Genomic DNA, 50,605 nt, shown 5'->3' with positions numbered 1-50,605 from the left:
CTCAGTCTCCCTTCAACCGCTGGCGCGTATCGGCGATGCGGCGGAGCGCGCCTGGGCGGCCGAATGGGTGACCGCGATCCTCGCCAAGGAAGGCGTCACCATCGACCCGACCGTGAAGGAGCATGTCTGGTCGGCGTTGACGTCACTGGCATCCTCGCCCGTCGAGGAACGCACGATCACCGGCCTGACGGTTCTCTTGCAATCGACCGCGCTCAAGCAGGCCCTGCAACCTTATTGTGTCGGCGGCTCCTCCGGCCGTCTGCTCGACGCGGAGGCCGAGCAGCTCGGCTTCGCCCCGGTGCAGGCTTTCGAAACCGAGGGCTTGATTGGCGCTGGAGCGGCACCTGCCGTTCTTACCTACCTCTTCCATCGCATCGAGGGACGGCTCGACGGCCGGCCGACGCTCCTCATCATCGACGAGGGTTGGCTCGTCCTCGACGATCCGGCCTTCGCGCAACAGCTCAGGGAGTGGTTGAAGACGCTACGGAAAAAGAACGCCTCCGTCGTCTTTGCCACCCAATCGCTCTCCGACATCGACGGCAGCAACATCGCACCCGCAATCGTCGAGAGCTGCCCGACGCGCATCTTCCTGCCGAACGAGCGCGCAATCGAACCGCAAATCGCCGCGATCTATCAGCGGTTCGGTTTGAACGATCGCCAGATCGAGATCATCGCGCGGGCGACACCGAAGCGGGACTATTACTGCCAGTCCCGCCGCGGCAATCGGCTCTTTGAGCTCGGCCTCGGGCCGGTCGCGCTCGCCTTCTGCGCCGCGTCTTCCAAGGCCGACCATGCCGCAATCGAGCGGTTGCTCGCTGAGCACGGCCGCGACGACTTCACGCCCGCCTGGCTCGCCGATCACGAGCTGCTCTGGGCTGCCGATCTCATCCCTGACCTGACAAACCTGGAGGTACAATCATGATCACTCGTAAGACGCAGCGCGCAAACTTCGTCGCCACGACCGCTCTCTCGCTCGCTCTATCGATCTCGCCGCTTTTGACGGCACCGGCCTCCGCGCAGTGGATCGTCTACGACCCCACCAACTTTAGCCAGAATGTGCTGACTGCGGCGCGCGAGCTGCAGCAGATCAACAATCAGATCCAGATGCTGACCAATCAGGCGCAGAGCCTGGTGAACCAGGGAAAGAACCTCGCCAACCTGCCGTTGTCGACGCTGACCCAGCTTCAGGCACAGGTCGCACGGACTCAGTCGCTGCTGAGTCAGGCCCAGAACATCGCCTTTAGCGTCGAGCGCATCCAGACGGCGTACTCCACGACATACGGCACGGCGGCGGCCACGGGCTCCAATGCGACGATGTTTGCCGCGGCTCAAACCCGTTGGCAGAACTCGGTGGGCGCTTTCGAGGACTCGCTAAAGGTGCAAGCCGGCGTCGTCGGCAATATCTCGACCAACTCCAGCGCAATGAGCTCGCTGGTTACCGCCAGCCAGTCGGCAAGTGGCGCCCTGCAGGCCGCTCAGGCCGGCAATCAGCTCCTGGCCCTGCATTCCCAGCAGCTTTCCGATCTTGTCGCGGTTCTCGCCGCGAAGGGGCGGGCGGACGCGCTGGAGCAGGCGCGCGTGACGGCGACCGAATCGCAAGGCCAGCAGCAGTACAAGATCTTCGCGACGCGCAGCGGCTACCAGCCCGGCAACGTCACTATGTTCAGCGGCAACTGAGGCACCGACCATGGAGCGCTCGGATATCCTTCGCGCTGGCGCGATGATCATCGTGTTCGCCATTTTCCTTGCCGCGCTGCACGTCATCCATCGGCGCCCGGCGGAACGGTCCGTATCCGATGCCCCCTCTGTCTCCGCTCCCGATGATCTCTCGGCCGAGCTGCGCCGCTGCAGCGCGCTCGGACCCCAGGATGCCGAAGATCCGCACTGCCAGGCGGTTTGGAAGGAGAACCGCGCGCGCTTCTTCGGCGGGCCGGCGCGGCCACTTCTGCCGCAGGCCGCGCCGGCCACTCAGCCGATGACGAACGCCACGCAGGGAGAGAAGCCTTGAACAACGTAGGGGTTATTGACACCTTCCTCAATACTTTCACGACCTACATTGATTCAGGTTTCGGTCTGGTCAAAGGCGAGGTCACGTATCTCTCGTCGACGTTGATCGTCATCGACGTCACCTTGGCCGGCCTGTTTTGGGCCTGGGGCGCAGACGAGGACATACTCCAGCGGCTGGTGAAGAAGACCCTCTATATCGGCTTCTTTGCCTTCATCATCACCAACTTCAACAAGCTCTCAGGCATCATCTTCAACAGCTTTGCTGGCCTCGGTCTGAAGGCCGGTGGCTCATCGATCTCGCAAGCGGACTTTTTGCGACCCGGCAAGCTGGCGCAGGTCGGTCTCGATGCCGGGCAGCCGCTGCTCGACGCAGCAAGCCAGATGATGGGCTTCACCAGCTTTTTTGCGAACTTTGTCCAGATTGCCGTGCTGATGCTGTCCTGGCTGCTGGTGCTGATCGCCTTCTTCATCTTGGCGGTGCAGCTCTTCGTCACGCTGCTCGAGTTCAAGCTGACGACCCTCGCCGGCTTCATCCTTATTCCCTTCGCGCTCTTCAACAAGACCGCCTTCCTCGCGGAGAAGGTGCTGGGCAACGTCGTGGCGTCCGGCGTGAAGGTCATGGTGCTCGCCGTCATCGTCGGCATCGGCACCGGGCTGTTCTCCCAGTTCACGTCAGCCTATGGCGGCGGCCAGCCGACGATCGAGCAGGCGCTCTCCGTCGTGCTGGCGGCACTCGCCATGCTCGGCCTCGGCATCTTCGGTCCCGGCATCGCCACCGGTCTTGTTTCCGGCGCGCCGCAGCTTGGCGCGGGCGCTGCCGTCGGCACCGGCCTTGCCGTCGCCGGTACCGCAATGGTCGGCGGCGCGGCGCTCGGTTTGGCCGGAAGGGGAGCGATGGCAGCTGGCTCCGGTGCTGCGGCCGCCGCGCGTGGTGGTGCGGCGATGGCGGGCGGTGCGTCCTCCGCCTACAGCCTTGCATCGGCCGGTGGGTCCGGCGCTGGCGGCGTCGCGTCCGGTCTCGGCGGCGTGGGCCGTGCGGCGGCAAGTCACGCGGCAGCTCCCGTCAGACGCGCCGCTGCGCGAGCAACGGGGGCAATGACGGAAAGTTTTAGCTCTGGCGCCCGTGCCGGCGTCGCCAACACCGGTGGCTCCTCGACGATGGGGACCATCGGGAGCGGCGCCGCCGCAAACGATGGAACCGCATCTCAAGCAGCGAACGAGAGCGGTCCGCCCGCCTGGGCCCAGCGCGTCAAGCGTAATCAGGTCGTCATTCACGGCGCGCAGACGGCCGCGCAAGCCCTCAAATCCGGCGACAGCCATGGCGGCGGTCACGCCGTCGACCTCTCGGGAGGAGAATAAAAAGTGTCAGTCTTCCGGCGATCGTCGGTCCGCTTCGGCCGTACACCCGAACCCGAAACCCCGTATCAGCGCGCAGCCCAGGTTTGGGACGAACGCATCGGCTCAGCCCGCGTGCAGGCCAAGAACTGGCGGCTGATGGCCTTCGGTTCGCTGATCCTGTCCTGCGGCCTCGCCGGCGGGCTCATCTGGCAATCCACCCACGGCACCGTCGTTCCCTGGGTGGTGCAGGTCGACAAACTCGGCGAAGCGCAAGCCGTGGCACCCGCCACCGCCGACTACCGGCCGAACGACCCGCAGATTGCCTGGTATCTCGCCCACTTCATCCAGATCGTCCGCTCGCTTCCGGCCGACCCGATCATCGTGAGGCACAACTGGCTGCAGGCTTATGATTTCACGACCACGGCGGGCTCGGTGGCGCTGAACGACTACGCCCGCGCCAATGACCCCTTCGCCAATCTCGGCAAGCAGCAGGTCGCTATCGACGTCTCCAGCGTCATCCGCGCCTCGCCCGACAGTTTTCGCGTCGCCTGGGTCGAACACCGCTTTCAGGATGGGGCGCTCGCCGGCACCACACGTTGGACCGCGATCCTCACGATCGCAATTCAGCCGCCCACCGACGCCGATCGGCTGCGCAAGAATCCACTCGGCATCTACGTCAACGCCATCAACTGGTCAAAGGAGCTGGGACAATGACCCCGCCGATTTTCTCAAGAGCCGGCGGTCCGGCTTCGCAGCTTATCGTTCACCAAAACCGGAAAGTCGGCGATACGTCTCCCCGTAAACCCGCCTTTGCGGCTTTGCTGATGGTCGCATCGGCGCTTGGCGGCTGCGCACACAATTTCATCCCGCCCGACATCAATTACGACACCGCGGAGCCGGCGACGCTTACCGCTGATCCGCCGGCGCCGGTCCAGATCGTGGAATTGCCAAAACCCCTGCCGCTACCGGGGCAGTTGAAACCGCTCGTCTCCGGCAAGCGCGTCCCCGAAGCCGCTGACCCCAAGGTTCGCGTCAAACAGGCCAACGCCGCGGCACGGGTGCAGCCGGTCCGCAACGGCTTCATCAACGCAGTGCAGGTCTATCCGTTCTCCGGCGGAGCCCTGTACCAGGTCTATACGGCGCCCGGTCAGATCACCGATGTCGCTCTGCAGGAAGGCGAGCAGCTCGTTGGCTCCGGACCGGTCGCCGCCGGCGACACGGTGCGCTGGATCATCGGAGATACCGAGAGCGGGGCGGGCGCGACCCGGAAGATCCACATTCTGGTCAAGCCGACGCGGCCCGAATTGGTCACCAATCTCGTGATCAACACCGACCGGCGAACCTATCTCCTTGAGCTGCGCTCTACGGAGAAGACCTACATGGCCTCGGTCTCCTGGCAGTATCCCGAGGACCAACTCATTGCGCTTCGGCGGCAGAATGCGGCGGCTGAAACCGCAGCGCCCATTGCGGCCGGCGTCGATCTCGCCTCGATCAACTTCCGCTACTCAATTGAGGGCGACGATCCGGCTTGGCGTCCACTGCGCGCCTTCGACGACGGGAACAAGGTTTACATCGAGTTTCCGAGTGGGATCGTTCAAGGCGAAATGCCGCCGCTGTTCGTCATCGGTCCGGCCGGCGGCTCTGAACTCGTGAACTATCGCGCCAACCGCAACTACTACATCGTCGACCGCCTGTTCGCCGCCGCCGAATTGCGTCTTGGCGACAAGGACAGCGAGCGGCGCGTGCGCATCGTCCGCACCGACGGAAGGCCGCGCGCATGGCGATAGATGGCGAAGACGAACATCAGCGCGAGATTCCGCCCGTCGCGCCACCGGACCTTCGGCTTCGAGGCGAGCGGCCCCGTGTCACGCGGCTCTCGCGCAAGGTTCTGATCGGCCTCGGCGCAGTGTCGGCCCTCGCCGTCGCGGGCGCGCTCGGCTACGCACTGCAGACTGGGAACAAGCAACAGGCCGGCCAAGAGTTGCTCAGCACCCAGAACAGGCCTTCGGCCGACGGCCTCGCCGCCTTGCCGAAAGACTATACCGGTCTGCCGCGCCAGGCGCCGCCGCTCGGGCCACCGCTGCCCGGCGATCTCGGCAAGCCGATCCTCAACGCCGGAGCTGCACCGAACACCGTGGCAGCGACGTCAGACCCGGAGACGCAGCACAAATCCCAGGAAATCGAGGCAGCGCGGGTAAGCCGCCTCTTCGCCCAAACCGCTCAGCAACCGCAGAGTGTCGGCCAAGTCATCCCGAATGCCGCGGCCGGCATAGTGGCGGCTCCAGCCGCGACACCGCCCGTCGACGCCGGGTCCGCCCAGAACATGCAGGACCGCAAGACGGCCTTCCTTACCGCTGCGACGGACAAGCGCACAGTCAGTCCGGACCGGCTCGAGGCCAAGGCCTCACCTTACGTCGTGCAGGCTGGCACCGTGATCCCGGCCGCGCTCATCACGGGCATTAGGTCCGATCTGCCTGGCCAAGTCACTGCTCAGATCACGGAGGCGGTCTGGGACAGCCCGTCCGGAAAATATCTTCTGATTCCGCAGGGTGCGAAACTGATAGGCCAGTACGACAGTTCCGTTGCGTTCGGCCAGTCCCGCATCCTCTTGGTCTGGACTCGCATCATTATGCCGGACGGCAACTCGATCGTGCTGGAGCGCCAGCCTGGCGCTGACACTGGTGGTTATGCTGGACTCGAGGACGAGGTCGACAACCACTGGGGTATGCTGTTCAAGGCCGCCGCTCTCTCGACCATGCTCAGCGTCGGAGCGGAGGCGGGGACGAGCCAAAATGAGAACAACCTCGTTCAAGCGATCCGTAGCGGTGCGTCCAACAGCATCAGCCAGACCGGCCAACAGATCGTGCAGCGCCAGCTCAACATCCAGCCGACGCTGACCATCCGGCCAGGTTTCCCGGTGCGGGTTATCGTCACGCGGGATTTGGTATTGGCTCCGTACGGAAAGGGGCGAACGCCATGACGAAGCTCAAGCTCGGGCCGCTTGAAGACGACAAGCCGGTCAAGCTCACGATCGAGCTGCCGGCGGCGGTTTTCAGGGACCTCAAGAGCTACGCCGAGATTTTAACGCGTAGCGGAGGCGCGACGACGCCGGCCGAGCCTGCCAAATTAATCGCGCCGATGATCGAGCGTTTCATGGCAACCGACCGCGCCTTTGCAAAAGCTCGCCGAAATGCGGCTCAGGTCGTCTCTGGATCAGCCGAGAGGTCTGGATAGCGTTCCCGAAGTAGGGCGAGGAACGGACGCAGTGACGGATTGCAGTTGTCTTGCCGCCAATAAGCGCGGAAGCTCAGCCGCGTCGGACCCTCCGCATCATGGACCTCGCGGAAGGTCACTCCCTGATAGGCCGCGCCGGTCGCGCCTTCCAAAGTCAGCAGGACACCCCAGCCCGCGCCCACCAAAGTGAGAAGCCGGTCGAGCGCCACATCATGGTGAAGCAGCCAACACGGATCGGACCCACCCAATTTGCTGACGAGAAGCTTGAGCAATTCCGGTGCCGGGCCATGCTGTGACAACAGAAGCGCTTCCTCCCTCAGTTCGCCCCAGTGAACCACATCACGCCTTGCCAGCGGATGGCCCTTGGGGAGGGCGACGACGACACGTTCGCTCCAGAGCGACAAGCACCCGTCGCTCCAGCTTGAATTGGGTTCGGCCACAAAGGCGACGTCAATGGCGGAACTGGCTAGATCGGAGATCAGATGGTCTCTCGATCCGTCTACCAGATGCGTATCAGCATCGGGGAAGCGGTGCCGGTGGTCGAGGAGGGTGGCCCGGAGATTGCCGGCTGAGAGTGAGGCGTGGACGCCGATGGTCAATCGGCCGCTCTCGCCTCGCCAATGAGTCTTGAGGCGAGCGGCGATCGCTTCCGTTTCATCCACGATGCGCTGGGCGGCATCGAGGAATTCTTGCCCTTCAAGGGTCGGTCGCGTGCCGGCGTAAGTGCGCTCGAAGAGAGCGCCGCCCAACTTGTATTCGAGATTGCGCAGGCGACGACTAAGCGTCGACTGCTTGATTCTGAGCGTTTCTGCCGCTTGGCGGAGGCTTCTGTGGTGAGATGCGGCGATTGCCCAGCGTAGATCTCTTAATTCCACTGGCGTGGTCGGAGCCCTATGGCGAATTGCCGGTGACCAAACTTTTTTTTGAATGGTTCACTCCATTTGTTTGCGCTGCTTCAGCGCCTTCTTCGCGCTAGCCCTGACGCAGCCATTGAGCGCCTTCGTGAAGGCATTGGAGGTTCTGGCGACCGACCGCAATGGCGTGTAAAAGAGCCAACGTAGGCTTCCGCCCCGACCAAAAAAATCGCTGTCGACTTCAGATTGAACCGCATGTAGCTGCCCGCCAGCTAAGAGGCTAAAGCGCGTCCATTCGACGAACTCAACCGCGAAAAGGTCAGGAGCTTCGGTAAGTAATTGCGAGAAGGTTTAGCTATCTGCCCTCGGTTGCCTCCTTTTCAAAGGATTCGGCGATCTCGTTTCTCCGACCAATGATCGAACCGACCTTGGCGCATTCGACAACTCGTTCACTGAGTGGCGCGCCGACGCTGGCTCTTGCCATCGGAGTGCAATCGCCTCGGCGAGCGTTACGGGCGGGTTCAGACGAAGTTCTGCTTGAGCAAGACGGCTGGGCCGTTTGCTGGAATTATGCCACCAAAATACAATCTATTTGATTAGATGACGACTCGGCCTCACGACAATCCATCGCCAAATCAGATCGGTCCATCACATTAGTTGGTGGTTGCGCTTGGATGCGCCGCCGAGGTTGCGAACAAGGTTGCAGCGGAACCGCCGGTCACGGGAGGCCACGGTTATCGCCTCAGCCTCATCGAGCGCTCCTTCTGAGATGCGGGGGAGCCATCGCATGGGACCTTCGAACGTGATTGCTCCTGACTGGATCGGCAAAGTAGCCCTACCGCCTCAGCATTTATTAATGAGTCTGCACCCTGCTAATAGTAGCGTTATAGTCAGTGGTTTGACGGTCAGAGCGAATGGCATGCTTGGCACATGAAAACTCGTGCGCTAGTGGCTTGGAATGTGCGTCGGATTCGGGCGAAACGCGGTATTTCCCAAGAGAGATTGGCTTACCAAGCCGGGATGGACCGCTCTTACATGGCCAGTCTTGAGCGGCAATCGAAAAATCCGACAATTGATCTCCTCGATCGCATCGCCGAAACGCTGGGCGTTCATTTTGTCCGAATTCTTTGCTCGGCCGTCCAAACATGCGGTGTCTTGCAAGACCTCGCCTAAACGCCGTAAGTCAGCGCGTCTCGGCAAGCCGCGTGTCCAAAAGAACAAACGCAACGGTCCGACGCCACAGAATTTCGAATGAGGCCTCGGCGAGAAGCTTGGAGCCCGAACAGATCGGGCGCCGGCTTTCGCACCAGCCGATGCACGCCCGCGTAGGCTATCAACTCGCGGCCTTGAACCGGCACCCCTCGATATCACTGGTGAGCCAGCTACGCTGGCGAGGCTACAGGCACGCAGCAGCGGCTCCTCGTCGACCTTGAACCCGATCATGGTGAATTCGCCGCTGCGGAAGCGGAACGACGAATCCCGCGTGGTGGTGAAGCTGAAGAGATTGTCGGCCCAGTGGGGGCTACTAAGCTATGAAGATGGAGATGCGGGCGGCAATACGGAATCCCTGATACCGGCGAATGGATCCAGCATGTCTCGCCTACTGGGACACGATCTTCGGCGGTTACTTCTCGTCCTATGGCGCCATCTTTGACGCCACGACAAAGGCGTGCCGATGGTGTCTGTGTCGACTACTATACCGCATTCCAGAGCGACCAGTTTGGCCAGTGTCGAGCAAGCGGGGATGTTGCCTATCCCGCAACAGTGGGCAGTTAGGTGCTTACACCGAAGCGGCACCGCATTTTCTACATGATGAAAACTATCTGACAGGTTCCAAATATTGGCCGCCTACAAGATCTGGCAGGGGCCTAGCTTAGCCAGCTTATGTATATAGCGGAACCTCTGTCCCGCATTTTGCGCGGGGACACGCGGCAGGTAACGGAGGTCACAGATGGCATACAAGAAACTCATCAATCAAAGCGGCCTGACACTTACGGTGTTGCTCATCACGCGCGTTGGCTCAGAGCCGAACCAGTCCGGACAGATCGTCGCAACGGCGCTACCGGTGGGTGGCAAGCAGACGATTGAGTACGGCAGTGCGCAGAATCCCTTCCTCAACGGGCTCGTGATTTCCTCATCTTCCGATGGCGCGTTTTCGAACGGGTCGCAGATCGTGACGACTCGGGGCAGCAGCTGGGATACTGTCCTGAACACGCACGATACCCTTACCTTTAGCGGAGCGGGTGGGCTGAACGTGGTGGGCTCGAACATATAACCCGCCACGGCACCGACGGTCCCGCGGTGGCGGACTTGGCCGCTCCTCGATGGCAAGCCGATCCTGGCGGCGTCGCCGCCCTGCTCGGATGAGTGCAGCCGATGGACGGAAAGGCAACTCTTGTGACTTCGGCGCCCGTGCAGCGGTGATCACCCGTGCCGGGGTGTTGGATGACTTCGCCGGAGACGAACCATGATGCCTTCACTTTGGTTGTCCAACAGGACCCCAGGTGCTCTGAAGAAAGGCCCGCGAGTTCATGAAAGGACCGCGCGGGATCATCATGGAATGACGGTATAGCATATGAGTACCAATCTTATGTTGCACGAGCCGCCCAACGCGCTGCGGCTGATCACACAGGCGTATACGAGCCTTCTCATTATCGGCTTCGCCCTGCTGCCCACTCAGTTCATCGCTTACCTTTATTTCCAGCAGGATCCCGCGCTGAAGTTTGAAGACCACCTGTTCCACGAATTCGCCATCGCCGTCGCCACCCTCGAGGGGCTGTTCGTCACATATGTGACGTGGCGTTGCTATCGGTCTTCAGGCGAGCCGTTGTTGCGGTGGTTGACCCTTGGTTTTCTGGCCTTCGTGCTGATCTATTCGCTGCACGGCGCCTTCACCGGGATGGCACATCGCAATATTTGGCTGTTTCTGCTCTATGGGCCGGCGTCGCGTCTGGCGATGTCGATTTTGCTCTTCGTCGGGCTACTCAGCTACAACCAGCCGTCAGACGAGCTTGAGAAGCGCTCGGACACGCGCGCGTGGCTCATGTGGATTGGCCTGTTCCTTACGGTGGACCTAGCTGTCGCACTTGTCGCCTATTCACGCTATGCTGGGCATCCGGTGGTCCGCCTGTCCATGGAGGGCGGCGCATTGCTATTCAGCGCGCTGAACGTCGCGGCCTTGCTCATGCGACGGATTCACTCACCGCTGATGCTTGTTTTCGGCGTTTCTGTCACATGGTTTGCGTTATCGTCGCTCGCATTCATTTTGGCCGCGCCGTGGAATCATATGTGGTGGCTGGCTCACGCGATCTTTGCTGGCGGCTTTTTTCTGCTCAGTTATGGCGTCGTCCGAGCTTTCCGAACAACGCAATCGTTCGCGACCATCTATAGCCAGGAAGAAATGACCGCCCGCCTGGCCAAATCGATGGCTGACACTCAAAAAGCACTCCAGCAAGTGCAAATGAGCAATCAAAGGTTGGAGCGGCTCGCCGCCACCGACCCACTAACCGGTGCCGGGAATCGGCGCCACTTCATCGAGCATATCGGCGCAGAGATCGCGCGTGCCAAACGGACCGGTGCTCCATTGGCTCTGCTATCCCTCGATCTCGACCATTTCAAGGATATCAACGACTCGCGTGGTCACAGCGTCGGCGATGAGGTCCTGCGCGTATTCGTGCGAAAGTGCCTGGAGGCAATCCGGCCTTACGACTCTGTCGCGCGCGTGGGCGGTGAAGAATTCATGGTACTGCTGCCGGGGGCGACGCTCGACGCGGCTTGCGCGGTCGCCGAGCGCCTTCGGTCGGCCATCGAACGCACCGCATTCGACGTCGGAGCCGAACCGTCGGTCGGCGTCACCATCAGTGTTGGAGTGTCGGAGTTCGGGCGCGATGCAGACACGCTCGACGGGTTCTTGAACGTCGCCGACCAGCGACTCTATCGTGCAAAATTTGAAGGTCGCAACCGCGTGGTTGTCGCCTAGGTTATCCTTCATCGCTCACTTCGTCTCTGGTGCTCTGGGCCCCGACGCCCGTTCTCGCTATCATTCTCCGAGTCAAAGCCGCAACTCCACTAACAATTATTCGGTCATGGTCCATCCATTGCAACATTTGCAGGTAGATTCGCACCACAATAGGTTGCTGCCGGGAGCTGTCATGTCGTTGCTTGCTACAACAGCGCTTGACAGCCATTGTTCCGTCGAGCGCTCAACTGGCAGCAGCCGCCGCACCTCGCCAAGGCGGCCGGCCCTTGGCGCGCGCCGCGATTACCGATCCGCTGGCCAGGCACTCGGCAGAATGTCGGGATCAGGGAGCACAACTGACAGGAACCTAGTCGCGCCGATTGCTATCCCACGTGAACTAGCGGCTCGCGCTCCAGGGTGTTCAAGTGGCAGATGTAACTCGTTGCTTCGGCCGCGCTAACGATGTGCGAACTTGCAGGTCGCTCGAACACAACTTCTGCCCGGCAACTATCGCTACCCGATGGCTCATTGCAGCTTCCGAAGCCGCAACTGAAGTTCGGCAATCGGCGCAACATCTGGTTCTCAGTTAACAACCGCGCTGCGGGCACCAACCTCACTGGATCACTCTACGTTGCGAAATTTCGACTGAGATGAGAATTTCAACTCCACGATTGCGAGTATTGCACTTCGATTGGAGCCGTTCTGCCACGAGAGACTTCATTGCTCTTTTCGGCGGCGTCGTTCTCGCTTCACTCTTAGCGCATCTCTATGGGCTTGGCCCCCGTTTGGCGCAGCTGGGACGGCGCTATGTGGATTCGGTACTCGACGACATTATATTCATTGTGTTCGTCGCGTTCTTGCTGAGCATTGCACTATCAATCTTTAGTGTTCGGCGCTACCGAGAACTCGCCCGCGGAATTGACGCACGAACCATTGCAGAAGGGGACGTCCGCGATTTGGCGCGACACGATCCATTGACTGGCTTGCCGAACCGCCGCCTGTTTGATGAGAAACTTGATCTGTGCGCTGGCCTCGCCACCGACACGCATCAAGTCGCTGTTCTGATGCTCGGCCTCGACGGCTTAAAGCGGATCAAGGATACGCACGGCCATGAAGCGGTGGACAAGGCACTCTGCGAACTTGCCACAAGGCTTATCGACATCTTGCGCAAGGATGGCCTCCTGGCGAGGATCGGAGGCGACGAATTCGGGATCGTCCTGCCCTGCATTAGCTCCCTCGAAGATCCCGCCAACCTGGCGCGCCGTATGGTGGCGTCCGCCGCCGATACTTTCGCGATTGAGACTGGCGCAGCCGAGCTTAGTCTTGGCATTGGCATCGCCATCGCTCCGCTTGATGGCGTCAACCCCCACGAATTGGTCAGGCGCGCAGAACGCGCGCTTTATCGCGCGCAGAGCGACGGCAGGTCGCGTGTTCGCTTTTTCGAACCGGACATGGACATACATGTCGAGCGGCGCATCAATATTGAGCGTGAGCTTCGGAGCGCTATCGCGGCGGATATTATCGAGCCCCACTACCAGCCGGTGGTTTCACTCGAAAGTAATCGCATCGTCGGGTTCGAGGCGTTGGCGCGTTGGGAAAACAGGACATTAGGGCATATCCCGCCCGACGTGTTTATTCCAATTGCAGAAGAAACTGGCCTCATCGACGCTCTTGGAGATCAGGTTTTTCGCCGCGCGTGTCTTGATGCCACTGCGTGGCCGAAGACGTTCTCGCTTGCCTTCAACATTTCGCCTGTTCAATTGCGGGATTCCGCGCTTGGAGGGCGCATTATATCAATCCTTGAGCAAACCGGCTTTAGTCCATGCCGCCTGGAGATTGAAATTACCGAGAGCGCGTTCGTGGAACGAAACGGGGCTGCGAAGACCGTGATTGACGAACTTCGTCGAGCCGGCGTCCGCATCGCGCTCGATGATTTTGGAACGGGTTATGCTACGCTTAGCCAGCTGCTTTCGTTTCGTCTTGACAAGATCAAGATCGATCGCAGCTTCGTGTCGCATCTCGACGAGAGCACCGACAGCCGGGTGATCGTTCGTGCTATACTCGGCCTTGCTAAAGGGTTTGGTTTGACGACCACGGCCGAGGGAGTCGAAGACGAAGGCCAACTCGTCTATCTGGTGGCCAATGGTTGCACAGAAGGACAAGGCTACTTGTTCAGTGGTCCCGTTCAAGCCGCCGGTATCCCCGCGCTGCTTGATCGCCAAGCCCGCCGCGGACCGGTTACTGAAGATGGAGCAAGAAACCTACATGCGTGAGTCGACGCGCTGAGTTCAAGCGTGCTCGGGAGGCGTTAGAATGAGCCGTGTAGATCTGCCGCACTGCATTTGACGCGTTGCCGGCAATTGCATTGTTGCTCACGGAAGGCGCATTCACTTAGACAGGGCGTGGGCTCTTAAGAAATCACATTGGCTCGATCACTGGTAGCGGCCTGTCGTGCACACCGTTTTGCACCTGCTCCAACGTCAACGCATAGGGGCATCCGCGAACGGCGATCAGATATCAGAAGTCCGGATATCGTCTCAAAGATCCGTCACCAACGCCCCTAATGCCTCTCCGACTGAAACGCCGGAGCTGACCGTTCGTAACCGGCATGAGGCCCACACCTAGCCCCCCTCGGCGTGCGCGCGATAGAGCCTGGCATGAGCTAATCGGCGGAGGTGGAACGATGGCAAATGCCATGCTTGATGCCAGGCAGGAAGGTGACTCCTATCGTCGCGTCGAGGTGATCACGGGGGAGCGCCGACGGCGTCGGTGGACGGGCGAGGAGAAGGCCCGGATCGTGGCGGAGAGCTTTGAGGAGGGTGCGAACATCTCCGAGGTGGCGCGGCGCAATGGCGTTTCGCGCGGGCTGCTTACGGTGTGGCGACGCCAGGTTGCGGCGGCGGTGGTAGGCAAGGCGCCGAACTTCGTGCCGATCCAAATTTGTGCCGAGAGCGGTAGCGGGACAGCTGTCGAGCCCGAGCGTATTTCGCCGCTACAGACGAAGCCTTTGGAGATCACCGCGCCGCCGGCCAAGGTTTGCGGGGTGGTTGAGATCGAGGTGAACGGGGCGCGCATTCGGGTCGAACCGGGCGTGGAGCTGGCGACGCTGTCGACCGTGCTGGCGGCGCTTCGGGGCATCCGGTGATTGTGCTACGATCTGACCTCAAGGTGGTGCTGGCGAGACAGCCGGTCGATTTCTGCAAGTCGGTGCACACGTTGTCGGCGCTGGTGAGCGAAGCACTGCGCGCGAACCCGTATTGCGGCGACGTCTTCGTGTTCCGCAGCAAGCGCATGGACAGAGTGAAGCTGCTGGCGTGGGATGGCAGCGGCATGGTTCTGATAACGAAGTGGCTGCACCAGGGGTGCTTCACCTGGCCGCCGATCCGCGACGGCGTGGTGCATCTAAGTGCGACGCAGCTTGCGATGCTGCTCGAGGGCACATCGAAATATCCCCTCTGGGGAGTCTGACGAATCACCTGCCATCGAAGTTACAGTGTGCGAACCGACGCATCCGCTGTTCGGCCGCACGTTCCGCGTCATTCGCCGCTCGGTTCATCGTGGCGGGGGCTTCCCGCTTTCGTACGAGGTCGAATATCGAGACGGTGCCAGCCTTTTGATTCCGGTCGCGGCGACCGAACCACGGAAGTCGATGGAGAATCGAACGAAGCTGAGCGTCGAGGCACTACACGATCTGACCTCTCTGGTTGAGCAGCTCGAACACGATGCCGATCGATCCGAAAGACCTTTGGGCCACGCTGTCAACGGCACTGCAGCGCCAAATCGTCAACGAGGTCGCCGCAGTGCTGGCGGAGGCAAGTCATGAAGTCCGAGCTGGTCAAGCCGATACACCTGGCGCGCCGCGCGGTCGTGTACATCCGGCAGTCGACGACTCATCAGGTTGTGACCAACCAAGAGAGCCTGCGATTGCAATACGCGCTTCGCCAACGCGCCATCGAGCTCGGATGGCACGAAGCTGGCATCGACGTCATCGACGCTGATCTTGGCATCAGTGGGGCGTCGGCGGCTCAGCGCAGCGGCTTCAAGGAACTGGTCGGGCGTGTTGGTCTTAACGAGGTTGGTCTGATCCTGTCGATCGACGTGACGCGTCTCGCCCGCAACTGCTCGGATTGGTATCCGCTGCTCGATATCTGCGGGCTGCACGGCTGCCTCATCGCCGACCGTGATGGCGTCTATGACCCTGGCAGCGCGAATGGCCGACTGCTGCTCGGCCTAAAGGGGACGATATCGGAGCTCGAGCTCCATACAATTCGTAGTCGATTGACGGCTGGTCTTCTTGCCAAGGCGGAGCGCGGCGAGCTTGCGCTCACCTTACCGATCGGCCTTGTCCGCGATCCCTCTGGCGTCGTCGTCAAGGACCCGAACCTGGAAGTGCAGGAACGGCTCGAGCTGCTGTTCGAGACCTTCCTGAAACTGCGCACCATTGCCAAGGTCATGCGTGAGTTCAACGACCGTGGTCTGGAGCTGCCGCGCCGCGATCGTCACGGCGATCTGCATTGGGCGCGGGCGACGACAGCCGCGGTCGCGGCGATTCTGAAGAATCCTGCCTATGCGGGCGCCTTCGTTTACGGACGGACACGACTGCGCAAACCGTCGGAGGGAAGATTACCGACGAAGGCGCCGAAGCCGATCGAGCAGTGGCGGATCATCGTCAAGGACCGCTATCCTCCCTATATCGCTTGGCAAAGCTACGAGAAGATCAGGGGCATCGTCAGCGACAACCGAGCAGAATACATGCGCAACAAGACGAGGGGGGCCCCACGTGAGGGCGAACTACTGCTGCAAGGCATCGCATGGTGTGGAAGATGCGGTCACAAGATGTACGCGCGCTACAAGAGACGCGCCGAATACGTCTGCAATCACCTGCGTTCACATCAGGGGTTGCCGGCGTGCCAATACATCCGTGCTCCCCGCGTCGACGCCGCCGTGGCGCAAGCCTTCCTTACAGCGCTGGCGCCGGCCGAGATCGACGCGTTGTCGTGCGCTCGTCGCGCTCAGCAGCAGACGTACAAAGCAATACGAAGCAATGCCGAGCAGCAGCTCGAGCGGCGACGCTACGAAGCAGCACTCGCCGAACGTCAGTTCAACCGCGTCGATCCCGACAACCGGCTCGTCGCCGCCGAGCTCGAGCGCCGTTGGGAGGCGGCTCTGAAGGAGGCTCGAGCGGCAGAGGAGACCCTGGCCCGTTTAAAGTCTCCCCAGGCTATCGCTCAGATCACCTTTGGCAACAAGGCGCTGAACGACAAAGTCGTCCACCTCTCCGGCCGTCTGCCTGAGATCTGGACGGACTCAAGCACGACCGACGCGAAACGCAAGGCGCTGCTGCGCTGTCTCATTGACAAGGTGATTCTCGATCGTGGCGAGCACGACCTCGTCAAGGTGAGGATTGTGTGGCGCGGCGGAGCCGTCACCGAGATCGAGGTAAAGGTGCGCGTCAATTCAGTAGAGAATCTCACGCAGGGCGTGGAAATGCGAGAACGCGTCCTCGAGCTCGCCCGCAACCAAGCTGCACGACGACGAGATCGCTGCCATATTGACGGGCGAAGGACACCGGTCACCAAAATGCCCAGACGGGGTGCTGCCGATCACTGTCCAGCGCATTCGCTTCCAGGCCGGCCTCAAAGGGCTTACCGAGCAACGCACGCGATGGCGGCATTCACCCGATTTGCTCAGCGCACAGGAACTCGCCGGCGTATTGAACATTCCCGTGAACTGGCTGTACGTTCAGATCAGGCAGGGCCGTCTTTTGATCGATCGTCACCCTTCGGGCGCGCACCTGTTCTCCAACACGTCGCGCGTGATTGAGGCTGTTCGAAAACTCCGCAATCACGAGCTCGATCATCTCGATCTCAGAATCACTGAGCCTCACGAGGAGGGGCATTCACATGGATAGTCGCTTGACGGGTTGGAGTGGACGCGCGTCTCACCCAAGCCTGTGAAGCAGCCGGCCGTTGTTGGGTAAGAGGAGGATTGGAGCGTGGAGCGTGCACATGTATCGTCTGATCATGGCGATTCGTCCCGACGCTCTCCCGACCGATCCGGCGTCTCTGACCGAGATGGTGCTCGCGTTTGATGCCGAGAACGAGAAGCTGCGTGTGGCCATGCAGACACTCAGGGAGATGATCTTCGGGAAGCGTTCGGAGAGGCTTACGGCGCTCGTGGACGAGCAACTGGCGCTCGAGCTGGATGATCTTCAAACCGACGCCACACGGCCTGCACCGGCCAACGACGATGCGCCTGCGGCAAAGTCGCCCGACAGACCACGCAAGAGAGCGCGCCGCAACATCGGTGCGCTGCCCAAGCACCTGCCGCGTTGTGAGCAGGTGCTGGAGCCGGAGGTGACCGCGTGCCCGTGCTGCCAAGGCCGGCTTCACAAGATTGGCGAGGACGTCAGCGAGGTGCTGGACGTGATCCCGGCGATGCTCCAGGTGCTGCGGACGGTCCGTCCCAAGTACGCTTGCCGCAGCTGCACCGATGGCGTGGTCCAGGCAAAGGTACTGCCGCGCCTGATTGAGAGTGGCATGGCCTCGACAGCACTCGTGAGCCACGTGGTGGTCTCGAAGTTCGCCTGGTATCTGCCGCTGTACCGGCAGGTTCAGATCCTGGCCGGCCAGGGCATCCAGCTTGACCGTGCGACACTCGCCGGTTGGATCAAGCGTGCCGCCTGGTGGCTCAAGAGCCTCTACAAACTGCTACTGCGGATGATCCAGGCTGCGCCGCGCGTGTTTTGCGACGAGACGCCGATGCCGGTGCTCGATCCCGGACGACATCGCACCCGCATCTGCCAGTTCTGGGCGCATGCCATGGATGACCGGCCGTGGGGCGGGCCGTCGCCGCCGGCGGTTGCCTACGTGTTCGCCAACGGCCGCGGCACGGAGGAGATCGCCGGACAATTGACGGGCTTTTCCGGCATTCTGCAAGTAGATGGTTATGCCGCCTACAAGGCGCTCGCCCGCCATCATGGCGGCGCGATCCAGCTCGCCTTTTGTCTTGCCCATGCCCGCCGCAAATTCGTCGAGGTGTACAAGACGACCCAGTCGCCGTTCGCTCGCGAGGTGATCGAACGCCTGCAGGCAGTCTATGCCATCGAAGCGGAGATCCGTGGCAGCAGTGCGGAGCAGCGGCTGGCCACCCGCCGCACCACGAGCGCACCGTTGATGGCGGCACTCAAGGCGCGACTGACCGGGATGGTGGACCAGCTCTTCTCACAGTCGAAGCTGGCAGAAGCGATCAACTATGCGCTCAATCACTGGGACGGGTTGACACTGTTCCTCCGCGACGGTCGTGTCGAGGTCGACAGCAATACGGTCGAGCGTTCCATGCGCCCGATTGCGATGGGAAGACGCAATTCATTGTTCAGCGGCAGCGAAGGCGGCGCCGAGAGCTGGGCGATCCTTGCCTCGCTCGTGAACACGGCAAAACTCCATAAACTCGACCCGCAAGCCTACCTGACAGACGTGCTGGAGCGCATCGTGTCCGGGCGAACCAAAAGCCATCAGCTGCACGAACTGCTCGCCTGGAACTGGAAGGCGGCGCACGATCGCACCACACAGGCTGCCGCATGAGCCCGCGTCGCCATAAAACAGCATCGTCGATGACGTCAGCTGCGATGCCGCTTGCGGAGCTCGAGCGATGGCTCCAGGCTCGCGCCAATCGCCATCCTGTCGCCACCAGCATCGCCATGCTCGACGGCTATGCCGCCGCGATCGTCGCCGGACCGGTGTCAATGAGCCCGATCGACTGGATCTGCCCGCTGCTCGCGATCGACGCTGACGCTTTCAACCATGGCGGCACGCCGGAGTTCGCCGCGATATCAGCCGTCGCGCTACGCCACAACGACATCAGCAACACCCTCTCGACCGCGCCCGATCGGTTCGAGCCGATGCACCGGCGCGACGTCAATGGCGATATCGATCCGCGCCCCTGGTGCCAGGGCTTCTATGCCGCGATGCAGCTCAGACTGTCCGCGTGGGCGCCGTTGCTGGACGCCGGCAACGGCAATCACGGCCTGCTGCTACCCATCCTGCTGCACAGTCGCGACGATCAGAACCGTCCGCTGCTCGGAGCGCCACAAAGCGGCCGCGAGCCTAACGCTCACGCCGACATCCCAGCGGCCGTCGAGGCCTTGCGCCAATATTGGATGCCGATCCGCTACGCACGCTGATCACCGCGGACGTGGTAGCTCATACCGCTTACACTCAAGGCGCGACTGACCGGGATGGTCGGCCAGCTCTTCTCCCAATCGAAGCTGGCAGAAGTGATCAACTATGCGCTCAATCACTGGGACGGGTTGACGCTGTTCCTCCGCGACGGCCGCGTCGAGGTCGACTCCAGTACGGTCGAGCGTTCCATGCGCCCGATTGCGATGGGGCGGGGGAACTCATTGTTCAGCGGCAGCGAAGGCGGCGCCGAGAGCTGGGCGATCCTGGCTTCGCTCGTGAACAAAACTCCGTGAACTCGACCCGCAGTCCTACTTGACCGATGTGCTGGAGCGCATCGTGTTCGGGCGAACCAAGAGCCATCAGCTGCAGGAGCTGCTCGCCTGGAACTGGAAGGCGGCGCGCCATCGTACCACACAGGCTGCCGCATGAGCCCGCGTCGCCATAAAACAGCATCGTCGATGACGTCAGCTGCGATGCCGCTTGCGGAGCTCGAGCGATGGCTCCAGGCTCGCGCCAATCGCCATCCTGTCGCCACCAGCATCTCCATGCTCGACGGCTATGCCGCCGCGATCGTCGCGGGACCGGTGTCAATGAGCCCGATCGACTGGATCTGCCCGCTGCTCGCGATCGACGCCGACGCTTTCAACCATGGCGGCACGCCGGAGTTCGCCGCGATCTCCGCCGTCGCGCTGCGCCACAACGACATCAGCAACACCCTCTCGACCGCGCCCGATCGGTTCGAGCCGATACACCGGCGCGACGTCAATGGCGATATCGATCCGCGCCCCTGGTGCCAGGGCTTCTATGCCGCGATGCAGCTCAGACTGTCCGCGTGGGCGCCGCTGCTGGACGCCGCCAACGTCAATCACGGCCTGCTGCTGCCCATCCTGCTGCACAGTCGCGATGATCAGCACGCTGATCACCGCAGACGTGGTAGCTCATACCGCTTACGACTGAGCCAAGAAAAATAGGCGATCTGGCTGTGCGCAAAATGGCCCAATTCTTGCGAGCGATCAGACGGCGGGCACAGAAGCCCAAGTTGGAGATTGAGAATGGCGAAACTGAAGGTACTCGCTGTGCTGATTGCAGTCACACATGCGCTTCTTCCGGTATCGGCAAAAGCTCCGATATGGACTTCTAATGATCGATACGGGAGCTTTTCACTCGATGGCTACTCTTGGAACAACGACGTATGGGGCAGGGACGCAGGGCCTCAGACCATCTCGGTGAGTGCTATCAACCAGTGGGGGGTATGGTCGAACCAGCCTGATACTGATGGCATCAAGAGCTATCCCCATGAGGGTTTCAATATCGGGAAGCCGCTCAGTTCAATCAACACTCTAGTATCCGCCTTCAATCAGGATGTTCCGACTAGCGGCGCCTGGGACGTCGCTTACGATATCTGGGACAACTCAAATCAGCACGAGATAATGCTCTGGACTAGAGTGAGAACTCATTAATTGTTCTGCTCCGACAATACGATACTGATTCTCTTTTGGGGAAGGATTGGGATCGTGAGTAGGAGTTTGTTTTGGCTGAGCGACGAGCAGTGGCAGCGGATCGAACCTCACTTGCCAACCGATGTGCGCGGTGTCGAGCGGCAGGACGATCGCCGCATTATCAGCGGCATTATACATGTGCTGAAAAGCGGCTGCCGCTGGTCCGATTGCCCCGAAGCCTACGGGCCTCCGACAACGATCTACAATCGCTTCGCCCGGTGGGCGCGGCGCGGCATATGGGAAAGCCTGTTCCGCACGCTTGCCGGCAACGGTCGATCGATAGACACGCAGATGATCGACTCCACGCACGTCAAAGCGCATCGCTCAGCAGCGGGCGGAAAAGGGGGGAGCAGAAGCAGGCTGTTGGCCGCTCGCGCGGAGGGCGCAACACGAAGATACACGCACTTGCAGATGCTAAGGGACGCCTGATCGCGATTTTGTTGACCGGAGGTGAAGCGCACGACTGTCCGGTCGCAGAACGCCTGATCCGCAGGGTCAAGCCTCCGAAACGGATGCTCGGCGACAAGGCCTATGACAGCGCCGAATTGCGCGAGGAGCTGGATGCGCGCGGAACCAAGCCGGTCATTCCAAACCGCAGCAATCGCAAACAACCCTACAGCTTCTCAAAGCGCCTCTACAAACTGCGCTGGCGCATCGAGAGTGCATTCAACCGGCTGAAGGACTTCAGGCGTATCGCGACCCGTTATGACAGGCTGGCGCGAAACTATCTCGCCTCCGTCTGCCTCACCGCAGCTCTTGTATGGTGGATCTAATGAGTCTGGACCCTAATTACACCGGAAATCCTGACGGTGGCGGCAACGTCAAGCCCATTTCTTACAAGTATGCTCCTTCCGGGGCGGCTATACCGGTCTACACAAACGTCGACGTAGGCGGAGCGACTTGGAACGTGTTTGAAGGCGAAAATCGCCACAAGGTCATCTCATTCCTGCGCACTTCGAAGACTAACAGCGGGACGGTGGATATCAAAAGTGTCCTTCAGTGGATCAAGTCGAAAGGGTACTTTGGGGAGATAAACGTCGGCAACGTCCAATACGGCGTTGAGATCACCTCCTCCCCAGGCGGGGTGAATTTCCACTTCAGTAATTGGACCCTGACATCAATAATTGCACCCTGACATCGAACTGAGTGAAATGGACCCGCGGAGCGGGACTGCTTGAGCCGGTTTGCTAGTTGGTAACTGACCGCCCCAAATCCCTTTCTACCACGCTGCGAGAGACGAGCTATGCGGGAGCGTGGATGATGACTGGCTGAGAGAGGCGGCGCATCGAGGCGGGTGTCAAGCCTGCCAGGACCTCTTGAAGAGAGCGATACGCCATGACGAAACTACAAACATCCTGACCCTCTGTCAGCGGTCGGCGGTTGATGATCCACCGACAGAAATTTTGCGGAATGGAGCCTGAAACCTGCTCGCCAGGGCGGTCGAGATTGAACTGCGGGCGTTTCTGGAGAGGACGGCTGAGTTGAAGCTGCCGGATGGCTGCTCGACGAGCTGCGCCGCCGGCATACCGACCTTAACCCCAACATCCGACGCGCGCTGGAGCGGCGGCGCATCGATGCCTGGCGGGCGCTCAGCGGCCCTGAACAGGACGTGATCTTCCGCCAAGAGCACGACCGGTCGTCATAAGTGGTCTCCCTGCGGCCGAAGGATCCTGGATGCTCCGCGACGATCCTTCCATGCTGACGGACCACGATGCGGTCGGCATAGGCCTGGAAACGGCGGCGAGCATTTTCCTCGCTTCCATGGATGGATGTCCGGGTCCTGGATCCCGCATGCGCTTCCTCTTTGGAAGCACACGCTCCGAACCGCTCCCCCACGCAAGACGCCAATGCGGCCGAGCAGCTGCGTGGCGCGTTGGGACCAACGCGGTTTGTGCTATCTTGACCATAGTCTCTCCAGATACACCATTCCCTGCTTGGCCATTTCCCTGTGGAGCTCACAGGTCTTCTGCGAGTCAGCGGTGAGAGTTTCATTGGTCTGCTTCAGACAATTGGTCTGAAGCTCAAGAGCTTCATGAAGCGAGCGCACGCGCGCGAGCTTCTCGACAAACGACTTGGTCTGTTCGAACGATATTGTGGCGTAGCCGCCATAGGTATTCGCGATTTTTTTAAGCTAATCGGGATCGTTTCCGCCGACGGGGCACGGCCGCTAGGGAAGATCTCACTCGAGTCGGCCTGTGCGTTGAGCGGCTTATGGGTGTCCTGGAACTGTTCCGGCTTCGAGCCGCGTTGCTGACCGGAGTTGCTCCGCTGCGTCGCCTTGTCGCTCTGCTGGCTCGCCTTCCGGGTGCCCTTGCCCGACCGCTCTATGGGCTTATTCTCTTCTGTCATCGTTCGAGACTCTATGGAAAAGGTTGATCAACTTGCAAGCCTCTGCCACATTTGCGCTAACTCACGAGGGCAGAGGCGCATCTCAGACCGTGAATGCGCGTCAGGAGCACAAGGAGATGTCTGACCGGCGGCGACGCGAATCTCGGCAACGGACGAGCTCAATTCCAATCTTGCGCCGCACGGGGTCCCTTCAGCAAGCCTTAGTCAACCTGGGCCTTTCCATTTCGCTTGAGACGCAAATGAGCGGCGGCTAGTCCAGCAGCTTTCCAAAGCTGAGCAGCGAGCCTACGAAGCGTACTTCCCATCTCGCATTCGTCCTTGTGTCGAGGGCAGGGCATATCGCCGCAGCTCTTCTTAGGCGCGCACTTGACGCTCAAGCTCAGCCCCCGCGTGACTAGACTCTCTTCTCCCCGAGAATGGAAGCGAAGTCGATAACTCTATCTACACGGCAGATCACCTCCTGAATCAGGTAGGGTCTCTGCTGAAGTTGTCGTGCACACCGACCGTAAATTCGCACATGCTTCAAGGCACCAGGAGCCCTAATTGTATTGGTGGCGGGCGCAGCTTAGTCCAGTAGGCGGGCGCGATACGCCTCATTTGCGGTCGTCGAATCGGTCTTTGTTGGCCTGACTCCCCCGCCACCATTCCCGCGTTGATTAGCGAAGGTGGTCATCGGGCGAGATGGTGGTCACGACCGCTGAAGTCGGTCCAAGGAAGATAAGCGACGTCGGTGCTTGCGCGCCACCGCTCGGCGAGCATGATTTCGGCGCTTAGGCCAACACCGGGTGCATTCCACTGACTATCCTGGCTACCACCCATCCTGTTGTCACCCGGCGTTGGGCATGGACTCATGGGGTTGACGATCTGCACGCATCCCGAGCCGTAATAGATCCAGCCGATAAATCCGCCGGCCTTGTAGGAAATCGTAACCGACGTCGGCCCCGCATCGTCTCGGTCGCGGTGATTGTCGCGGTCGGCGTCAACAGCGACGGCCGGCGCGAGGTTCTCGGCATGGATATTGGTCCCTCCGAGGCCGAGACGTTCTGGACGGCGTTCCTGCGCAAACTTGCCCGCCGCGGCCTGCGCGGCGTCAAGCTCGTCGTCTCCGACGCCCATGAGAGCATCAAGGCTACCGTCGCCAAGGTGCTCAACGCCAGCTGGCAACGGTGCCGCGTCCACTTCATGCGCAACGCGCTGGCGCACACCGGCAAGAGCGGGCGGCGCGTCGTCTCCGCCTTCATCGCCACCGCCTTCGCCCAGGACGATGCCGAGGCCGCAACGGCGCAGTGGCGCAAGGTCGCTGATCAGCTCCGCCTCAAGCTGCCCAAGCTTGCCGACTTCCTCGACGAAGCGGAGACCGATGTGCTGGCCTACATGACGTTCCCGCCGCAACATCGCACCAAGCTGTACTCCACCAACCCAATCGAGCGCCTCAACGGCGAGATCAAGCGGCGCACCGAGGTGGTTGGCATCTTCCCCAACGAGGATGCCATCGTCCGCCTCATCGGCGCGATCCTGCTCGAGCAGAACGATGAATGGGCCGTCCAGCGTGCCCGTTACATGACACTGGAAACCATCGCGCCGTTGAGTGATGATCCGACCGTCAGCCTTCCGGCTATCGCCAGCTGACCGGCCCGGCCCACGCCGGCGAACGCGGTGCCCCGCCGCCAGCTACACCACGCCCGGGGACACGATCAACCCTGACCATCGCGCCAACTATTTTTGCTCTCGGTTTTGGTAGGTCGACCCGAATTGAACTGCGGTTGTAGCGAGCGGGGTGATGAACGTTTCACGATACACTCGATGCGAACAATGTCATTGTTGGCTTCGAATAGGCCGACGATGACGTCTCAGGCCGCGGCACAGGTCCGTTATTCATCTTCGAACGAGCTGATTTTTGCGAGCGAACGAGCGCTGGTGCTTGTCCCGTTTGTTTGATTTTTGACAGCGGCACAGCGCCTGTCGGGCTCCAAACACCAGCTGCCATCTTCCGCGTGTTTGTCCGTCGTCAGATAATTTGAGACTGATCAGGCATTTCGAGAAGGGAGGCTCTGGCTCATCAGGGGTTAGAATTTAAGCTGCTTGCAATTGATGCTGCCAGCGGCGGTTTGCGATGGTGTTGCGCTTGATGCGTTTTCGCTCGGCGAGGATCGCCTCAGCCCTGCCGAAGTAGACATCGGCAGGAGTGAGGTTGTCGATGCTCTCATGATAGCGGACGTGATTGTAGTGTTCGACGGAGGCCCGTATCTGCCGTTCGAGGTCGCCGGGCAGGTAGTAGTTGTTGAGCAGAATGCGGTTCTTCAAGGTCTGGTGCCAGCGCTCGATCTTTCCCTGGGTTTGGGGATGATACGGAGCGCCGCGCACATGTTGCATGCCCTTCTGTTCGAGCCAGCTGGCCAGATCGTCTGCCACGTAACTCGAGCCATTGTCGCTTTGAAGCCTCGGCCGGAGTGCGACGGTGCCGCGGTCGAGACCAGAGGCCACGATTGCCTGGTCGAGCGTGGCCGTGACGTCGGCGGCAGCCATGGTGGGACCAAGCCGCCAGGCGACGATGTACCGCGAGAAGTCATCGAGCACGGTCGAGAGATAGTACCACCCTCATCCGGCGATCTTCCTCCCTCCGCAAAATCCTTCAATTTGTCTCACAGGTCCTGACGGCGAACAATTTTAGACAGGTACGTCCTGGCCTGAGATGGGCGTATGATCGTCGCTGTGGACGAGGACCATTGCAATGTAGCGCTACTATTTCCCGATCATTCGTAACGGGCGCGTACAGCCAGACGATGAGGGTGAAATGTTTAGCTCGGCAGATCTCGCGAGGCAGTACGGTACCCGTGTCGCTCGGGGGCGACCCCGACTACGATAGACTGTTAGTACCACGGTCGTAGCGGTGCTCGATAGCGCTGGCACGGAGATCGGGCGAGATGTTGTTGGCGAGATGCCTCGCTGAGGAGCGGCCCAAGGCATCCAAAGTTCGCCACCCTCCTTCGTCGATCCAGAATTCTCCATTCGCCATATCGCGACAAAATATGCGCTCCGTGTACTGGTGGTTGGCAAAGTCGGTCATGGCGACTGCCGAGCCGCTAACTCAGCCTCAGCTGCGCGCAGTGAGGCTACACGCTTGCTCCTGCAGTGCAGCTGGCGGCTTTATGAGCATATCGAGCGTGGCGCGCTTCTCCGGTAGTACCGACGATCGCGGAAGTGTTGCTGATCAGATCCGCGCATGGCAGGTCAGGCTGCCCCGGCCCGGTTTGGCACACCAAACCAAAGCGGTCATCCAGAAACTTCCAGTCGATCAGCGCCGCCAACCGCACCAGCGGGTGGCCCATGTCGATGATTTGATCGAGCGCCGGAAGCAACAGGTCTTTCTGGCGATCATCCCGCGGTTTGCTCATCGCCGTCCCCAATGCCGATGACCCGCCGTCAGGGAATCACGAATCGCTGCGAAAGCAAAATCCCAAAACGCAAGAAACCGCGGCCCCACACCCGGCTTTCCTGCAAAATCGAATACTTTATCCAGGTAACTTCTGTCTATCTCTCAGGCCGATCTGCATTCTTCACGGACAACCCCGATGAATCGCTGTTTCGAACAGTAGCCAAAGATGCCCACCATCGTCTTAATTGCGTGGGCAACTTCTTGCAATTGCGAAGGCATCTCGTCCAGCAATGCGCCTGCAGTGCAGACAATCAGCGCGCCGGGCTGATCATCCCCTTCGCCTATGTCAAGGACAAGCCGCAGTCGGTCAGCTCGACCACGACGTCGGTTGTAGAAATGACGCCTTTGCGATGAGTGATCGCCAGCACGGTCACATCTTCCGCCAGGCTGCGAATATGGTCCAAAATGTCCCGCTCGGTTCGTTCGTCAAGCGCGGAGCTGGCCTCGTCGAGAAGAAGGATCGCCGGCTCGCCATAGAGCGCGCGGGCAATAGCAATACGCTGCCGCTCCCCGCCTGAAAGCTTCAAACCGCGTTCTCCAACGGTTGTTTCAAATCCTTCCGGCAGAGCGTCGATAATGGGGAGAATAGCGGCGTTTTCCGACGCACCGCGAAGGCGCACCTCGTCGCGGGGCCGTCCTAGCAGAATATTGTCGGCTAGCGACTCATTGAGCAACATCACGTCCTGCGGCACGACAGCAACTGCGGCATACCAATCCGTGTGATCGATGGTCGCTATATCGGTTCCATCGACCAGAATACGGCCGCAGTCTGGCTCAATCGATTTCAGGACGAGCTTGAAGATTGTCGACTTCCCCGATCCGGTTTCGCCGACAAGGAAGGTAATGGCGCCGCGCCTAGCCATAAACGAGACATTCGTAACGCCACGACCGTTGTCGTAGGCATAACCAATGCCCTCGAAGGATAGCTGGCCAGCGGAGGGCGTGAAATCATGAGCATGAGATGTTCGCCGCTCTTCTGGTGCGACCCACAGTCTGGCGAGAGGAATGAGGTCGGCTCGCGACCGCGCCGCGTCAGAGATCGCGCGCGCGACCATCTCGAAGGGCATATTGAGTTGGAGTAGAATCGTGTTGAATAGCACAATATCGCCGATCGTGACCGCGCCGGCCCGGTATTCAGGTATTAGAATGAGAAGTGTGACGGCAAATTGTAGCGCGATGGCTAAGCCGAGCACGGCTATGTAGGCCAGTCGTTGAAACACGTAAGCTCGCCAGTTATCGCGCACCTCCCGCGCCTTCATCGTAAAGCGCTGGCTCATCCAGGAATGACTGCCGAAATGGCGCAACGTGTCCATGGAGTTCGTGACGTTGCCGACGAAACGTGCATTCTCCTGTCCGGCTTCGATGGCCCGGTCCAAAAACACGTGCGCCCGACGCGTGGAACTCCACCCCAATGTAATCGCGACAGCCCCATAAGCGACAACGATTGCAGCGATTTGGATATTGACGAGCACACCGAGAGTAGCGAGCGTAAGCAGAAGCTGCGCTGCAGCCGGGATGATTATCATAATTCCAAGCTGGACCAACGTCGTCAACGCGCTGCACCCGCGCGCGGCCGCCCTCTGTATCTCCACGGGATTGTGCTCAAGAAAAAAGGCCGAGGTTTTTCTCAGGATGCGATCGAAAAAGCGAGTTGCCGCAATGAAGCCCAGGTTCTCGGCTGTCATGAAGGAAAGATACTGCAGCATGCGCTGCAATGCGGAGGCTATGCCGAGCAGGACCGCATAGCCGGCGAATCCCCAGGCAAGCGCCGACATGCCGTCCCCCCGCGGGAGACGATCAATGAGACTCGAAAATACATAGGGGGCTGCGACGCTGCTCGCGCTGGAGATCAGCACCACTGTGGCAACGATGAGAAGCAAGCGCCGATCGGATCGCCAGTACGCATGCAGAATTTCGGAAACCGGCGACAATGTGCTGTCGTTGACCTGATCTGCGGCGGATCCAAGGAATGGGGCTTTGCTTGCACTGAGAGAGCCGACATGGCCTTGCGATCTGGATTCCATACGATCTCACGTAAAGATGCGGCTCTGCGGAATTTGCTGCCGTTTACCGTTACTAGCCCGTCTTATTCACGATGTGCCCGCGTGAAGAAGGCCACATTTGCGTTCCCCGGGGTGGGGTCGCGAGTGAGGGTTGCGGAGTTTTCCGCGGTTTGCGTCGAATGTGGGGAACGCGTTTGAGGAGCGATGGGGATGAACGGGGCATCAGCCGCCCCGTTGGTCACGGCGGTTGAGGGAAGAATGCGTTGACAAGGCCGCGGAACAGGTCGGCCTCGGGACAGGCTGCGGCGAAGGCGATGCGGATCCGGCTTGTGGTCTCGACGATGCGAGCGGCGATCTTGAGAAGTCTGAGCCTGATCGTTGCGAACTCGGCGGTGGCGAGGTCGCGCAGTTTCGGGATCCTGTCGCGCACGACGAGCACGAGCCAATAAGCGGCGGTGTGGAGCACGAGGCGGACCTGATTGGCGAGCGCCGAGCGGCAGCTGGTCCGATCGGAAGCGAGCTGGCTCTTGTGCAGCTTGATCAGGTTCTCGGCCTGTCCACGTTGGCAATAGAGGCTGTCGTAGATCCATTGAGCCGAGCCGATGCCCAGGCTGGTGACGACATAACGGATATCGAGCCCGTGCTCGCTCGCCTCGATGCGGGCGACGATGCGGCGCTCGTGGTGCCAGGAGCCGGCGGCGTGGCGGACCTCGGTGTAGTCCCGCACTACCGCCTTGCCTTCGATCGCCCGTTCGACGCGGACCGCGTCTGCGATCTGCTCGACCTTCACGGCGAGCGGCTTGGTCCCGGCCACGGCGAAGACGTAATCGATGCCGTTTTGCTCGCAGAACTCCATGGCCTCGGGGCGGGCGTAATGACTGTCGCCGCGGAAGGTGATGCGCGTCGTGGGCCAGCGCTTTCGAATGTGACGGACGAGGCGGCGCAGATGGGCACGAACTTCGAGGCCGCCCGGCACCTTGCCCGGGCGCAGAACGACCGCAACCGGCCGGCTGCGCTGGGTATCGTAGACATGGATCGGCAGAAAGCAGTGCTCGTCGTAATGGGCGTTGAACAATGATAGCTGCTGACGCCCATGCACCACGTCGACGGTGTCGTCGATATCAAGCGTCACAGCGCCCGGCGCGCGTGAGTAGCTGTCCATCCACAGGTCGACAAGCGCATAGCTCAGTCGGATCGTCTCGCGCAGGTCAGGGGCATTCTCCAGCCGCGACAGGGTCGGCTGCGAGCAGAGGTTCAAACCGCTGTCCGGTAGACGGCCGCAGGCCAGCTTGAAGGCCGGATCGCTGCGCAGCTGGTCGAGATCATTGCCGTCCTCGTAGCCGCACGCGATGGCGAAGATCCGGGCGCGGATCAGATCGACAAGGCGATGTGCGATGCGGGCCGGATCGCGCCGCTCGGGAAAAACGCGCGCCAGTTTCTCCGAGACCTTGGCATGACCGTCGGCCAGCGACAGCAGCATGACGCCTGCATCCGACGTCAGTCGCCCGCCATCGAAAGCGGCTGTGATCTTCTTGCGTCCGACCGCTGGAAATATGAAGGGCAGAATTGTATCGTCGACCATGGCGGGTGTGGCGGCCTCAATGTCAGCGCAGAATTGGTGTCAGCAACCGAATCCTACGCCCCATCAGCGGCTTACGCCACACCCGCCAGCCACTTCAAAGCTCATCGTGAATAAGACGGGCTAGACTCCAACCCAATTTTGTCCAGCACCGTCATCCAACCCCGCCAAATCTTGGTAGGTTGCCGCCCGGTTTCTCACATGAGAGACGTTATAGTGTGGCTCGACACGCTGCCGCGCCACACGACGAGAAGCCCGATCACGCTATCAATAGGAACAGACATGAAGAGCGCAACTGCAGACACGTCTAAGCGGCCATCGAGGCCCGATACAACGGACGACCTCCCCTTACCGGTGTTGCCACCTCCCACTATCGAGGGAGAGAAGGCCCCTTTCCCTGACGACAGCAGTAACTACGGCTACCTTTAAGATCATTCTTAACTCCGTTATCGCCTCTCCCGCGAGAGGCGATAACGTTTAAGTCGAGGAACAAATGCTCAAGGCTACTCTGAAGATAGCCGACTTGGAACACGTTGATCCTGCTGTTAAAGGCTGTTCGATAGAGTTTGGTGAAAGCTACATCCGGCCGTTCCAGCATAAGAGTCTTGAGAGTTCGTTAGTCAAGAACACTGAGCAATGGTTCTTCGTCATACGTGAGCGTCAAGTCGCGACGGACGGGGCTGACGTTCATCCGGTCCTAATAGCCCATGCGTCTACGGATCAGTTTCGTCAGCACTATCAGAAATGCATGCACTGGCCGCTCGATTTTATTGTGATCGAGGCCGCTCGCCGGGGTCCTCGGTTGCGAGTACGAGCAGGCCATATAGGCAGCCTCCCAATTTACTTCCACGTGGAGGAGCGCACTCGTACGGTTACGCTCTCCTGGGATTTCGTCGATTTTTTGGATAAATCGCGAGCGATTGATGCGGAGATTATAGCGCATCACCTGTCGATGAGAACGTTCTACTCTGCGCGACAGGCCTGTGTTGGCGTTAACCTGCTGACTGCTGGCTCCACCTTGTACGTCGACAGATCGGAAACGTCATTTGAGTACGGCGCGACAACTTCATCAGCCCCTGAGCTCTCTGGACGAGAGGAGAGCAATCATGTCCTTGAGTTTTCTGATACTCTTCAGGCGGTTGTTCGTTCGCGGCCGACGGCCTTCTGCGCAAGCGCTGTGGAGCTGAGCGGAGGAATGGACTCCGCTGCCGTCGCAATCGCTGTTGGCGAGAGCGTAGCATCGCTAGCATGTGGCGGGATACTATTGGGCGACGGGAGTAGCCCCAAGCAGATTGACCGCCGAGCGAGCATTTTGAGTGCACTGAATTGCCGCGATCACAAAGTTGAAATGCACGCCCACATGCCGGCGATTGATATAGATCTTGACCTGAAAGGACGTCTGCCACTCATTTCAGAGTATTACCTTGAGGCGTTCGGGTCCCTCTGGGATCGGTTTCGCGGTGATGGCTGCGAAATAATCTGGACTGGCATAGGAGGAGACGAGCTTTGCGCTCGCTTCAGCAGCGACGAGGGGGAACCCAGATCTCCCTCTTCACCCCATCTGGATATCGCGCTTGGGCTTGCAGAAGACCTATTGACGAAACGCGGGCTCGACGTCGCTCGTTCATCCTTCCTTTTTAGCGCCCCCATCAGCGCCACTCTATCCACAACTCTGCTCGCAAGTCTTTGTCATGCTCGCCCGCTCGCGACGCGAGGACTTTGGCCCGTCCGCCCATTCGGCGATCCGAGATTGATCAATTTTGGAGCGAAGCTTCCGTTTGCACTTCGCTCGGGCAAGGAACTCCTCCGTTCTTATTTGAGTGAGCGCTTGGGCTCTGACGTATTTCCACACGGTTACGCAAAGGAGACTTTCGCGCTTGTACTGCCAAAGGCGATTGCGGCTCGTGCGGACATAATTTCATCACAGCTTGCTTCTTGCGCCTTGGCCGACTTCGGCTTGGTTTCGCAAGAGGCTGTCATGGCGCTCTTGAAGAGGGTGATAACAACACACGAATTTTTGGCAACAAGCACCTTGGCTCGCTTTTTATGGGCGGAACGTTTCGTTCGACAACTCTGTTGATTGCGTTGTCATAAACGATCACGCGTCAGAATGTTTGTCGGGGGGGGGGACGGGCACGTTGGTTTGTGCCGTGAACAATGTAGCGACGTCAGGCGCGAGCGTCAGGTATGCATCATAAGCTGCTTGAGTGGCTGGCACGACTGCCGTGGTCAGTGATGCAGGTAGGACGCCATTGTTCGCAGCGATCGAGGAAGACCGAAATTTCTTCTCAGCCTCTCGCAACTCGCCGATCATCTTGTTGAGGTCAGCCATTGAGGTCGGCGTAACTAGTTTTCCGCCGATATAGACGACGTGGCTGAGCCCAAGAATGCCCAGCAAAGTCTGTGGGATCTCAAAAGAGGAGAGCTGTGTGACCCCGCCAATTATGAGAGCACCACCTGCCGCCAGGCTGAAAATAAAGCTTTGATAGCGATAAACGTCAAATTCACCGTCGGTCGAAAACAGGTCGCGCCAATGTGCATCATTGGTCGTAGGATTGACGTTCGATGGAAGCCACCGCTTCCTGAGCAGCCAGGCACGATTCTCTGGCGTGATGGTTGTCCTGGAGAGGTCGGCCCCTTTAGCTACGGTCGATCCGACGCCAGCGATGCCAAGCAACAGCAGTACGGTGCTTGAAACGTCCGTGAGCAATCCGGTTTTGATCAAGAAATATGTTATCAACCCAAACACAACAAGCGAAAACATCAGAATCTGCAGCGTTCCCAAGCTGGCCTTACCATCCATGCCGGATGTGATGCGAATTGGAGTCAAATAAGCTATCCAGCGCTCTGGGCGCGTCGGCCGAAAGGCAAACGCTGCAATGAGGTACGCGGTGAAAACACTGCGACCAGCCAAGATCGAACTATAGAGAGACGGACTGACTCTGACGTTGGCTTCGGACACTTTGAACGGCGATCCATCCCGGCAGGTAAAAATATAGAAATCGGCTTGCGACCAAGGTGCATTCAACACATCGGGGATTCGGACGGTGCGGATGGTGCGATCTTTTCGCATTAGACCATTTTTGACGATTGGATCGCTATCGGATGCTTGACGCGCCACGAGAGACCCGAAGAAATACTCTGTTTCAGAAAATACTTCGTCTAGTCCTACGTCAACGGTCTGACCGGTAGGAAGCAAGAAAGTATCGAAAATGAGCCGGCCGCCAATTTGGCGCCTTTTGTTTACGAGTTCGGATCAGGCGTCCTCTTTTGTGATGCAGAGATCGCGAGGATCGTATCGCTTCTTCGGGGGAGCCGCCGCCTTCGAATCGTTGTTCCCGGGCGGCAATGCTTGCTTGGAGACTGGTTGTTCTGTGGGACTGCTCGCTGGCGCCTCCTGAGCGTGCCCCTCCAAACCAAACGAAAGTGTCCGTCGTCAGATAATTTGAGACTGATCAGGCTTTTCGCGAAGAGAGGCTCTGGCTCATCAGGGGTTAGAATTTAGGCTGCTTGCAATTGATGCTGCCAGCGGCGGTTTGCGATGGTGTTGCGCTTGATGCGTTTTCGCTCGGCGAGCATCGCCTCAGCCCTGCCGAAGTAGACATCGGCAGGAGTGAGGTTGTCGATGCTCTCATGATAGCGGACGTGATTGTAGTGTTCGACGGAGGCCCGTATCTGCCGTTCGAGGTCGCCGGGCAGGTAGTAGTTGTTGAGCAGAATGCGGTTCTTCAAGGTCTGGTGCCAGCGCTCGATCTTTCCCTGGGTTTGGGGATGATACGGAGCGCCGCGCACATGTTGCATGCCCTTCTGTTCGAGCCAGCTGGCCAGATCGTCTGCCACGTAACTCGAGCCATTGTCGCTTTGAAGCCTCGGCCGGAGTGCGACGGTGCCGCGGTCGAGACCAGAGGCCACGATTGCCTGGTCGAGCGTGGCCGTGACGTCGGCGGCAGCCATGGTGGGACCAAGCCGCCAGGCGACGATGTACCGCGAGAAGTCATCGAGCACGGTCGAGAGATAGTACCACCCTCATCCGGCGATCTTGAGGTAGGTGAAGTCGGTCTGCCAGAGCTGATTGACGGCGGTCGTCTTGTCCTTGAACTCGTTCGCCGCCTTGATCACCACATAGGCCGGGCTGGTGATGAGGTCATGCGCCTTGAGCAAGCGATAGACCGACGCTTCGGAGACAAAATACTTCCGTTCGTCGGTGAACCGCACGGCCAGCTCACGCGGCGACAGCTCCGGAATCTGCAGCGCCAGGTCGATGATCTGACCTCGCACATCGTCCGGGATGCGATTCCAGACCCGTTCTGGCCGAGATCGATGATCGGCCAGCGCGGCGATGCCGCCCTCGTGGTAACGCTCATACCAGCGATAGAATGTGGCGCGTGGGATCCCAAGCTTGTCCAGCGTGCGCTTGGCCGGAAGATGCGATTGTTCGACCAGCTGGATGATCTCGGCCTTCTCGGACGCAGGATATATCATGCCTCGTCCTCCCCATCTCCGCTCATGCTTTTTTTGAGCAACCGGTTCTCCAGGGTGAGGTCGGCCACGACTTCCTTCAGCGCTGCCGTCTCACGACGCAGATCCTTCACCTCGCCAGAGGTCGCCGCACGCGCCGTGTCGCCCGCCAGGCGACGCTTGCCGGCTTCGAGGAACTCCTTGGACCAGCCATAGTACATTGAGGCGGCAATGCCCTCGCGCCGGCAGAGCTCGGAGATATTCTCCTCGCCCCGCAGTCCTTCCAGCACGATACGGATCTTCTCTTCCGCCGAATATTGCCGGCGTGTCTGGCGCCGAATGTCCTTTAGCACTTGTTCTGCCGGCGCTTTGCCCGGTCCGGATTTCTGCTTCATCTTCGCTCCTGGTGGCTACGATGAACCAGAAATCCTCCCTCCGCAAAATCCTTCAATTTGTCTCATAGGCGCTGACGGCGAACACCTTGATCCGATGTAGGCCTTTGACCGCAACTTCATCCATTTCGTCGGTAATTGTATGATTGCCGTCTCCGGCAAGCCTATCAACACAGGTTCGCACCAGGAAGTGCGTTCCAACCTCATCGGCTAGGCAAAACAGCTCATAGATGTCGCTCTCGCGATCACCAATATGAACGCATCGTCCAGGGGCTGCGAGAAGGTCGGTCGATTGCCGTAAATTCTCCAGCCAGCGGATACTCTCCTTCTGCTCGATCGGAACCCGTGTCGGATTGATCTTTCGCTTCAGCGCCGTCGTTCCCTTGAACTTCTTGCGTGTCCAGAACTTGATTGCCGCCAGTCCGAACGGAAGCCCCTCGGTCGTCACGGCGAGGCTCGAATGCATCAGGATGTCGCACCGCGTGCGCCCTGCCGTCTTGCCCGTAAAGCCAATCAGATCCGGCTTCTCGCGCTTAAAGCTGAATTCCGTCGTGTCATGAAGGACGAGGATCGGTCCATCCGCCGCCGTTGCGCGCCCGCGCGTCGCTTCGAAATGACCGCAAAGAATATCCGCCTCGTTGACCCGTTCGTTGGAGAGGAAGCGAGGCGGCCTTCGTGTTGGCCCAGTCCTGACAAACCAGCGGGATGCTTTGACCCATGTCGCTCCCGATTTGTGCAAGCAGTTTGCCGAACCGGCGGCCTAGCCGCTCATCCTTAAACTCGCATCCCGCAGCTTCCCGATCAACCCACGTCTCGATACCAGTCGTAGATCGCTGAGCACGCGCTTTCGCATGCTCCTTTAATACCAAACCCATCGAGCACCCTCAAATTTCGAATCAGGTGCTCGACAACGAATCACAACAGATTCCAACGATTCAAGATTTTGTCCCGGACTAGTCGTCTATATCAGGCGGCAAATGTGGGTAATTGAAAGCAAGCTGAGGCCGTCAGGCGGCGTGGGCATAAGTGCGTCGATTTTCGCTGCTCGGCCAGCCGTTGGCGATGCGCTGAAGTGTTAAGCGGGGCCAAGCAAATGGATCGACGTTGTTCATTTTCGCTGTCTGCAGCAGCGTTGCGATGGTTGCCCAGGTTCGTCCGCCGGCGTCGCTGCCCGCGAAGAGGCTATTCTTTCTCGTAATTGTTTGTGGCCTGATGGCGCGCTCGACAATGTTGGAGTCGAGCTCAATCGCGGCCGTCGGCGAGGAAGCGTTCGAAGATGGCACGGCGCGAGGCGGCATAGCGGATCGCCTCAGCCAGTTTTGATCTGCCGGAGATCCGCCGCAAAGTCTGCTGCCAGAGGTCGAATAGATCTGCGACGACCGCCGCGGAGGCTTGCTGACGCGTGGCAACGCGAGCGTCGGGGCTTTGACCGCGCACGGTCTTCTCGATCTGCCAGAGCCTTGCCATCCGCTCGACAGTCGTCGTTGCCACTTTCGAGCTCCCTGCAACATGTAGCTCGTAGAACTTGCGACCGCAGCAGATTGCTCGAGTTTTTCGCCAAGTTGCCAAGGTGTGTGGTTGCAATGGAGGCCTGCGCCAGCGCTCACTATTGGGGACGGGAGATCGGTAAATTGGGGCAGGAGGTCCGGCTGATCCATCCCTCCTACGTGAAGCCCTTCGTTAAGCGTCAGAAGAACGATGCAGCGGACGCGGAAGCGATCGCCGAAGCCGCGTTCGACCAACGATGCGTTTTGTCGGCGTCAAGAGCGCCGAGAAGCAAGCCTCTTCCATGGCATTCAAGGTTCGTGATCTCTTGGTTCGACAGCGTACACAGGCGATTAACGCTTTGCGCGGATTGGAGAGCGAGCTCAAATCATTTAATCGGCTAGTCTAGCTAGGGGATCCGGCTCAACTAACCCAAACCCGCAGTGCCGCTTGGTCGTCGGCGACTTTCGCAAAGCCAGCATTTGCAAACATCTTCGGAGTGCCGGTCCAGGCAAAGGCTCCGGGGAGTTGACTGCCAGCCGAGGTTGCGACGGGGTATCCCTCGACAACCGCGGCGCCGGAAGCTTTCGCGAACTTGCGTGCTGCGACGAGTAGACGCGTGGCAAGGCCACGATTTCGGTGCCTTGAGGGAATGTAGAAACACACGACGGACCAAGTCTTTGCCGGTCGTGCGTGTCTGATCGCGCGAACGGTAGCAAGCCGGGGAAAGTCCTCATACGGTCCAAGACAAGCCCAGCCGATTGGCGTTCCCTCTTCGACGGCGAGCAGTCCGTGGACCTTTCCACTCCGCACCAGCCTTTGAAAATGCGTGCGCGCCTTCTCTCCGCGCATGTCGTCCCAGGTTCGTCCGCCACGTTCGACACGCCAATACATGCACCAGCATCCGCCACAGGCCCCCTTATCGCCAAACAGCGACGAAATCGCCGGCCAGTCCTTGTCGGTCAGCGGCCGGATCACGAGCTTCTTGAAACGCGATCCGGCTCGCGCTGTTTTTCCGGCCATGGTGACAACCGCCTTTTTTGCCTTTGCCATGAACGCCGTCCCTCAAATGAGTTTGCTAAGCATAGCCGAGTTTTCTCAGCCGGGCCATGATCACGGCCTGGTCGTGATCGATGTTGGTGGCTTCCGCAATGCGCGGGTTCTTGCCTTCCACGAAGAACACCTCGAACACCTTCTCATGGATCACGGGTCCGTGGCCAAAATATCCGCCTTCTCCGAACAGCTCGCCGTGGTCGGCCGTGATGATGAACCAGGTGTTCGGCGGCGCCTTCTCGATCAGGTCGGCGACGACGCCGTCGAGATATTCGATGCAGGCGACCTGCTTTTGCCAGAGCGGCCGCAGCGATTCCGTATCGAAGCGGATGGCGTCGCCGGATGACGGCCGCGCCGCGTCGCCCGCATTGTTCAGAAAATCATCGAGATCGCGCCAGACGCCATGAACGCCGGGAATTCGCGGCAGGTCGTTCGGTCCCTCGTGCGGAAGCGCATAGGGATAGTGGGTTTCTCCGGCATTGACGAAGATGAATTGCGGCTCGCGCGAGAAGCGAAGCCGCGCCACGATCGCGGCAAGGTCGTTGTGCGTCGGCATCAACTCGAAATGATCGAAATGTTGCGCGATCGGCGTGTGCGGATTGAGCACGGGGAGCGAGACATAGGCCTCTGCTCGATAACCGATCGAGCGCAGGAATGCGGGCAATGAGAGGGACGGCGCAAAATCCGCAAAGGAAATCCGGTGGGCTTCGTCGCCGATGCGGCGTTGCCACAGCGCGAGGTCGCGCCGGTGCACGTCGGCAGCGAGCATACGCGGCTCATTGGCATGGGGCGGCAAACCCATCATGAAGGCATAATGGCTCGGCGCGGTCCAGCTCGCATAGGAGAAGCGCCGCTCGGTCGGACCGATGCTGTCGATCGCAGGCGTGCGCGCCGCCATGAATGCGTCGTACCGCGCGCTGTCGAACACGAGCCAGACGATGTTGTTCAGCATGGTGATGCTCCGGCACTTGTTGAACGGGGCTGCTGCTTCGGGTAGCACTCGCTGATGAAGCTCGACAGGCGCCGTTCCCGCCGTTCCGCGGAGCGCAGCGCGTGATCGACGAGCGTGGCGTATTCGGAACGATCGAACGCCAGCGATTTGATCAGGACGTCACGCGCGCTGGCGAGCTCGGCGAGTTGCCGCGACCAACCCCGGATCTCGGCCGTGAGCAGGGGGTCCTCGAGGAAATCGCCCGCAAGATCGAGGAAGGCGCGGAGATAGGCGCGCAAGCCGATTTCGGCGCGCAGCTGCAGCGCGGCGGCGCGCCGAGCAGTGCGCGAGATCGCGATCGGCCGCGACAGCGCTTCGACCGCAGCGTAGCGGAAAGCAGCGATTCTGGCCGGCGTGTCGATACCGATTGCATCCGCGGCGAGCCCGCACAACGCCAGCACGATGCCGTCCCGGTCGCGAATGAGAGGGGCGGCCACGCGGGCGAGGGTCCACCAGCGTTGCCGCAAGGTGACGCCCGCATAGAGCGGCTCGCGTTCGATATTCTCCGGCACGAGCGAGCTCCGTGCGCGATCGAGATCGGCAAGCTCGACGGGGCCGGCATAGTCCGGCATCCAGGTATCGATGATCTCGGCAAGGCCGAGATCGATCGAAACACGATCGACGACCAGCGTTCGAGCGCTGTGCACCCGCTGCCAGGCCGGCCGGTAAGGCAGGTAATAGCTGTCAACCGCAACGACGATCGGCTGACCGAGCTCGACGCGGTCGTAGGCGTTACCGCCGCCATGCTCCGAATAGTCGAGCTGAATCCCGGAAAAGCCCAGGATCTGTTGCGCGTAGAAATCCCAGCCGCACGGCAGGTCGAACTCGGTCGCCGTGGCGGCGGGATCGACATTGCCGAAGCCCCAGACGCAGCCAAGGCACGGGGCACTGGGCCGGTCCGTGATCGCATCCAGGATGACATTCAAGTTCCGAAGCACGCTCGGGACCAGGATTTTGCCGGGTGTGATGTCAGGCATGCAGGGAGGCTCCGGCCAGCAGGCTGATGGCGACGACGTGTGCTAGTGGATTGGCGTGGAGCGTCACGGAACGGGGGCGGACGGCCGAGCTGAACGGCGCCGTCACTGCAAACAGGCACGGGCGCAGATGATTCAGCTCGTAGTCGGGATAGTGCAGATGCGTTGCCCGCCAGCTTTGCGGCGTCGGCCTCGCGTTCTCTGGAACGAGCCAGTTTGGCAGGATCACCTGCGTGAGGTGCTCGGCCCCGAAATTATCGGAGAGGCGGAGCTTCAGTTCTTGATCGCCGAGTTCGCCGAAGCCAAGCACGGCGACCGCGCGGACGGTGGTCATCACCTCGACCTCGACGGTCTGCTCGAGCGCTTCGATATGATCCGGAGCGCCGTGCAGCTTTTTCGGCAGGCGGAACATGGTTCCTCCGAACAGGAAATTCTGGCCAAAGGGAATCTCTTCCGCCGGAAAGCTGTTGCGCCAGGCGTTGACGAAACCGGCGCGGCGGTCGGAATCGAACGTCGCCGCGTGGGCGTTCAGATGAGCCTCGAGGTCGAGACAAGGCGATTTCATGCGAGCACCTTGATCGCCAGGGACGTAGGCTGGACGAGCAGGTGCGGAGCCGTTCCGTAGCACTCGCCTTCGATGGGGTCGCAGATGCAGGCGGGCCAGGGGCGGCCCACCGCAACGGCGTCGCTTCGCAGAATTCCCGAGGTGTCGATGACAACGGCGAGCCGCTCCTCTCCCCAGCATGATCGGCCCTGCTCCGTCAGATACCAGGTCGCAAGCCAGGACGAACGCGACAGCGTGGGTTCGACCTCCGCCGACAATGTGTCGAGCACGACGACGGCGCCGCACGGATCCGGCGCGATGGTGTCGCATTGGATGGCGAGGTTGCGCTGCCGCATGTTGTAGAGCGCGTTTACCGGCCGTTGCCAGACTTCGCTGCGTTGTAGCAGCATGAATGCGATGTCGTCGCCCTCGTCGCGGTGGGTGATTCCAGCGCCAACGCGGCATGGCGTGGACTCCGCGCGATGCTGCGGAGGATAGGGCGAGTGCCCGGTATCGTGGATCAGCAATCGGTCGTCGAACGGCCATGATGCGTCGTCGATGGTGCCCGGAATGCCGTCGAGAATGAAGTCCACCAGTGCGAGCGTTGCCGACGGACCGAGCAGCAACGCGCAGGGCTGCGCAACATCGGCCCATTTGATCGCTTCGGCAGATGAGGGCAACCGCGGCGACTGCAGGCCGTCGAGGATATTGCCGTTGGCATGGACGACCGAATAGGGGAGGACGTTGCCGAGATCGACGACGCGGCCCATCTCGGAGACGAGCTGGCTGCGGCGGCCGAGTGGCAGGCGAGCCGAATGACGCTGCCATTCGCGGCGTGCCAGCTCGCTGAGCTCTGCGGCGCCATGGTCGCACCCGCCGACCACCGCATCTCCGCGATCGACCGTCACGCGGTGCGCGAATTGGTGGACGGTGTGCCCGTCGCGGCAACGTGCAAACAAGATGGTACGGTCGGAGTTCATGACGTGATCCTCAGCCGCGATAGCTGCATGGCCGGCGCGAGCGTGCCGACGTCATAGAGGATCTGACCGTGCTTCCCGCACAGCGCGTTGGGATTGAGCTCGATGCGGTCGGCGCGACCAAGGCATCTTGTCAGCACATCGATCCGATCGGTCACGCGGCCGCCGCTGACGTAGCGCCCGGTGCGCCGGCCGGACTCGATGTGCTCGGCGAGCACTATGCGCGCCTCGATATCGAGACCCCGCGAGAAGCCGTGCGAGAGGTGGTGGATCAGCAGGCCGTTGCCAAGCGCGTCCAGCAGCTCGTCCTCTGATCGCGTGCCGGCCGGCACGACCAGATTGGAGAGGCGCGGGATTGGCCGTTGGCTGAGCTGCGCCGCACGCGCGTTGGCTGTGGAGAGTGTCTCGGCGGTCCTGGCCGAGCTGCAGCCATGGAGCTGCTGCACGAGAACGCCGCCGGCAACAATCTGCGTTGGTCCGACCGCGACGGTGCCTTCGTCGTCGACGTCGTAGCGCGCGGCGGCATCGAGCGTCGGATCGTCAAACACGTCGAAATCCTCGGTTGCAAGACGCAATCCGAGGCGATGCCGCAGGTCGATCGTAGCGCTCGCCGCCGCCTCAGAAAAATGGCCGATGGCCTCATGGGCGACGACGGCCGCCGGCTGTGCCGCCAGCAGCACTGGGATGTCGCCCGCATCGGTCGGTGCGGCCGTTCCGGCGCAACGCGAGAGCCATTCGATCCGCTCGCGCTTCAGACCCGCCGCCATGCCGGCAAGGCCGTCGCCATACCCGCTCCAGCCCAACGACATCGTGCGGCCGTCGGCGAGGGTGATCCGGCCGGTCAGGGCGTGCACGTCGATCGTCCTCGACTGCCAGCCCTCCTCGCCGTCGGTCATTTTCCGCTGCGCGATCAATCGGCTGTAGCGCAACGCGACCGGCGCCGGGATCGCCGCGGAGAACGCCAGCAGCGCCGCGGTGGCTTCGTCGGTATCCATCGCGGCCGGTGAGGATGCCGGGGGCATCCGCCAGTCGACCGGCCCCGGCGACGTCCGGCTGCTGACCGTCCCGCAAGGAAGCTCCTCGCGGCAGGCATCGAACGACACAGTTCGCGCCCTCGGCTGTCCATGCGTCGTGAAGTCGATCGTCAGCAGCACGCCGCTCTCGCTGCTCCTGCGACGGATATGCTTCGGAGGAAATGACCGCATGGCAGCTGTCCAAGGCCATTAGCCTGTCGCGCGAAGCTTGGGAATGCCCATGCGGGCCAGCGAGACCTCGCTTACGACGGTGCTCCACAGGCTGTGACGTGCCGTGAGCGCGGCGATCGCAGCCCGCGTCGCCTCGCCCCATTTCTCGTCGTCGGAGCCACAGAGCTCGGCGAGCATTTCGACCGCCATGGGCGCGTGGTGATCCTCATCTAAGCCGATATGACGATCGAGATAGGTGATGAAGGTCTTGAGGCGGTCGCCATGCTGCTTCTGCAGGCTTCCGACCAGGGTGCGGAACATGTCGGGGATCGGCTCCTCGCGGCCGAAGGTGAAGGCGGACGCGATGACGTGGGTCTTTCCGGACGCAATGAGTTCGAATGTCTTGTCGACAAACGCGCGCGCGCCGACCGGTGCGCCGCACGAGGAGATTGCCTCGCCGACCGGCATTCCGCGGGCGACGGCTCCGATCATGGTGTCGATCGGACGCGTATCGGCGCCGATCTCGGTCATCGCCCTGTGATAGAGCTCATAGTGGCTGACGGGAACGCCTTCGACCTCGTCGGTCTCCTCCTCGAGAACGATCTCGTTGATCAACCGCCGCAGCCTTGGCGTGCCGACCGGCACCCAGGGGACCTCGACGCACGTCAATGCCTTCTGCAGCGACTTCAGCAGCGACATGAAGTCCCAGACGGCGAAGACGTGATGCTCCATAAAGATGCGGATGTCGTCGACGCTCTCCAGGTTTCGATAGATGCTGTGCTCGGCAATTTGCTTGCGCGATGTGTCGAGACGACGCAAGAGGTGGTACATTCCCATGGCTGACATTGAGTTCACCTCTCATTGAGCTGCATTTGCAAAGGCGTCCACAAGCGGCCGGCGCTCGTCGGGGGCGTGAAGGAAGAGTTCCTCGGGGTCCTCCTTGCCCAGAAAGCGCGTGCGCATCGAGCGGCAGTAGGCGCCGGCGTTGTGGAAGGCGATCAGATCGCCGACCTTTGGGTTAGGCAACGCGGCGCCGCGCGCGAGGAAGTCGCGCGAATAGGTCGAATTGCCGGTGACCCAGACCGGCAAGGCGGCCGGCAGCCGATGCCGACCGTCGACGATCTCGCAAGGGTGGCGGGCCTTTTCCGGATGCAGCAGCATGCGTGGAAACTGCACGACGCTCGCCGCGACACCCGCCAGGATGCGATCGGCGCGCGGCTTGACGTCGATCACCCGGGCAAAGAACCATCCGATCGGCGCGCTGAGCCAGCGTCCGGGCTCCACGATCAGGGTCACGGGCCGCCGCAGTCTCTCCTCCAGTCGCGCAATGATGGCGGCGGCCCCTCTGCCGTAAGCCGCGAGATCGAATGCGGGCGAGTCGAAATCGTCTGCAATGCCGAAGCCGCCGCCGCCGTCGACATATTCGAGATCGGGGAGCAGGACCGCGATTGACGCCAGCCGATCGAGCCCGTCCAGCAACGTCCGCGGATCCAGGATGTCGGTGCCGAAGTAGCAGTGGACGCCGGTGATGCGCAGGTTGCGCGTCGAGCGCTGCACAGCGTCGACCTCGTCGGCGAGCAACCCGAACCGGTAGGACGCCTCGAGCGCTAGCGAGGGGCCTTCGATCGCGCTGCCGGCATTGACGCGGATTCCGACCGGCGTGTTTGTCGGTGCGATGGCGTCGAGGCTCGCCACCTGGCCCGCCGAATCGAGCACGAGGTGGACGCCGACGTTCAGGCACATCCGCATCTCGCTGCCCGACATGTTGCTCGCAGCGTAGATGATCTGCTTGGCCGCAACTCCGCTGCTGAGGGCAAGGCGGAGGTGCAGCGGCGAATTGACGAACACGCCGTGCCCAGTTTCGGCGATGGTCGCGAGCACGTTCGTGTGATCGTTGGCCATGGTCGCGAAGTGAATGTGCTTCCGCTTCAGCGGCAGCGCGTCCTCGATCTGGCTCAGCCGGGATCGCAATATGTCGAGGTCGTAGACATAGCCGGCGGTGTCGATTTGACGTGCGGCCGACAAGACATGCGGCGGAATTATCATTTCCGGAATTCCCTCAGCAGGTTGGAGGATGTGAGCGCCTGGACGGTCGCCAGGCCGCGGTCGAAGGCATCGCTGTGCGGTGATGCGGAATCGTTAAGCGCGATCCGCACCAGCTCTTCGCGCGACCTCGGCGTGCGGGCGCGTTCGAGCACGCGCCGAGCGGCGTCGGAAACGACATGGGTATTGACGGTTCCGGCAGGCTCGCGCGCGAAAACGACCCATTGCGGCAGCTCGATGTCGTTGGCCGCCGGCGGCTTGCCGCCGACCAATCGGCCGATATCAGTCGCGAACGGAACGATCAGGAACGGCCGGCCTTGGCCCAACATGCCGGGCGGCAGACCTTCCGCATCCGGCGGCACGTCCGGCGGCAGGGCGGCGGCAGCGAGCTTGGCGGCCTCGTAGCGGACCAGATTGCGCAAGGGCTCATCTTCGATGCCGAGCAGCGCGAGCTCCGCCGAGATGAAGTCGATTAGGTCGCCCGCGTCGCCGTGGTGACTGGCCCGCCACCGTCTTTCGCCGTTTCGCGTTCCGATCCACGACGTCCAGTGCCGGAACAGCGTGGCCGGCTCGTCATAATAGGGCAGCAGCCGCGGCCAAATCCGTTTCAGCAGTACCATGTGCGACGAAATTTCCTCCGCCGCCGAGATGTAGTCGGGTACCACATTTGGCGTAGCGAAGCGGTAGTGGCTCGCAAACAGGCTGCGGTCGCCCATGCTCAACTCGTCGGCTTCTTCCCTCACGGTCGGCTGCAGCGGCAGGTCGAGATAGTCGGCGCGGCGGTCGATGCCGGCTTTGGCGCTCTCGAACATCGGCGCACCCGGAAACGGGCACAGCGTGAAGATGTGGGCGCGGAAGCCGCCGACCTCCAGAAAGTCGAAGAAGCGCGCGATCGTGTCGGAGAATGTCTTTTGCGTTTCCTGGGGATAGCCGACGATGAAGCCGGTCACCGGGCGGATGCCGCAGGCGGCGGTCGCGCGAACGATCTCGCGCGACCAGTTGAGGTCGAGCCCCTTGCAGATCGTGTGCTGCATCTCCTGCGAGCCGGTTTCGATGCCGTAGTAGATTTCGACACAGCCGGCCTCGGCCATGTGTTCGAGCAGCTCGGGATCGATGACATCCGTGCGGGTCGAGCATGTCCAGGTGACCCCGAGCTTGGCCGCTTTCATCGCTTCGCAGAATTTGTGGGTCCATTTATTGTCACAGGTGAAGATGTCGTGCGAATAATTGAAATGGCGCCGTCCCCAGCGGTCGCGCAGCAGCCTCATCTCGTCGAGAATCCGCGGGATCGACTTCATCCGATAGCGACGTTCCCAGAACGGTGCGGTGGCGCAGAACGCGCATTTGAAGGGGCAGCCGCGGCCGACGTCGAGATACAGCGCCGCGTGCGCGGTCTGGTCGTAAGCGTCGAAATCCGGGATCGGCAGTCGGTCGAGATCTTCCATCACCTTGCGGTCGGCGGCGTGACGAATGGTGGCACCGTCGCGCCAGGTCAGGCCCTGGATATCGTCGCGGGTGCGGCCGGCTTCGAGCGCGGCGAGAAATTCCGGAAACGTCTCCTCGCCTTCGTTGCGCACGACGAAGTCGAGTGCATCGTAGCGCTCGAGCAGCCGCCGCGCGGTAGGCGTGACGGCGGGGCCGCCAAGGCCGACGATCGAGCGGGGCGCGCGGGCCTTGACCCGCTTCGCGATCGCGACGGTGTGGTGCAGCGAGTCGGCGTCGGTCATCAACCCGACCACGTCGGTGCCGCGATGCAGTATGGTCTGCGCGATGTTGTCGTAGAAGTCATCGTCATTGGGAATGGCGCCGGCGTTGATCAGGGTGTTCAGCTCGTTCACATTGACGCGCCAGTTCGCATTCTCGGCGTCGCACGCCGCCTTCAGCGACAGCAATCCGACCGGCACGAAGGCCTGCATGGTCAACCGGCTGCCCGGGGTCGCATCGAACGATCTGGCACCGTGATCGAGATGGAGGCTGGTTGCGAGCGATACCTGCATGCAATCGATCTCCCGTCAGGCTTCGGCTGTGATGGTGGCGTTGGAGCGTGGCGCCTTGGTCTGATGACGTGTCACGGGAACGGCGGGCTCGGCATGGATCCGCGCCTTGAACAGCTCCTCGCGGCGCAGGATGCTCGCCTTCTGGAAATCCGTCGTGCCGCAGCCGTCGAGCCGGCCGCGTAGGACGCTGGAGCTGCCCGGACAGCGGCCGGTGCAGAAGTAGCGCCGCTCGCTGATCGCACACCCGTTGCAGGTATCGGCAAAGCTGTCCCAGGTGATGCTGCGGATGTCCCAGTGCCCGTCCCAAATCTCGGCAAAGGAATCCCAGCGGGCGTTGCCGGCGCACAGCACCTTGTTGCCCGAGCAGGTGCTGCAGGGGTAAACGTCACCGTTGGAATTGACGTAGCAGAGACCGCGGCCGCTCATGCAGCGCCGGGTCGCGTACACCATCGTCAGCAGGAAGTTGAAGACCTTGCCCGCGCAAAGGCCGATCTTCGGATCGCGCACGCGCTCCCATTCCTCCTCGGCGATCCAGAACCGCGCGGCTCTCTCGACGTCGTCGACGTCGTTGACGAGATGGCGGTTGAGCGAGCCGCGTCCCATCGCGACAAAGGGAACACTGCGCAGGCTGATGTCGTTGGCCACGGCCCAATCGATGATCGCCTGCAGCTGGTCGATGTTCTGGCTCGACGTCGTCGTCATGATGCTGGTGTTGAATCCGGCCTCCTGCATCAGGAGCAGCTTGCGCGTGACATAGTCGAAGTCGGTGGCGCCGGAGCGCCCGCCCTGGCCATGCAGATGATCGATGCTGACGCTGATGATGACGTCGTCGCGAGGAATCTTGGCCAGCAGCCGTTCGGTGATGGGCATCCCGTTGGTGGCGATGCCAACGGTGAATCCCAGGCGGTGGGCGTGATGCAGGATGACCACGAAGTCCGGATGCATGGTCGGCTCGCCGCCCGTGAGAATCACGGAGAAGACGCCCATCGCCGCCCATTCATCGAGCAGGCCGAGAATGCGCTCGGTCGACAGCTCACCGGCGCGCGCCACGCCGCCCTCGACGAAGCAATGCGGACAACGCAAGTTGCAGGCCCGGGTCAGCTCGAGCCAGGCCATCAGCGGCGCGCGAAAGTGGAAATCAGTCGGCACTTCGAGCTGAGGAATGAGATGGGAGATGCAGGCATCGTAGTCGGCGCCGGCCTGCAGCAGCGGAACTGCATCGTCGCCGAAGATGCCGACATGGCCGTCGGGAAAGGCCGCAAGGTAGCCGAAGGCCTCGCGCCTCCAGCGCACCAGCGGGCGGGCGCGGGTAGGGATGCGGTTGCGGCAGGCGGCGTTCAATGGCGTGAGGGTTTGCAACATCAGGCGGCCCTTTCGGCCAGCGACGCGGCGATCCGGTCGGCCAGCGAGGTGGCGTCGAGGCCCGTCACCGCCAGCAGCCATTGCGGATCTCCCGCCGGCAGGAAATCGTCCGGCAACGTGAAGCATGCTACGTTGATGCCGTGGCCGGCGAGCGCGGTGGTGACCGCCTGTGCGCCGCCGCCGACCATGCTGTGGTTCTCGACGATGACGGTGCGCCGGCTGCGCCGGGCGCTGGCGAGCACGGCCTCGATCGCGAGCGGCTTGACCCGGACCACGTGAAACAGGTCGGCCTGAATTCCTTCATCGGCCAGGATACGGACCGCCGTGAGCGCCTCTTCGAGCAGATTGCCGATGACGACGACGGTGACCGCGGTGGGATCGCCGCCGGCATGAACCAGATGCGTGCCCTCGCCACCCCTGCGTTCGCCGTTCCCGGGCCGCATGCCATTGCGCCGCAATCGCACATAGGAGGGACCGTCCTCAGCCATCGCTTCGCGCATCGCCTCCTGCAAGTCGTCGCCGTCGGCCGGCTCGTAGACCGTGAAGCCCGGCAGGGCCGTGAAGGTTGCGAGGTCGTCGCTGGCGAAGTGCGACGGACCGTTGCGGCCGTCGAATATGCCGCAGCTGCCGCCGACCAGCAGCACGCGAAGCCGCGGCAACGCGATGGAAACCGCGATCTGGTCATGCGCGCGTCGGGCAAGGAAGTTGGCGAAGGAGTGGACGATCGGCCTGAATCCACGTCGCGCGAGGCCCGACGCATAGCCGACGGCATTGGCCTCGGCGATGCCCAGATTCACGTAGCGTTCGGGGAATGCCGCCTGGAACAGGCTGGTCTGCATCGAGGTCGCCAGCCCAGCGTCGACGACGATCGCGTTGGCATGCTGGTTGCCGAGGTCGCGCAATGCGCGGGCATAAAGCGGCGCGTCATCCGTCACGATTTGTCTCCCCAATCAGCATTTGCTCGACGAGGCGAAGCTCGGCGCCGTCGAGCGGCGGCGGGTAGTGGCATTCGGTCGCGTTCTCCAGGAAGGGAACGCCGCGTCCCTTGACGGTTCGCGCGACGATCAGCTTCGGCGTGTCGGGGGCGACGTCGCGGATCGCGGCGAACAGGCCGAGCATCGCGCGGGAATCGTGACCATCGACGTCGTGGACCTGCCAGCCCAGCGCGCCCCAGGCGCCCTGGACGTCGCGGACCGGCATGATGTCGCTCATCGCGCCGTCCTGTTGCAGGCCGTTGGCATCGATGATGACCATGAGATTGCCGAGCTTCAAATGCGGGGCGGCGATCGCGGCTTCCCAGAGCTGCCCCTCGTTGAGCTCGCCGTCGCCGGTGATCACCACCGTCCATTCGCCGGCGCGGCCGGCCAGTCGGCTGCCGTGGGCGAGCCCGAGCCCGATCGACAGGCCTTGTCCGAGCGATCCCGTGCAGACTGACGCTTCGGGCAATACCGTTTCGTTCGGATGCGGCTCGAGGGCGCTGCCATTCTGTCCGAATGTCGCCAGATCGGCCTGTGGAATGGTGCCGGCCTGCGCCAGCGCGCAGTAGAGGCCGAGGGCGGCGTGTCCCTTCGAGAGAACCAGCCGGTCGCCCTGCTGCGTGGTCGGGCTCGCGAACTGTCCGGTGGCGAACAGCGCGCTCAGGATCTCGACGAGGGACAATGAGCTGCCGAGATGGCCGTGACCGGCGGCGGCGTGGGTGCGCAGGATTGCGATGCGCAGATGCGTGGCGCGGAGATCGAGATTGCGGTCGTCGTCGAATGTGCGCGGGCGTTCGGTCATGGTCAAAACATCCGGGCCGCGGTGGACCACGGCGCGCTCGCCGGCAGGCTTGCTGCGAAGCGCTCGAATATCCGCATGCTTGAAGCAAACTTCTCGAAGGCTGCCACATAAGCGTCGATCACCTCCGGATTGGCGAGGACCGCCTGCGAGGGCATGCCGACCACGAGGGAATCGCGAATCGCCTGCAGCGCGCCGGGGAATTGCTCGATGCTGTAGTCGATGTCCTCCCGCCCGTGGCAGCGCCAGGGGCACCCGCGGCCGTAGCCGACGCGCTGCCGGATGAGATCATGGCCCGCCAGCGGTTGGTTCTGAAACTCGACCAGAAACAGTCCCTCGGCATGAAATGCTCGCTTCAGCGCCTCGTGCGCCTGATCGATGCTGATCGAGAGCCCCGCTGCGGCCGGATCGAACTTGAAGCGGTACATGTGGTAGCAATGCTGCCGGTCTTGCGGAACGAACGGAGGCGTAAAGCCGCGGATCGCCGAAAGCGTGGAATCGAGGCGGGCCGCGCCCTGCTGCCTGAGCTCTGTATATCTCTCCAGATGAAACAGCTGGCGGCTCACCATCACGGCCGACAGCAGATTGATGCGGTAGTTCCATCCCATGGTGGCGCCGATCAGCCCGTAGCTTCCGTCAACCTTGACCACTTCGCTGAACGCCTTGACGGCCGCTGCCCGATTGCGGATCTCACGTTTATTGGTGACGAGAACGCCGGCCTCTCCGGCCGAGGGCAGGTTCTTGCCGGCCATCAGGCTGGCGGCGCCGACGTCGGCGAGGCCGCCGACCGGCCGATCGCGATAGGTCGCGCCGACGGCTTGCGAAAAGTCCTCGATCACGGGGATGCCGTGGCGGCGGCCGACCTCGCAAATCGCCTCGATGTCACAGGGCAGGCCGTGCAGATGAACGGCCATGATCGCACGCGAGCGCGG

45 protein-coding genes and 9 pseudogenes (1 of these 54 only partly in view) are annotated in these 50,605 nt (G+C 61.4%); 28 read left to right on the top strand and 26 right to left on the bottom strand.

Annotated features, from left to right (window positions below; all coding sequences use genetic code 11):
- The 8 genes from ACVWYP_RS42990 to ACVWYP_RS42955 all read left to right on the top strand — a co-directional run.
- Positions 1-922, top strand: a 922-nt coding sequence (locus tag ACVWYP_RS42990) for a TraG/VirB4 family ATPase (protein WP_456684298.1), incomplete at its 5' end; no start/stop codon positions are given.
- Positions 919-1,677: a P-type conjugative transfer protein TrbJ gene (gene trbJ / locus ACVWYP_RS42985; protein ID WP_028344230.1), complete on the top strand. Its 759-nt coding sequence runs from the start codon at positions 919-921 to the stop codon at positions 1,675-1,677. The genes ACVWYP_RS42990 and trbJ, both read left to right, overlap by 4 nt.
- Before the next feature lie 10 nt (positions 1,678-1,687).
- Positions 1,688-2,008: a putative entry exclusion protein TrbK-alt gene (trbK-alt, locus tag ACVWYP_RS42980; protein WP_028344231.1), complete on the top strand. Its 321-nt coding sequence runs from the start codon at positions 1,688-1,690 to the stop codon at positions 2,006-2,008.
- A complete protein-coding gene (trbL, locus tag ACVWYP_RS42975; RefSeq protein WP_028344232.1) occupies positions 2,005-3,366 on the top strand; it encodes a P-type conjugative transfer protein TrbL in 1,362 nt (453 codons plus the stop codon). Before trbK-alt ends, trbL begins: the two co-directional genes overlap by 4 nt.
- A 3-nt stretch (positions 3,367-3,369) precedes the next feature.
- Entirely contained in the window at positions 3,370-4,059 is a 690-nt protein-coding gene (trbF, locus tag ACVWYP_RS42970) for a conjugal transfer protein TrbF (protein WP_028344233.1), read from the top strand.
- The gene (gene trbG, locus ACVWYP_RS42965) at positions 4,056-5,132 is read left to right on the top strand and encodes a P-type conjugative transfer protein TrbG (RefSeq protein WP_028344234.1); all 1,077 of its coding nucleotides are present in this window, start codon (positions 4,056-4,058) and stop codon (positions 5,130-5,132) included. The genes trbF and trbG overlap by 4 nt, the downstream gene beginning before the upstream one ends.
- Complete coding sequence (locus tag ACVWYP_RS42960) at positions 5,123-6,325, top strand: TrbI/VirB10 family protein (RefSeq protein ID WP_028344235.1); 1,203 nt, start codon at positions 5,123-5,125, stop codon at positions 6,323-6,325. Before trbG ends, ACVWYP_RS42960 begins: the two co-directional genes overlap by 10 nt.
- Positions 6,322-6,579 carry a DUF2274 domain-containing protein gene (locus ACVWYP_RS42955; protein WP_028344236.1) on the top strand — a complete coding sequence of 86 codons (258 nt, stop codon included), beginning with the start codon at positions 6,322-6,324 and terminating at the stop codon, positions 6,577-6,579. The genes ACVWYP_RS42960 and ACVWYP_RS42955 overlap by 4 nt, the downstream gene beginning before the upstream one ends.
- Here ACVWYP_RS42955 and ACVWYP_RS42950 read toward each other — a convergent pair.
- On the bottom strand, positions 6,543-7,454 hold the full coding sequence (locus ACVWYP_RS42950; RefSeq protein WP_085970796.1) for a LysR family transcriptional regulator: 912 nt from the start codon (positions 7,452-7,454) through the stop codon (positions 6,543-6,545). The two genes, ACVWYP_RS42955 and ACVWYP_RS42950, sit on opposite strands and share 37 nt — an antisense overlap.
- Before the next feature lie 909 nt (positions 7,455-8,363).
- Here ACVWYP_RS42950 and ACVWYP_RS42945 point away from each other — a divergent pair.
- Positions 8,364-8,688, top strand: a pseudogene (locus ACVWYP_RS42945) (helix-turn-helix domain-containing protein).
- Positions 8,689-8,819: 131 nt separating this feature from the next.
- On the opposite strand, the pseudogene ACVWYP_RS42940 reads toward ACVWYP_RS42945, so the two are convergent.
- A pseudogene (locus ACVWYP_RS42940) lies at positions 8,820-8,963 on the bottom strand (ferredoxin--NADP reductase); the annotation flags it as partial.
- Between the two features lie 421 nt (positions 8,964-9,384).
- On the opposite strand from ACVWYP_RS42940, the gene ACVWYP_RS42935 reads away from it, so the two are divergent.
- From ACVWYP_RS42935 to ACVWYP_RS42865, 15 genes are all read left to right on the top strand, one after another.
- On the top strand, positions 9,385-9,708 hold the full coding sequence (locus ACVWYP_RS42935; protein WP_018268871.1) for a hypothetical protein: 324 nt from the start codon (positions 9,385-9,387) through the stop codon (positions 9,706-9,708).
- A gap of 300 nt (positions 9,709-10,008) precedes the next feature.
- Positions 10,009-11,412: a GGDEF domain-containing protein gene (locus ACVWYP_RS42930; protein WP_028344238.1), complete on the top strand. Its 1,404-nt coding sequence runs from the start codon at positions 10,009-10,011 to the stop codon at positions 11,410-11,412.
- 788 nt (positions 11,413-12,200) lie between these two features.
- Positions 12,201-13,664: a putative bifunctional diguanylate cyclase/phosphodiesterase gene (locus tag ACVWYP_RS42925; RefSeq protein ID WP_244980936.1), complete on the top strand. Its 1,464-nt coding sequence runs from the start codon at positions 12,201-12,203 to the stop codon at positions 13,662-13,664.
- Between the two features lie 410 nt (positions 13,665-14,074).
- Positions 14,075-14,536, top strand: a complete 462-nt coding sequence (gene tnpA / locus ACVWYP_RS42920; RefSeq protein WP_063607128.1) for an IS66-like element accessory protein TnpA — start codon at positions 14,075-14,077, stop codon at positions 14,534-14,536.
- Positions 14,533-14,859: an IS66 family insertion sequence element accessory protein TnpB gene (tnpB, locus tag ACVWYP_RS42915; RefSeq protein WP_028344241.1), complete on the top strand. Its 327-nt coding sequence runs from the start codon at positions 14,533-14,535 to the stop codon at positions 14,857-14,859. The genes tnpA and tnpB overlap by 4 nt, the downstream gene beginning before the upstream one ends.
- A 25-nt stretch (positions 14,860-14,884) precedes the next feature.
- Positions 14,885-15,214: a hypothetical protein gene (locus ACVWYP_RS42910; RefSeq protein ID WP_189397628.1), complete on the top strand. Its 330-nt coding sequence runs from the start codon at positions 14,885-14,887 to the stop codon at positions 15,212-15,214.
- Positions 15,211-17,214, top strand: a complete 2,004-nt coding sequence (locus ACVWYP_RS42905; protein WP_456684297.1) for a recombinase family protein — start codon at positions 15,211-15,213, stop codon at positions 17,212-17,214. The genes ACVWYP_RS42910 and ACVWYP_RS42905 overlap by 4 nt, the downstream gene beginning before the upstream one ends.
- A gap of 200 nt (positions 17,215-17,414) precedes the next feature.
- Positions 17,415-18,974 carry an IS66 family transposase gene (gene tnpC, locus ACVWYP_RS42900; protein ID WP_172649038.1) on the top strand — a complete coding sequence of 520 codons (1,560 nt, stop codon included), beginning with the start codon at positions 17,415-17,417 and terminating at the stop codon, positions 18,972-18,974.
- Positions 18,975-19,003: 29 nt separating this feature from the next.
- Entirely contained in the window at positions 19,004-19,573 is a 570-nt protein-coding gene (locus tag ACVWYP_RS42895; protein WP_172646725.1) for a YecA/YgfB family protein, read from the top strand.
- A gap of 54 nt (positions 19,574-19,627) precedes the next feature.
- Entirely contained in the window at positions 19,628-19,864 is a 237-nt protein-coding gene (locus ACVWYP_RS42890; protein WP_370142434.1) for an IS66 family transposase, read from the top strand.
- Positions 19,865-19,892: 28 nt separating this feature from the next.
- Positions 19,893-20,000, top strand: coding sequence for a hypothetical protein (locus ACVWYP_RS42885; RefSeq protein WP_370143884.1), 108 nt, complete (start codon positions 19,893-19,895; stop codon positions 19,998-20,000).
- Positions 19,997-20,542 (top strand): UPF0149 family protein, encoded by a 546-nt coding sequence (locus ACVWYP_RS42880; RefSeq protein ID WP_334369536.1) that lies wholly within the window; start codon positions 19,997-19,999, stop codon positions 20,540-20,542. Before ACVWYP_RS42885 ends, ACVWYP_RS42880 begins: the two co-directional genes overlap by 4 nt.
- An 81-nt stretch (positions 20,543-20,623) precedes the next feature.
- Positions 20,624-21,031 carry a glycoside hydrolase family 12 protein gene (locus ACVWYP_RS42875; protein ID WP_244980937.1) on the top strand — a complete coding sequence of 136 codons (408 nt, stop codon included), beginning with the start codon at positions 20,624-20,626 and terminating at the stop codon, positions 21,029-21,031.
- Between the two features lie 66 nt (positions 21,032-21,097).
- Positions 21,098-21,843 (top strand): IS5 family transposase gene (locus ACVWYP_RS42870; RefSeq protein WP_370142457.1). Its coding sequence is split into 2 segments (ribosomal slippage): positions 21,098-21,442 and positions 21,445-21,843, totalling 744 coding nucleotides; the frame shifts between segments, so codons are not numbered across the junction.
- The gene (locus ACVWYP_RS42865; RefSeq protein ID WP_244980938.1) at positions 21,843-22,205 is read left to right on the top strand and encodes a GH12 family glycosyl hydrolase domain-containing protein; all 363 of its coding nucleotides are present in this window, start codon (positions 21,843-21,845) and stop codon (positions 22,203-22,205) included. The genes ACVWYP_RS42870 and ACVWYP_RS42865 overlap by 1 nt, the downstream gene beginning before the upstream one ends.
- Before the next feature lie 759 nt (positions 22,206-22,964).
- On the opposite strand, the gene ACVWYP_RS42860 is transcribed toward ACVWYP_RS42865, so the two are convergent.
- Positions 22,965-23,192, bottom strand: a complete 228-nt coding sequence (locus tag ACVWYP_RS42860; protein ID WP_311990399.1) for a phasin family protein — start codon at positions 23,190-23,192, stop codon at positions 22,965-22,967.
- 1,157 nt (positions 23,193-24,349) lie between these two features.
- On the opposite strand from ACVWYP_RS42860, the pseudogene ACVWYP_RS42855 reads away from it, so the two are divergent.
- A pseudogene (locus ACVWYP_RS42855) lies at positions 24,350-25,048 on the top strand (IS256 family transposase); the annotation flags it as partial.
- Positions 25,049-25,492: 444 nt separating this feature from the next.
- Here ACVWYP_RS42855 and ACVWYP_RS42850 read toward each other — a convergent pair.
- Positions 25,493-26,017, bottom strand: a pseudogene (locus ACVWYP_RS42850) (transposase); the annotation flags it as partial.
- 151 nt (positions 26,018-26,168) lie between these two features.
- On the opposite strand from ACVWYP_RS42850, the pseudogene ACVWYP_RS42845 reads away from it, so the two are divergent.
- A pseudogene (locus ACVWYP_RS42845) lies at positions 26,169-26,285 on the top strand (hypothetical protein); the annotation flags it as partial.
- On the opposite strand, the gene ACVWYP_RS42840 reads toward ACVWYP_RS42845, so the two are convergent.
- The 4 genes and pseudogenes from ACVWYP_RS42840 to ACVWYP_RS42825 form a co-directional block, all read right to left on the bottom strand.
- Positions 26,277-26,486: a hypothetical protein gene (locus ACVWYP_RS42840; protein WP_172646727.1), complete on the bottom strand. Its 210-nt coding sequence runs from the start codon at positions 26,484-26,486 to the stop codon at positions 26,277-26,279. The pseudogene ACVWYP_RS42845 and the gene ACVWYP_RS42840 overlap by 9 nt on opposite strands.
- A 157-nt stretch (positions 26,487-26,643) precedes the next feature.
- A pseudogene (locus ACVWYP_RS42835) lies at positions 26,644-26,814 on the bottom strand (IS5/IS1182 family transposase); the annotation flags it as partial.
- A 322-nt stretch (positions 26,815-27,136) separates the two neighbouring features.
- Positions 27,137-28,879, bottom strand: a complete 1,743-nt coding sequence (locus ACVWYP_RS42830; RefSeq protein WP_129964839.1) for an ABC transporter ATP-binding protein — start codon at positions 28,877-28,879, stop codon at positions 27,137-27,139.
- A 217-nt stretch (positions 28,880-29,096) separates the two neighbouring features.
- A complete protein-coding gene (locus tag ACVWYP_RS42825; RefSeq protein ID WP_129964838.1) occupies positions 29,097-30,440 on the bottom strand; it encodes an IS1380 family transposase in 1,344 nt (447 codons plus the stop codon).
- A 490-nt stretch (positions 30,441-30,930) separates the two neighbouring features.
- On the opposite strand from ACVWYP_RS42825, the gene ACVWYP_RS42820 reads away from it, so the two are divergent.
- Positions 30,931-32,517 carry an asparagine synthetase B family protein gene (locus ACVWYP_RS42820; protein WP_244980939.1) on the top strand — a complete coding sequence of 529 codons (1,587 nt, stop codon included), beginning with the start codon at positions 30,931-30,933 and terminating at the stop codon, positions 32,515-32,517.
- An 18-nt stretch (positions 32,518-32,535) separates the two neighbouring features.
- Here ACVWYP_RS42820 and ACVWYP_RS42815 read toward each other — a convergent pair whose 3' ends face one another.
- The 5 genes and pseudogenes from ACVWYP_RS42815 to ACVWYP_RS42795 all read right to left on the bottom strand — a co-directional run.
- Complete coding sequence (locus ACVWYP_RS42815; RefSeq protein WP_179077669.1) at positions 32,536-33,636, bottom strand: hypothetical protein; 1,101 nt, start codon at positions 33,634-33,636, stop codon at positions 32,536-32,538.
- Positions 33,637-33,938: 302 nt separating this feature from the next.
- Positions 33,939-35,290: pseudogene (locus ACVWYP_RS42810) on the bottom strand (IS3 family transposase).
- Between the two features lie 52 nt (positions 35,291-35,342).
- On the bottom strand, positions 35,343-35,753 hold the full coding sequence (locus tag ACVWYP_RS42805) for a hypothetical protein (RefSeq protein WP_259245184.1): 411 nt from the start codon (positions 35,751-35,753) through the stop codon (positions 35,343-35,345).
- A gap of 88 nt (positions 35,754-35,841) precedes the next feature.
- A complete protein-coding gene (locus ACVWYP_RS42800) occupies positions 35,842-36,162 on the bottom strand; it encodes an IS4/Tn5 family transposase DNA-binding protein (RefSeq protein WP_259245185.1) in 321 nt (106 codons plus the stop codon).
- Between the two features lie 86 nt (positions 36,163-36,248).
- Positions 36,249-36,817: pseudogene (locus tag ACVWYP_RS42795) on the bottom strand (IS66 family transposase); the annotation flags it as partial.
- Positions 36,818-36,828: 11 nt separating this feature from the next.
- On the opposite strand from ACVWYP_RS42795, the pseudogene ACVWYP_RS42790 reads away from it, so the two are divergent.
- Positions 36,829-37,142 (top strand): annotated as a pseudogene (locus ACVWYP_RS42790) (IS110 family transposase); the annotation flags it as partial.
- Between the two features lie 53 nt (positions 37,143-37,195).
- On the opposite strand, the gene ACVWYP_RS42785 reads toward ACVWYP_RS42790, so the two are convergent.
- The 13 genes in view from ACVWYP_RS42785 to ACVWYP_RS42725 are tightly spaced (at most 25 nt apart) and all read right to left on the bottom strand, a layout consistent with a single transcriptional unit that may run on beyond the window.
- Positions 37,196-37,825 carry a GNAT family N-acetyltransferase gene (locus ACVWYP_RS42785; protein ID WP_172646729.1) on the bottom strand — a complete coding sequence of 210 codons (630 nt, stop codon included), beginning with the start codon at positions 37,823-37,825 and terminating at the stop codon, positions 37,196-37,198.
- Between the two features lie 25 nt (positions 37,826-37,850).
- Positions 37,851-38,777: a sulfatase-like hydrolase/transferase gene (locus tag ACVWYP_RS42780; RefSeq protein ID WP_179077631.1), complete on the bottom strand. Its 927-nt coding sequence runs from the start codon at positions 38,775-38,777 to the stop codon at positions 37,851-37,853.
- A complete protein-coding gene (locus ACVWYP_RS42775) occupies positions 38,771-39,793 on the bottom strand; it encodes a cysteine peptidase family C39 domain-containing protein (RefSeq protein ID WP_028344151.1) in 1,023 nt (340 codons plus the stop codon). The genes ACVWYP_RS42780 and ACVWYP_RS42775 overlap by 7 nt, the downstream gene beginning before the upstream one ends.
- On the bottom strand, positions 39,786-40,355 hold the full coding sequence (locus ACVWYP_RS42770) for a hypothetical protein (RefSeq protein ID WP_028344152.1): 570 nt from the start codon (positions 40,353-40,355) through the stop codon (positions 39,786-39,788). The genes ACVWYP_RS42775 and ACVWYP_RS42770 overlap by 8 nt, the downstream gene beginning before the upstream one ends.
- A complete protein-coding gene (locus tag ACVWYP_RS42765) occupies positions 40,352-41,314 on the bottom strand; it encodes a hypothetical protein (protein WP_028344153.1) in 963 nt (320 codons plus the stop codon). The genes ACVWYP_RS42770 and ACVWYP_RS42765 overlap by 4 nt, the downstream gene beginning before the upstream one ends.
- Positions 41,311-42,516 (bottom strand): metallopeptidase TldD-related protein, encoded by a 1,206-nt coding sequence (locus ACVWYP_RS42760; protein WP_179077632.1) that lies wholly within the window; start codon positions 42,514-42,516, stop codon positions 41,311-41,313. The genes ACVWYP_RS42765 and ACVWYP_RS42760 overlap by 4 nt, the downstream gene beginning before the upstream one ends.
- An 18-nt stretch (positions 42,517-42,534) precedes the next feature.
- On the bottom strand, positions 42,535-43,341 hold the full coding sequence (locus ACVWYP_RS42755; protein ID WP_028344155.1) for a DUF3050 domain-containing protein: 807 nt from the start codon (positions 43,339-43,341) through the stop codon (positions 42,535-42,537).
- Positions 43,342-43,353: 12 nt separating this feature from the next.
- A complete protein-coding gene (locus ACVWYP_RS42750; RefSeq protein WP_028344156.1) occupies positions 43,354-44,541 on the bottom strand; it encodes a diaminopimelate decarboxylase family protein in 1,188 nt (395 codons plus the stop codon).
- Positions 44,538-46,535: a B12-binding domain-containing radical SAM protein gene (locus ACVWYP_RS42745; protein ID WP_028344157.1), complete on the bottom strand. Its 1,998-nt coding sequence runs from the start codon at positions 46,533-46,535 to the stop codon at positions 44,538-44,540. Before ACVWYP_RS42745 ends, ACVWYP_RS42750 begins: the two co-directional genes overlap by 4 nt.
- Before the next feature lie 15 nt (positions 46,536-46,550).
- Positions 46,551-47,897 carry a radical SAM/SPASM domain-containing protein gene (locus ACVWYP_RS42740; RefSeq protein ID WP_028344158.1) on the bottom strand — a complete coding sequence of 449 codons (1,347 nt, stop codon included), beginning with the start codon at positions 47,895-47,897 and terminating at the stop codon, positions 46,551-46,553.
- Entirely contained in the window at positions 47,897-48,832 is a 936-nt protein-coding gene (locus tag ACVWYP_RS42735; protein ID WP_051448133.1) for a transketolase family protein, read from the bottom strand. The genes ACVWYP_RS42740 and ACVWYP_RS42735 overlap by 1 nt, the downstream gene beginning before the upstream one ends.
- Entirely contained in the window at positions 48,822-49,676 is an 855-nt protein-coding gene (locus ACVWYP_RS42730) for a transketolase (protein WP_051448134.1), read from the bottom strand. Before ACVWYP_RS42730 ends, ACVWYP_RS42735 begins: the two co-directional genes overlap by 11 nt.
- Positions 49,677-49,678: 2 nt before the next feature.
- Positions 49,679-50,605 carry the 3' portion of a DegT/DnrJ/EryC1/StrS family aminotransferase gene (locus ACVWYP_RS42725; RefSeq protein WP_051448135.1) on the bottom strand. The gene runs 435 nt beyond the window's last position, so the window shows 927 of its 1,362 coding nt (coding positions 436-1,362); the start codon falls outside the window, past its right edge; its stop codon occupies positions 49,679-49,681.

The organism is Bradyrhizobium sp. USDA 3262, from assembly GCF_054060035.1.
The sequence above is the reverse complement of the archived record's forward strand: the minus strand, read 5'-3'. Positions and strand labels throughout refer to the sequence as shown.

Excerpts from the sequence above, each read along its gene's own strand:
- ACVWYP_RS42770 (WP_028344152.1), bottom strand. The coding sequence starts at position 40,355 with ATGAAATCGCCTTGTCTCGACCTCGAGGCTCATCTGAACGCCCACGCG.
- ACVWYP_RS42840 (WP_172646727.1), bottom strand. The coding sequence starts at position 26,486 with ATGACCGACTTTGCCAACCACCAGTACACGGAGCGCATATTTTGTCGC.
- ACVWYP_RS42895 (WP_172646725.1), top strand. The coding sequence starts at position 19,004 with ATGACGTCAGCTGCGATGCCGCTTGCGGAGCTCGAGCGATGGCTCCAG.
- ACVWYP_RS42905 (WP_456684297.1), top strand. The coding sequence starts at position 15,211 with ATGAAGTCCGAGCTGGTCAAGCCGATACACCTGGCGCGCCGCGCGGTC.
- ACVWYP_RS42745 (WP_028344157.1), bottom strand. The coding sequence starts at position 46,535 with ATGCAGGTATCGCTCGCAACCAGCCTCCATCTCGATCACGGTGCCAGA.
- ACVWYP_RS42930 (WP_028344238.1), top strand. The coding sequence starts at position 10,009 with ATGAGTACCAATCTTATGTTGCACGAGCCGCCCAACGCGCTGCGGCTG.
- ACVWYP_RS42865 (WP_244980938.1), top strand. The coding sequence starts at position 21,843 with ATGAGTCTGGACCCTAATTACACCGGAAATCCTGACGGTGGCGGCAAC.
- ACVWYP_RS42880 (WP_334369536.1), top strand. The coding sequence starts at position 19,997 with ATGAGCCCGCGTCGCCATAAAACAGCATCGTCGATGACGTCAGCTGCG.
- ACVWYP_RS42960 (WP_028344235.1), top strand. The coding sequence starts at position 5,123 with ATGGCGATAGATGGCGAAGACGAACATCAGCGCGAGATTCCGCCCGTC.
- ACVWYP_RS42820 (WP_244980939.1), top strand. The coding sequence starts at position 30,931 with ATGCTCAAGGCTACTCTGAAGATAGCCGACTTGGAACACGTTGATCCT.
- ACVWYP_RS42775 (WP_028344151.1), bottom strand. The coding sequence starts at position 39,793 with ATGCCTGACATCACACCCGGCAAAATCCTGGTCCCGAGCGTGCTTCGG.
- ACVWYP_RS42750 (WP_028344156.1), bottom strand. The coding sequence starts at position 44,541 with ATGATAATTCCGCCGCATGTCTTGTCGGCCGCACGTCAAATCGACACC.
- ACVWYP_RS42890 (WP_370142434.1), top strand. The coding sequence starts at position 19,628 with ATGGTCGGCCAGCTCTTCTCCCAATCGAAGCTGGCAGAAGTGATCAAC.
- ACVWYP_RS42935 (WP_018268871.1), top strand. The coding sequence starts at position 9,385 with ATGGCATACAAGAAACTCATCAATCAAAGCGGCCTGACACTTACGGTG.
- ACVWYP_RS42760 (WP_179077632.1), bottom strand. The coding sequence starts at position 42,516 with ATGCGGTCATTTCCTCCGAAGCATATCCGTCGCAGGAGCAGCGAGAGC.
- ACVWYP_RS42780 (WP_179077631.1), bottom strand. The coding sequence starts at position 38,777 with ATGCTGAACAACATCGTCTGGCTCGTGTTCGACAGCGCGCGGTACGAC.
- ACVWYP_RS42800 (WP_259245185.1), bottom strand. The coding sequence starts at position 36,162 with ATGGGTTTGGTATTAAAGGAGCATGCGAAAGCGCGTGCTCAGCGATCT.
- ACVWYP_RS42765 (WP_028344153.1), bottom strand. The coding sequence starts at position 41,314 with ATGAACTCCGACCGTACCATCTTGTTTGCACGTTGCCGCGACGGGCAC.
- tnpA (WP_063607128.1), top strand. The coding sequence starts at position 14,075 with ATGGCAAATGCCATGCTTGATGCCAGGCAGGAAGGTGACTCCTATCGT.
- trbJ (WP_028344230.1), top strand. The coding sequence starts at position 919 with ATGATCACTCGTAAGACGCAGCGCGCAAACTTCGTCGCCACGACCGCT.
- ACVWYP_RS42955 (WP_028344236.1), top strand. The coding sequence starts at position 6,322 with ATGACGAAGCTCAAGCTCGGGCCGCTTGAAGACGACAAGCCGGTCAAG.
- ACVWYP_RS42825 (WP_129964838.1), bottom strand. The coding sequence starts at position 30,440 with ATGGTCGACGATACAATTCTGCCCTTCATATTTCCAGCGGTCGGACGC.
- ACVWYP_RS42830 (WP_129964839.1), bottom strand. The coding sequence starts at position 28,879 with ATGGAATCCAGATCGCAAGGCCATGTCGGCTCTCTCAGTGCAAGCAAA.
- ACVWYP_RS42875 (WP_244980937.1), top strand. The coding sequence starts at position 20,624 with ATGGCGAAACTGAAGGTACTCGCTGTGCTGATTGCAGTCACACATGCG.
- tnpC (WP_172649038.1), top strand. The coding sequence starts at position 17,415 with ATGGCGATTCGTCCCGACGCTCTCCCGACCGATCCGGCGTCTCTGACC.
- ACVWYP_RS42805 (WP_259245184.1), bottom strand. The coding sequence starts at position 35,753 with ATGCATTCGAGCCTCGCCGTGACGACCGAGGGGCTTCCGTTCGGACTG.
- ACVWYP_RS42730 (WP_051448134.1), bottom strand. The coding sequence starts at position 49,676 with ATGACCGAACGCCCGCGCACATTCGACGACGACCGCAATCTCGATCTC.
- trbK-alt (WP_028344231.1), top strand. The coding sequence starts at position 1,688 with ATGGAGCGCTCGGATATCCTTCGCGCTGGCGCGATGATCATCGTGTTC.
- ACVWYP_RS42785 (WP_172646729.1), bottom strand. The coding sequence starts at position 37,825 with ATGGCAAAGGCAAAAAAGGCGGTTGTCACCATGGCCGGAAAAACAGCG.
- ACVWYP_RS42755 (WP_028344155.1), bottom strand. The coding sequence starts at position 43,341 with ATGTCAGCCATGGGAATGTACCACCTCTTGCGTCGTCTCGACACATCG.
- ACVWYP_RS42740 (WP_028344158.1), bottom strand. The coding sequence starts at position 47,897 with ATGTTGCAAACCCTCACGCCATTGAACGCCGCCTGCCGCAACCGCATC.
- trbG (WP_028344234.1), top strand. The coding sequence starts at position 4,056 with ATGACCCCGCCGATTTTCTCAAGAGCCGGCGGTCCGGCTTCGCAGCTT.